Source organism: Sorangium sp. So ce367 (assembly GCF_051520455.1).
GTDB classification, from domain to species: domain Bacteria; phylum Myxococcota_A; class Polyangia; order Polyangiales; family Polyangiaceae; genus Sorangium; species Sorangium cellulosum_B.
The window spans coordinates 7,268,635-7,326,305 of the sequence record NZ_CP150334.1; the positions used below are offsets into that span (position 1 = coordinate 7,268,635).

A 57,671-nucleotide genomic window follows, 5' to 3' on the forward strand; every position below is an offset into this window, starting at 1 on the left:
GAGCGTGATATGCAGCCCAGCAGGCTCCACCCACTTGGCGGACGGAGCCCGCGGAGCGATCTCCCGCAGGAGATCTCCGATCTTGGCGAGGAGCTCGGCTCCCGGATCAACAGCGACGAAGACGCGCACAGCTCACCTACGCTCACCCACGCTCAATTACCACCCACAGACTTCACGCTTGTTCTGCTCCTTGAGCCACCTCCGGAGCGGCTCGAAGTACTCCAGCATGGCGCCCGGATCGGCCGCGGTCTCCCCCGTCACCGCCTGCATCGCCTCCTGCCACGGGCGGCTCGCGCCGAGCGAGAGCATGGCGCGCAGCTTCTCGCCCGCGGCCGCGCTGCCGTGGATCGAGCACGCGTGGAGCGGCCCCGTGTGCCCGGCCGCCTTGCACAGCGCCCGGTGGAACTGGAACTGGTAGATGTGCGCGAGGAAGTAGCGCATGTACGGCACGCCCGCCGCGACGTGGAACTTCGCCCCCGGGTCGAAATCGGCCTCGCTGCGCTGCACCGGCGGCGCGACGCCCTGGTACTTCAGCCGCAGCGCCCACCACGCCGCGTTGTAGTCGGCCGGCTTCGTCCTGCCCGAGAAGACATCCCACCGCCACTGGTCGATGAGCTTGCCGAACGGGAGGAACGCGATCTTGTCGAGCGCCTTCTTGAAGAGGAAGTTGATGACCCCCTTCTCGTCCTCGGACACCCTGTCGAGCAGCCCCAGCGACCTCAGGTAGCTCGGCGTCACGGAGAGGGCCAGCGTGTCCCCGATCCCCTCGTGGAAGCCTTCGTTGGCGCCCGACTGGAACAGGATCGGGAGCTTGTAGTACTGGTGGTAATAATAGATGTGCCCGAGCTCGTGGTGGATCGTGATGAGATCCTCCTCGCTCGGCTCGATGCACATCTTGAGGCGGAGATCGCCCCGGTCGCCCACGTCCCAGGCGTTCGCGTGGCAGACGACCTCGCGGTCGGCCGGCTTCTTGAGCAGCGATCGCTCCCAGAAGGTCGTCGGCAGCGGGTCGAACCCGAGCGAGGTGAAGAACCGCTCGCCGAGCGCGACCATCTGCTTCCCGTCGAGCTTCTTCGCCTTGATCTTCCGCGTCACGTCGAGCGAGGGCTGGCCCTTGTACGGCTCCATGAGCGCGTAGACGTCCGACCACTCCTGCGCCCACATGTTGCCGAGGAGGTGCGCCGGGATCGGGGCCTTCTCGCCGATCCTGTCCTTGCCGTGGATCGCGCGCAGCCTCGCGCGCACATAGCAGTGCAGCTCGTCGTAGAGCGGCTTCAGCTTGCCCCAGAGCCGCTCGGTCTCGGCCTCGAACGCCTCGGGGGACATGTCGTATCCGGCGCGCCAGAGCGCGCCGACGTCCGGGAGGCCGAGCTCCGCCGCCCCCTTGTTGCCGAGGGCGACGTAACGCTCGAACTTCGGCCGGAGCGGCGGGGCGATCGCGTGCCAGCCCGCCCACGCATCGAGCAGCTCGTCCCAGTCGCGGCTGGTCTTCAGGAGGTTTTCGAGCTCGTCGAGCGCGAGGCACTTCGGCTCGGCCCCGGCGCCCGCGGCGCGCGCCGCGCCCAAGCCCGCGGTCGTCGCCCGCCCTGGCCTGGCCTTCGGGCAGTGCTTGCCCTTGCCGTACAGGCTCGTCATCTCGACCGAGAGCGCGGCGAGCTCGGCGCGCTCCGCCGGGTCGCTCGGGGCCGGAAGGGCGGTCGAGATCTTGAGGAGCGAAAGCTGGCGGGCGACGTCCGCGGGCAACGCGAGCCCGTCGAAGCGCGCCGCCGCCTTCATCGTGCGGTTCAGGTACTCCATGCTCGCCTCCTCGGCAGAGGCGGCGAGCGCGTCGGTGTCGTCCGTGAGGTAGGTCTGGTTGACCCAGGACGCGCGCGCGGACTGGATCCGCAGCCTGCGCAGCTCCCGGTCGACGGCGGCCACGAAGGCCTGCGCCTCGGCCGGGCTGGGCGGCGCCGCCTGCGGGGGGGCGGCCTCCGGCCGGGCCGCCGCGGGCGTCGTGGTCGCGGGCGCTTCCTCCCCCTGGCGCGGCGGCGCTGGCGCCGTCGCCGTCGAAGCGGCGCCGCTGCACGCCGCGCCCAGCCCGAGCGCGACGAGCATCAGCGGACGCACGATGGCCGTCCGGGCGAGGGCAAAGCGGACCACGGGCCCTTCATACACGCCGGACCGTGCCGAGGGAACCAGGAGCGACGTGCGATCGTCGGGGCGCGGCCCCCGCCGCGCCGCCCCTCCGGATTCAGCCGCGCCCCCCGCGAGTCACCCGCACCGTCCGCGATTCACCCGTACCGTCCGCGATTCGCGCGGGTCGGCGCGACCTGGACGAACCGCCCCGCGGTGACGGCTGCCATGCGGCGGTGAACTGCCGTTACAATGCTCACCCACCATGAGGAATGCCCTTGCGCCCAGGCCCACGCTCTCGGCGGTCCTCGGCCTCGCCGCCGCCGCCCGCCCGGCGCCCCGCTCGCCCGCAGGACGGACGAGCGGCCGCCGCCCGACGGCCCGGAGCAGCCGCTCCCGGTCGCCTCGCAGCGCGAGGCGGCGAAGCGCTGCGACGAGCTGCGATCTCGAGGTGAGGTGCAGACGGATGCCCCACCCCGAGGCGCGAGCCACGACCCCCTGCGCACCGAGCGACGGCCATGAGTGAGCTCGAAAATTTCTCGTTCGTGATCCCCGGCGAGCTCGCCGGCATGGCCTATCCCCACGCGCCCCAGGCGGTCGAGGAGCTCGCGGAGCTCGGCTTCCGCAGCCTGGTGTCGCTCTCGCGTCGGGCGCCACCGCCTGCGGCGGTGGGCCCGCTCATCCACCTGCATTGCCCGCTCGCCGACTTCACGCGCATCCCGAGCGCGGACCTCCTCCGCGCCGTGGCGTTCCTCGGGCGGGCGCCGCGGCCGATCGCCGTTCACGGCGAGGGCGGCGTCGGGCGCACCGGCGTCGTGCTGGCGTGCCGCCTCGTGTCGCTGGGCAGATCGGCGGCCGAGGCCATCGCCGAGGTGCGGCGCGTGCGGCCAGGATCCATCGACGACCCCGAGCTCGAGGCGTCGGTCGCGGAGTTCGAGCTGTTCTACCGGAGCGCGCACGAGCAGGCGACGCCGGCCCCCTTCAACTTCGCGCCCGCGTCGCCGCTCGACCGGATCGTCCACGGCGCGGAGCGGCCCGGCTTCGGGATGGCGAACTGGTCGGCCTCCGGGATCCGCTCGTCCGTTGTCGCGCCGCCGAGCTCGGCAGCGCACCCGGATCCGAGCGACGCGCCCGTCGAGGCGTGGCTCGCCTTCATGGCGCGGCACGGGATCCGCGAGGTGCTCTGCCTGCTCGACGAGGGAGAGCTGGCGCTCCACCGGATCCCGCTCCTCGGCCGCTACCAGCGCGAGTTCCTCCGGGTGACGCACGTGCCGCTCGACGGAGGCGCGCTCCCCTCGCCCGACGCGCTGGAGCGCGCGCTCGACGCGCTCAGGCGCGCCGAGTCCAGCGGCGCGCCCGCCGTCGTGCACTGCGCGTCCGGCGCGGGCCGCGCGGGCGTCGTGCTCGCAGCGTGGCTGCGCGCCCGGCACGGCCTCGCCCCCGAGGCGGCGATCGGCGCGGTCCGGGATCACGCGCGGCACTTCGGCGCGCACCGCGACCCGCTGAAGGCAGGGCCTGCGGCGCGGGAGCTCATCGCGGGCGTGCCGGCGCTCGCGTGAGCGCGCCGCTCGCGTGAGCGCGCCGGCCGACGCCGGCGCCGGCCCGCGGCCGGGCAGCGTCGAGCGTCACCCGCCGGCGCTTCGCCCGGGCCTCGCGCGCCGCTGCTCGCGGTACATGCGCAGGGCGAACGCGCCGGCCGGCTCGGCGCGGAGCCCTTCGACGAGCGCGCGGAGCTCGGACGGCAGCTCGGAGGGCGGCGGGAGCGGCGACGGGTGGTGCTCGGGCACGAGCAGCGGCGCGGCGAGCGCGGCGAACGTGAGATCGGCGGCCGAGAAGCGGTCGCCGACGAGGAACGGGCGCCCATCGCGCAGGCGTTCGTTCACCGCGTCGAAGACCGCGCGGATCTTGCCTCGCGAGCGCTCGGCGGCGGCGGGGTCGATGCGCATGACGCGCTCCATGACCGCTCGCGCGACCGGGTAGTAAGCGCGGAAGATGCCACGCCCGAACCACCAGGGCGGCGCCGCGCCGGCGCCCTCGAGCCCGCGGAACGACCCGCCCATCAAGGCGAACGCGCCCTCCTCGTCGGGCAGGAGGTGAAAGTACGCGACGCGGCGGGTCGCGGGGCCGAGGTCGGCGTCGAAGCGCTCCTCGAGCGCCTCGACCTCGGCGCGGCCCGCGCCGGGCTCGCGGGAACCCTGGAAGAAGAGCGCGCGCTCCGGCGGCACGAGCGTGTCGGCGTAGCGCAGGATGTCCGTCGAGTCGGCGAGCACGCCCGCCGGCGAGACGAGCACCGGGACGGAGCGGCGCCCGCCGGCCCTCAGCGAAGGGAGCGCGTGGGCGAGCGGGAGGTAGGCGTCCTCCCGGTACCGCGCGCCGGCGCGATCGAGCGCCCACCGCGCCTTCTCGCAGAAGTGGCTCCAGGGAATGGTGATGAGGCGGAGGGGCGCGCTCGCGCCAGCATCAGGCATGAGCATCTCCAAGGGCCCTGGACGACCCGGGCGCGACGCGCATCAGCGCCGGATCTCGAAGAGGTGGATGCCGTACGCGGGGAGCTCGACGCCGAGGCCGCGCGACAGATCGACGAGCTCGTCGCCGTCGCGCGGGTGCTCGTTGCCGGTCATGAGGTCGGCGAGCAGGACCTTGCGGCCAGCGATGCCGGCGATGTCGAGCGGGATGCGGCACCCGCTGCGCGACGGGGCGAAGTTGATCACCGCCACGAGGGGCGCCGCGCTCCGGGGCGCGCCGCAGGCCGGGAGCGGCTCCCACCGGTAGGCGACGAACGCGTCGGCGCCCGGCCCGCGCGCGGTGAGCGTGGCGAAGCTCCCGGTGCGCAGGATCGGGCGGCGCACGGCCGCGAGCAGCCGCTCGTGGAAGGCGAGGCAGGCCTGATCGACCGGCTCCTCGGGGGCGCGGGCGAGGTGCAATGAGGCGCGCACCGTCCGCCCCTCGAGCTGGCCGTGGTGGATGAACCGCATCCCGGGCACCGTCGCCGCGATGAACTCGGCGGCCCGGCGCCGATCCGGGGGGAGCACGGCGGCGATGCGCGGCTCGTCGTGGTGCTCGATGAAGCGGACGCTCCGCCGCTGGTAGTCGGGCGTCGCCGCGAGGTGGCCGCGGACCGACGACGCGGAGGCGTGGCTCAGCCGATCGTAAAGGCTCTTGTCGAAGGTGTAGTCGAACCCGAGCATCTGCAGGCGCCACTCGAGGTCCCAGAAGGCCTCGGCGATGAAGACGAAGCTCGGGTGGTCGCGGCGGACGGCGTCGATGGCCTCGGCCCAGAACTCGCCGGTGGCCTCGGCCTTTCGCTCCGCCGGCGGGCGCTTGGACCACGTGCGCCGGAAGACGTCGTCGAGCACCAGCATCGCCATGTCGCAGCGGACACCGTCGCACCGCGACGCGACGCTGCGGAGCGCCTCGACGGACGCGGCGCGCGTCGCCGCGAGGCGGTAGTCGAGCTGGGCCGTGTCGGGCCACGGCGGGATGTAGGGGTCGCGCCCGCTGAGCGGGGCGCCGTCGTCGCCGGCGATGAAGAGCTCGGGCTTCTCCTTCACCCAGTGGTGATCGCGCGCGACGTGGTTGGGCACGAAGTCGAGGATGACCCCGATGCCGCGCGCCGCGAGGCGCCGGCGCAGATCCGCGAGGCCGGCGTCGCCGCCGAACGCGGGGTTCACCTCGTAGCGCGCGACCGCGAACGGGGAGCCAGCCACGTCGGCCTCGGTCCAGTCCGGCAGCACGCGGTCGTACTCGGCGCGCAGGTCGGGATCCGTGAGCGAGCGGCGCGGGCCCTCCTCGCCGAGCGTCCAGACGCCCATCAGGTGCACGTAGTCGACCCCGAGCGCGGCGAGCCGGTCGAGCGCCGCGTCGGGCACGCTGGCGAGCGTCACCCTGGCCTTGGCGGCGCGCGAGAGCTCGTGGAGCCAGACACGCACGAAGATCGCGTACAGCAGGGGGTGCTGGTGGGCAGGGACTAGGGAGCTCATCGATTGGATTGGGGACGGCGGGCCCGCGAGGGAGTCGCGGACAGCGGACGTCGGCCCGGGATTGTCTGCGGGCTCGGGTGGTCCCTGCAAGCGCGATCACGATGTGCTGCTGCAGGCGCGGCCGGTCGAGACCGCGCGCAACGTCCAGCACAGAGGCTGTCTCGCTCGATCCCGGGCGCTCGCGGCGCGGGCGCTGTCAGGCGCGGCGCGCGCGGCGCTCGCCGCGCCTTCGCGCGAGCGCGGCGGCCGCGCCGAGGGCGACGAGCGGCAGGGCGAGGGGCGTCGCGGCCTCGTCGGGCGAGAGCCGGCAGCCGCAGCCGCCCTGCTTGGGCTCCACCGGCGGCGGCGCCTCGGCCGGCGGCGCGTCGTCGACGGGCGCCTCCGCCTCGGCGGTGCCCTCCGCGGGCTCGCCCTCGGGCGCCTCTTCCTTGGCGGGCTCGTCGCTCTTCTCGGCCTCGGCCTTGTCCGCCTTGTCGTCCTTCTTTTTCTTCTCGCCGCTGAAGACGATCGCGCGGCGATCGATGACGGGGTTGTCGCCCTGCAGGGTGATCTTCTGCTTCTGCCCCATCTGCACGCCGTCGCTCGCGCGCTTGATCACGAGCTCGTACTCGCCGGCCTCGAAGCCACGATCGCGCCGGAGGACGAAGTCGAACTTGGTGATCGCAAAGACCTTGCCGCTGCTGTCGGAGAAGCCGACGTCCATGCTCTCGTTGATCGACTGCTGGTTCTGGAGCGGGATGCGGACGAGGACCGGGGTCTCGGGCGACTTGTCGGTGAGCGCTCGCTCGTAGTGCACCGTCGGCGTGAACGAGAACAGCATCGGGATGTGCCCGAGGTGCGGCATCCCTCCGTAGTTCATCGTCATCTTGAGCTTCCATCGGCCGCTGTCCTCCTTGGGCGAGCGGTCGACGATGGTGACGGTGCCCGCCGCGTGCGCGGCGCTCGCGGGCAGCCACGCCCCGATCAGCGCGAGCGCGGCGGCCACCACGCGCGCGGCGAGGAAGAGGCGGCGCGCCGCGCCGGGCTGGGTCGCTGCGGGGCGGGCGTGAGGACGCTCGGCGCGCGGACGCCGCGCGCCGAGCTGAGACAGGAGACCGGTTCGAGATCGGGCGGTTCGCATACGCGGCACGCTACCAGGGATTTCGTGGAAACGAGCCGCGGACGAGAGGGCTTCCGGCGCGGACGAGAGGGCTGGCGGCGTGGACGAGAAGATCACCGCCAGCGTGGACGAGGCGACGACCGCCAGCGCGCGGGGCTCAGTCCGGGAACCAGAGCAGGGCGTCGGAGGTGGGCTTGTAACAGGCCTGGCGGCCCGCCTCCTCGTTGTCGGTGCAGCTCGCGTTCTCGAGGCAGTCGATGATCTCGTAGCGGCCGGCGGCGTTGTAGATCGTGGTGAACATCGCGCGCTGGGCCGCCTCGAGCTTGCTGAACGCGCTCTTGCACGCGGGGACGGGCACCCTCTCGCAGCGGGCCATGCGCGCGCAGCGGGACTCGATGACCGGCGCCGCCGTGGGCTCGTCCGGGTTGAGCTTGACGGCCACCTCGTCGTTGCACTCCAGGATGATCTGGCTCCGGTCCGGCGAGCTCTCGGCGGCGGCCTCCATGCGGCGCGAGAAGCAGGCCGTCATCGCGCGGAGGTACGTGGGCGACGAGGTCGGGTAGGCGGCCTTGCACGCGTTGAGGTGCTCCCAGGAGGCACCGGCGCGCTGGAGCTTGGCGAGCGCGGCGCACCACTCGGCCTGGGCGGCGATGACACCGTCGCGATCGGGGAAGTTGGTGGGCCGCTCAGAGCATGCGTTCAGCGCGAGCATCGACGCGGCCACCGCGATCGGCAGGGCCAAGGATCGAAGGGCGGGCATTGGCGGACCCTAGCACGATAGGTTCGCCGACGCGGAATCTCCGGATGCTCGCCGCCCGTCATGGCCGGTTTCACAGAAGCTCGCAGCGGAGTCTCACGCCGCCGCCACCCCCGCCGTCGCGGAGCGCGGCGGCGCCGTCGGGGCCGAAGACAACGCCGAGGTCCAGCCCGCCCCGGGCCGCGGCGCGGATCTCGATCGCCTCGACGCACAGGGCGCCGCGGCCGCCGGAGAGCAGCGCGGACGCGGGGGCGTCCCCCTCGAACAGCGGCGCCCCGTTCCTCGAAGCCACCCGCAGCGTGGCGGGCAGCTCGGCGATGAACCGGTGCGACGGTCGCGCGCCGCCGCAGCCGCCGGCGCCCATCTCCGGGAGCGACGCGAGGGTCCCGAGCGGCTCGAGCGGACCGGCCTGGCCACGGGCGACGTCGATCGGCCCCGCGACCACCTCCCCGGAAGCGACGGAGTAGCCGATGAGGGCCACGCCAGGGGCGTCGAGCCGGCGGCCCAGGGTGAGGCGGGCGCCCGCGAGCTCGGGGACACGCGCGAGCCCGAAGGCCGGGAAGGTGCCGTGCCGCACGGCGACGACGAAGCTGCGCCTCCCGGCGTCGAGGGCGAGCAGCTCGCCGCCCGGCAGCTCGACCGCGGCGGCGATCGTGCCGGCGTTGTCGAACGGCAGGAGCGCCGGGGGCTCGGCGCCCGCGCGCACGCGGAGGCCACGCCGCCCGTGCGGGCCGCTCGCGTCGAACAGCAGCAGCAGATCCGCGGGCGCCCTGGCGCCGGGCGCGAGCAGCACGGGGACGATGTCGCCGGACGCCGCGCCGAGCGAGCCGTCGCGGAGCGACAGGCGGCGCGGCGCTCCGGCGCGCGCGAACGGCAGGAGCACGCTCGCGGTGAAGGTGCCGTCGCGGAGCGCGCCCAGGGGCGAGGACGGGGCGGTCGACAGCGAGACGACAGGGGGCGCGCCGCCGGTAGGACGGGCCGTCGCGGGCCCCCCTGCCGCGGGTGTGCCCAGGGGAGCGCGGCGACCCGAGGAGGGCGGCGCCGGGGCGGCCGACGGCGGCGGGAAGGACGAGAGGTCGTCGTCGAGGCGGCAGGAGACGAGCGGCGGAGGAGCGGCGCGGAGCGCTGGGTTCACCGCAGGAGCGAAGGGCGGCGGCGCGCCGCGCGGCGAGGGCGGAGGGCCGCCCCAGCCGAGGCGGACGAGGCCGTGCTCACCCATCGCGCAGCCGATCGGGGAGCAGGCGAAGGGGGCGCCCTCGTCGAAGGGAGGCTCGAGCTGGCGCGCGGGCGGGCCCTCGGCGGGGCGCCACGAGCGGCCGCCGTCGGTCGACTCGAAGAAGGCCGGCGGGTCGTCGCCGGTGGCGGCGAGCGCGAACCGCCCGCCGACGACGACGTTCTGGACGCCGGCCGGGAGGGGAAAGACGGTGACGCCGCCGCGCGCGTCGATGCGCAGGCCGGCGATGCGGCCGCCGCGGCGGCCCGAGAGCAGCCGCTCCGCTCGACGGGCGCGCGCGGGAGAGCCCGCCTCCGGCAGCGCCTCGCGGGCGGGCGAGACGCCGCCGGCCTCCTCGGGCAGGTGCAGCCAGCCGCGCACGAGGCCGTCCTCGTCCTCCCAGAAATCGGTGTCGATGACGCGCGGCGGCGATACGGCGTCGGCGGACCCCGGGAAGATGCCGCCCACGAGCGCCGGGAAGGCGCCGCCCGCGAGCGCCGGGTCGCGATCGCGCACGCGGATCACGCGGACGCCCTCGGGCGGGCCCGCAGGACGACGTTCGCGCCCGCGCGCGGGGGGGCCGGGAGGCGATCTCCGCGGCGCGCCGTCCGCCTTCTCGCCCTCGGAGGTCCCGCGCACTTCCTCGTCAGATTCCTCGTCCTCCTCGGAGGGCCGCGGCCCCTCCGGCGCCTCGAGCACGAGCGCGGTGACGTTCCCGCGCTCGCCGACGATCCAGCGGTAGAGGCGGTCGGCGTCCTCGCCCTCGATCCGGCGCTCGACCCAGCGGCCGCCGCCGACGCGCACGCATACGCGCGCAACGCCTTCCTCTACGGGCTCGCGGCTCGCGGCGTCCCCTTGCGGCTCGTCGGGCGCCAGCCGCGCGAAGCGCCGGGGCCATGGCGCCTCGTCGTCCGTCGGGCCGGCGTCTCCCGGGCTCTCCGGAAAGTCGTGGAGCCCAGGGGGGACGCTGCCGCACCGGCCGAGGAAGGCGAGGCGGCCGCGATCGTCGCCGACGAACGCGCCTTGCGAGCTCGCGATCGGGTCGGGGCCTCGGCCGCGGGGCGGGAACGTGGCCTCCAGCCGCGGCGCGGAGAGCGTCGTCTCGAGCCGGAGCACCTGGGCGGCCTCGTGCGCGCATGCGAGCAAGACGTCGTCGCCCGACCGGAACGGCTGGCAGCGCGCAAAGCGCGGATCGAGGCTCTCGATCTCCGCCTCCGCGAGGGGCTGGGCGGTCGCCGCCGCGAACACGGCGAGGCCACCGTCGCGAGCGACGAGCAACCGGCCGCCAGGGAGGAGCGCGCCGGTGGCCGCGGCAAGCGCGACCGCCGCTGGAGCGAGCGCGCGGACCGAGGTGGTGCCGAGCGGCAGGGCACGCGCAGGCGGGAGAGAGAGCGAGGCGCTCGGCCCGGCCCGCGGCGGCGCGGGCACCCCGGGTACGAGGCCGGCGGCGCTCACGTGGAGCGTGGCGCCGCCCTGCGGACCGAGGAGCGCGACCGCCCTGCCGCCGTCCTGCTCCTCGAGGAGCGACGTGGCGAGCCCGCGCGTCTCGAGCACGTCGATCCAGGTGCCGCCCCCGTCGAGGGTGACTGAGGCGCGGCCGAGCAGGTCGAGGCGCGCCGCGCGGCGCGCGTCGACGGCCACCGCGTCGACGACGCCCGCGGCGCCGAAGCGGCGAACGGCGAGCGTGGAGGGATCGATCTCGAGGAGCCCCCGATCGCTGCGCAGGAGGATCGCGTCGAGGTACGGCCGCGCGCCGCCGGGAGCGCCGACGTCGGCGATGGGCGCGAGCTCGCCCAGGAAGTCGGCGGCGCGGTAAACGCGGCCCTCGGACCACAGGAGGAACCCGCCCCCGAGGCGCGCGGGGATCGACCGGAACCCGCGGAGCGGCTCGGCCGCGGGGGCGTCGGCGAGCACGACGCCGCCCTCGAGGCGCACGCGGCGCCCTTCGAAGAGCGCGGGCGCCGGGCCGGGCGCGGGCGCGCGTTCGTCGGCCCCGACAGCGGCGTCGAGGAGGACGCCGATGTCCTCGGTGAGCACGTAGCGCGCAGGAGAGAGCGGGAGCGGGTCGGCGAGCGCGGCGACCCGCGGCTGTGCCGGCCGCGGAGGGCGCTCCGGGGCGGCGCTGCACGCGGCGGCCAGGGAGAGCGCGAGGAGCACGCCTGCGCGGGAGGGCATCGCGGCGGCGCTCACGCGGCGCATCCTAGACCATCTGGAAATCCGCCGCAGCGTGCTGCTGGACGGTCAGACGGGCAGACGGTGCGCCGCGAACGCCGCGCCATCCGCGGCGCACCGCGCGATCCGGGGCCGCGCGGCGCGGTCGAGAGGTCCGCGAGCGCGCGCTCGGCTCAGCGCACGCCCACGACCGCCTTGCACTGCACCGGTTGCCGGCTCTCCTGGCCGAACAGGACGAGCGCGAGCGTGCCGCCGCCGGCGCCCTGCGCCGGCTCGCTCCGCCGCGCCGCCGCGGGGCCAGGCCCGCCGCGCCCGCGCCGATCGACGAGCCCGCCGTGCGCGCCGAGCGGCGCCGCGGGGGATGGTCCCGCGAAGCGCGCGATGAGCTTCTTCACGACGCCGGGCGGCTCGTAGAAGCCGAGGCCGCCGTCGTAGCGCTCGTCGCGCACGACGAGCTCCACGGCGTCGAGGCACGCGCGCTCGCGCGACCACCGGATCACCGCGACGCCTGCCGTCCCGGCCGCGGTGATCCCCGGCAGCGCGCCGGGCACGAGGCCGATCTCCGTATCGAACGACAGGACCACGCGCGCCTCTCCGCCGCGCGGCGCGCAGGCGGGGTCGCCGCCCGCGCCGAGCGCGCCGAGCGGGGCGAGGGCCTCCTCGGGCCCCAGGGTGCCGAGCACGGGGTCGACCACCGAGAGCACCGCGCCGCCGTCTCCTGCCACCGCCACGAAGACGGGCGCGCCCGCGCGCGCGCCTGCGCCGAAGGCGAAGCGCGCCCGATCCGCCCCGCTCGCGCGCGCGGTGCGCTGCACGTGGAGCTCCCGGATCGCCGGAGGCGGCCCGCCGCCCGCGGGCCGCGCGAGCGGAGCCTCGCCGCGCGCGCCGCGGAGGTCGACCGAGCTCACCGCGAGGCCGTCGTTCCGCGGGCTCAGGAACACCGCGCGATCGCCGAGATCGACGCCGATCGCGGGCTGGGGGGCGCAGCCGCCGACCGGCCGCGTGACGCCCGCGGCGTCCAGCAGGCCGGCGAGGCACGCCTCCGCCGGGCCGGCCGCGACAGGGGCCACGCGACCGTCGCGATCGATGACGAGCCCGATCGGCGCCTCGTAGGGCCGGTACGCGAGCTGGAGCAGCCCGGCGCTCGCGAGCGGGACGGTGGCGCGGTGGATCTCGGCGCGCAGGTCGAGCGGCGCGATCCACGCGAGCTCCGCGTCGGCAAACGAGGCGCCCGGCAGGCCGCCGCTGCCCGACTGGCCAGCGCTGAACGACGGCAGCGTCAGCATCCCGAGGGTGCCGAGCCGCAGCGTGCCCCCCATGCGCGAGGGCGGCGCGGCGACGGCGCCGAACCCGGACGACTCCGGCACGCGCGCGGCGTCGAGCGGCCCCGCAAAGCTGCAGGCGAGCCGCGCGAGGGGCGGCGGCGCCGGAGGCCGCGCCCTGTCGCGATCGGGCGCGAGCCGCGCAGGGGGCGGCTCTGCCAGGGCCGCGCCGGGCGGCGACGCGGCGCGGCCTCCGCCGCCGCCGCCGGAGCGCGGGGCCGACGCCCACCCGAGCCGGAGGAACGTGCCGAGGCTGCAGCCCACCGCCGAGCAGGCGTTGAGGCGCGCGGCCCCGCCGCCCGGCGGCGGCGCGACGGGCGTCCACCGCTGCCCTCGATCGATCGTCTCGAAGAGCCCGCCGTCCTCGGTCTCGGCGAGCGCGAAGGGGCCCGACGCCGCGATCGAGCGCGCGCGCGCCGGCACGGCGTGGCGGCGCAGCCGGCCGGCGGGATCGATCGTGATCGGCGCGGGATCGGCCGCGTAGCCGTGCACGGGGAGCCAGCCCTCGATCGCGCCGTCCGCGCGCGCGGCGAGCGCGCGCGAGAGCAGCTCCGCCCGCTCCTCGCCGTACGGAGGCCAGACGAGCGGCGGCTCGCCCCGCGCGAGCCGCACGACGCGCAGCGCGCCGCGCACCTCGACGCGCTCGCCGTCCGGCAGGAACGTGCCGGGGCGCGCGATGAGCGCGACCGCGCCCCCGCCGCGGCGCGGGATCCAGGCGAGGGCGTCGGTCGCGTCCGCCGCGTCGAGGCGGTGCTCGACCCAGTCTCCCGGCCCGCGCCGCACGCAGAACACCGCGCTCTGTTGCGTCGCGTCGCCGCCGAGCGCCCCTTGCGAGAGCTCGCGGAGATCGATCCGCGGCCTCGGCCGCCCCTCGCATGGCCCCACGTAACCGAGCGCCTCGCCGTCGACGCCGACGAAGCGATCGGTCTCCCGCGCCGGCTCGGGCAGGAGCTCGAACGAGCGCTCGACGCGGAGCGCGCGCGCGTCGCTGGAGAGGTCGACGACGCTCGCGCGCTCCGGACCGGCGCAGACGGCGAGCAGCGCGTCGCTCGCGCGGAACGGCGCGCACTCGCCGCTGCCCTGCGGGAGCGGCGCGACGGACGAGGCGCGGCCGGTGGCGAGATCGACGCGGCCGATGAGGCCGTCCACGGCGAGCGCGGCCCCGCCGTCGGCGAGCGGCAGGCCCGAGGCGACGGCGTCCGCGAGCTGCTCGAAGGGCGCGCGGCCGAGCCACCCGGGATCGACGCCGGCCGCCGGCGGCGCGCGCCGCGCGCGGGGCTCGCCGAGGCGACCGCTCGGCTCGACGGCGCGCTCGAGGCCGAAGGCCAGCGAGGCGACGATCTCCTCGCCGCGGACGTCGAGCGCGATCGCATCGCCGAGCTCCGCCGTGACGTCGCGGTACGACGCGCCCGCGTCCAGCGTGAGGAGCGCGCGCCCGAAGACGGTCAGGACGAGCGCGCGCCGCTCGCTGGCCGCCGCGGCCGCGACGAGGGACGGCGAGCCGAGCGGCCGCAGCGCGCCGCTCGCGCCCTGGACGACGAAGCTCCCGGCTGCGGTGAGCAGCCCGATGCCGTCGAGCCACGGGAACGCGCTGGCGACGTCGCCCGGCAGGGTCGCGAGCTTGCGGAGCTCCCCGCCGAAGCTCTCGGCGGCGTAGATGTCGCCGCCGCTCCAGAACAGGTAGCGCGCGGCGCGCGTGACGCGCGTGACGCCGACAACGCGCGCGCCGGGTTGGACCCACGCGGGGAACGCCGCGCCGCCGGCGAGCACCACGCCGTCCGCGCCCAGCGGCTCGAGCCGATCGACGCCGTGCAGCTCGGCGCGCTGGCCGTTGACGATCGCCCTGTCGACCTCCCGGCCGTCGATGACCACGCGTTCGACAAGGCCGAAATAGGGCTGCGCGACGTACCGGGCCGGGCCGAGCGCGACGGTCGAGGGGGCGCGGGGAGGCGGATCGAGCGCGCCGTGCGGCGCGACCGAGGGCTCGGCCGCGCCGCACGCCGCGAGCGCGAGCGCGAGCGCGGCGAGGAGAGGAGCCACGACATCTTCGGCGGTCATGCGGGTGCGGCCTCGGCGGGCGCGAGTGTAGCCGCTCTGCGCGGCGCCGAGCGCGATGCTACCCGCGAAACGTGTCGGCCTTGAGGTTGTACCGCCTCATCCAGCGGTGCACCTGCACGCGATCCCTCCCCAGCACGCGCGCCACGGCGGCGACGTTCCCCTGGTGCCTCGCCAGGAGCTCCCGGAGCACGCTCTCCTCCGGGGCGGTCCTCGGCGGCAGCGGCCCGCCCGGCGCGGACGCTCCGTCCTCCGAGGGCTCCTCGTCGTACTGCGGGTAGACCGTGGCGCGGGAGTCCTCCGCGAGCGGGCTCGCGAGGGCGGCGCCCCGGGCCCCGTACGTCTTCATCCGATCGCGGATGCTGTCGCTGAGATCCTGGATGCCGAACTCGGCGCCGCGATCCGCGGCGGCCCAGCGCTTCAGGAGCGCCTCGAGCTCCCGCACGTTGTAGGGGAAATCGTGGTGGAGCAGGGCCGCCATGGAGACCATGCTGGGCCGGATCTCGGACCGACCGTGGCGCGCCGCGAGCGCGGTGCAGAGCAAGAACATGTCTTCCTTGCGTTCGCGGAGGGGGGGCAGGGTCACGCTGTGCTCGTTCAGACGACCGAACAGATCGGCGCGGAAGGCGCCCGTCTGCTGGAGCTTGTCGAGATCGCGGTGCGTGGCGGCGACGATCCGCACGTCGATCCGCTCGGCCTGCGTCGCGCCGAGCGGCGTGAACTCCTTCGACTGGATCACCCGGAGGAGCTTCGCCTGGGCTTCCACCGGCATGTCCCCGATCTCGTCGAGGAAGAGCGTGCCCTCGTGGGCCGCGCGGAGGATGCCCGCCCTGTCGCGGTCGGCGCCCGAGAACGCGCCGCGCCGGTGCCCGAAGAGCTCCCCCTCGACGAGGGCTGCGGGGATGGCGGCGCAGTTGACGGCCAGGAACGGGCCGCGCCGGCCGCTCCAGTCGTGGAGCTGCTGGGCGAAGATCTCCTTTCCCGTCCCGCTCTCACCGCGGATCAGCACCGAGAGCTCGCTGCGCGCGATCTCGTGCAGGCTGCGGGCGAGGCTCCGGGTCTGGTAGCCGCCCACGATCCGCCCCATCGAGAAGCTCGGCGGCCCCTCCTGCGAGCCCGGCGGCTCGACGTAGGCGCCGTCGATGCGGTAGCGGGCGTAGCTCTCGACGTCGCGCTCGACGAACTTGAAGATGGCGTCGCCGACCCGGACCTGATCGAGGTGCGCGATGGACGCCTCCGTGACGAACTCGCCGTTGCAGAGCGTGCCGTTGCGGCCGCCGAGGTCGGTCAGCCGCCAGACGCCGCCCCGCCGCTCGATCCGGGCATGATGGCGCGAAGCGCTCCGCGTCGGCACGGACACATCCGCGGTCGGATCGCGGCCGAGGACCGAGCCTTGCTCGAGCACGGGGTACGCAGGACGGAATTGCTCGTAGTTGTCGGCGTAGAGCAACACGAGCCCCGCCCCGGCGCTGGTCTGCCGAGAGAACGGAGCACGAAATTGCATTGACGCTGTACTATCGAAGTCCTTCGACCGTTCTGTCCCGTCGCCGTGCATTGGGAATGGTGATGGTACCAACCTATCCGTCCGCCTGGCGCATCATTCGTCCGAGCCGATCGTGCTCGCGGAGGGGTCTGCGGAGGGGCTGACCCACATCCACGCCGCGCCTCAGCCGTCCTCGGGCCGCGCGCCCACGGAGCACACGAGGCGCTGCGTCGTCGCCTGCGCTCGCAGCACACCTTGTCCTGCGCCGGCGCCGCTCCCCTGCCCCCGCGCGGCAATCCACCGCGCGATCAGCGCCGCGCCCTCCGCGCGCTCACCGCGCCGCCTCGAGTCGGAGGCCGCGAGGTGCAGCGCTTCGAGGCAGACGCGCTCGCGCCCCCAGCGCACCTGCGCGAGGCCCTGGTTCCCGAGCGCGATCGCGGGCAGCGCCCTCCTGTCGAGGCGCAGCGCGCGCTCCGGATCGAGCGCCACGAGCGCGCGCCACGCGCCCCGCTGGGCGCGGCAGCGCGCGTCGCTGGCGGCGGTCAGCGTCGCCCAGGGCGCGAGCGCGACCACCTCGCCCGCGGTCCCCCCCATGCGGTCCAGCACCGCCGCGCCCGCGATCTCGAGGGCCGAGCCGTCGAGCACCAGCACGCCGGCCTCCCCATCGTCGCGCCACGCGAGGGTCATCGGCCGGCCCCGGAGCTCCTCGCGGTCGAGCGCCACGAGGCGCGCAGGCCGCCGGGGCTCCGGCGTGTGCTCCTCGACGGCCACGCGGCGCCGGAGCTCGCCGAGCACGAGCGCGCGGCCAGGACCGAGCAGGAGACCCGGGGCCCGCCCCGGCGCGGTGCCCTCGTAACCTCGGCGCGGCTCGAACGCCGGGAGCGCCCGCGCGCCCTGCGGGCCGAGCAGCAGCTCGCCCGCCTCGGCGAGGACGAGCAGCCCGACCTCGCCGCTCGCAGCGAGCAGCGGCATCGACGCGCTGCGCTTCCCGCCGTGCCCGCCGCTCGGCGCGAGCCCGGTCGCGTTCAGCCGCAGCGCCTCGCCGCGCAGATCGAACGGCGGGAGGTAGAGCACGCTGTGCGTCCGGAGCGCCGCGCCCTTCGGACCTCTCTTTCCCGGCGCCGCGCCGCCCTTGCCCGACGCCGCGACGTTGGGCGGCGCCTCCTCGGGCGCGGCGTCCTCGGCGGGCGGCGCCTCCTCGGCGGGCTGGGCGGCACGCCCAAGCGGCGGCGCGTCGGCGACGACATCGAGCGTCTCGCCATACGACGTCGGCACGGTCCATCGCTCCGAGCCAGCCTCGGGCGCGGCGCGCGGGCGCAGCGCCGGCAGCTCGATCGGCGCACAGGAGAGCGACGGCAGCGCCGCCGGTTGCTCGTCGATCCGACCGACGCCGCCCGTGCAAGCCGCCGCGTCCGCCCCGGCGGCGCCCGCGCGGCTGGCCTCCGCGGCCCCGCAGCCGGGGCCCGGCGCGGCGGCGATGGTCGGCGACGGCTCGCCCGCGCCCCAGCCGAGCCGCACCACGCCGCTCAACGCACAGCCGAGCGCGGAGCACCCGCCCTGGAACGACGGCGGCGGCACCGGCGAGCGCCCGGCGGCGCGCCACGTGCGGCCGTGATCGAGCGTCTCGTAGAGCTCCGCGCCCGCCGTGACGAGCACGCCGTGGTCGCCGGTCACCACCATCCCCGCCGGATCCGGCGGCAGGGCGTGCGGCGAGACCGTCCCGTCGTCCGCGATCGTGACGCCCAGGCTCGCCTGCCCGATGGGATCGGGCCACTCGACCGACGACAGCCACCCGTCGACCCCGCCGTCCTCGCGCGCGCGGAAGCGCCTGTCGACGAGCGCCCGTGCCCCGTCGCGCGGGGGCGGCGTCCAGTACCAGCCGGCGAGGTGCCCGCGGAGCTGCACGACCCGCACGCCCCCCTCGTCGCGGCCCCGCGGCGCCCCGGCGGGCGCTGGCAGGCGCGCGTCGCGCTCGCCCCTCAGCAGCGCGATCGCGCTCCCGTCGCGGCGCGGCGCCCAGCCGACCAGCGTCTGCGACTCGCCGAGCTCGACCGCATGCTCGACCCAGTCGTCCGGGCCGCGCCGCACGCAGATCCTCGGGTGGATCACGACCTCGCCGTAGCGGCGCTCTCGCTCCTCGTCGCTGGCGACCCGCGGCGACGCCGCGCAGCCGCCGACGTAGCCGAGCGCGCCGCCGTCGTCGGCCACGAAGAACCCCTCGTCGCTGAAGGCGCGCTCCATCCGCGGCGCCTCGCCGCGCTCGGAGCGCAGGACGTAGCTGCCGTAGTTGTCGTAATCGTCCCACACGCAGAGGAAGAGCGGCCCGCCCCTCGCGGGCACCGGCGCGCAGCCCAGCCCGTCCGGGAGCCAGCCGGAGAACCGCTCGCGCACCGCGCCCGTGCTCACGTCGATCCGCGCGACGCCGCCCTCGAACACCCCGAGCGCGGTCCCGTCGGGCAAGAGCGCGCCCGCGGAGACGACCGCCGCGAGCGGCGCGAGATCGTCGAGGACGGGGGCGTCGCGCGAGGCGGCCTGGGCGCCCGCGAAGAGCAGCTGGAACGACCCGCTCGGCTGCCAGATCGCGCGGGGATCGCCGTCGGGCCGGCCGAGCGATCCGTCCGGGAGGACGGGCACGCGCCCGAGCGGCGTGTCGAGCGAGAGCGCGGCCGGAGCGACGCTCACGCGCACGGCGAGCCCGAGCCGCTGGCCGACATCGATCCACGTCCTGCCGCCGTCCGCCGTCGTCGCGGCGCGGCCGAAGACGTCGAGGCGCGCCGCGCGCGCGGCGTCCAGCGCGGCCAGATCGTGGATGGCCGGCGTGTCGAGCGCCCGGCCCCGATCCTCGCCCGGAAGGAGCTCCCGCGGCCCCTGCTCCGTGAAGACCACGACGCCTCGCAGGCCATTGCGGGCGCCCCGCACCGTGCCGCCGCCGCCGAGCGCCACCTCCGCGAGCGGCCCCGTGAAGCCGCGCGAGCGGAACGCCCTGCGCCGGGTCCAGTGCAGGAAGCCCCCGCCGAGGTGGGGCGCGATCGCGAGCGATCCGACGACGGGCTCGCCGGACGCCCACAGATCGGCCTCCCAGGCGGCCGCGGCGACGCGGCCGTCTCCGCCGAGCTCGAGCCGCGCGCCCTCCGTGACGACGCGCGCCGCGACGGCCGCGGCCGGTCCGTCGTGCGTTGCCCGGAACACGCCCTCGGAGAGCGCCTGGAAATAGCGCGCCCCCGCCGGGGCAGCGCTGGCGGAGCCGGCCGCGCCCGACGCACGCGCGGCCCGGGCAGCCCCCGCGCCGCTCGCCGGGCTCGGCTCGGGCGTACGCGCGCAGGCGGCCGCGAGGAGAGCCGAGATCAGACCGAGCGAGCGCACCAGCATCCGGGGAAAGCACGACGGTATCCGTTGCCGCGCCCCCGTCCAGCGTCGATCCACGTCCTCACCCCCGTCGGCCGCGCCCGTCGTCCCCGGCGCCCGCGCTCCTCGCCCTCGGCGCCCGCGCTCCTTCGCGCGGCGGCGTCGTAAGCTGCAGCCACGGCGCCCTGCGCCTGCCCGGAAAGCCTGTGCACTCCCCTCCCCGACCCCGACGACCCACCCGCGACGAGCTCCTCGCCGCCGCCGGCAAGACGGTGCCGGACGTCATCGCCCCCGACCTCGACGTCCTCTTCTGCGGCATCAACCCGGGCCTCTACACCGCCGCCGTCGGGCACAACTTCGCCCGCCCCGGCAACCGGTTCTGGCCGGCGCTGCACGCCGGCGGATTCACCGATCGCGTGCTCTCCCCGTCCGAGGAGCGCGAGCTGCTCGAGCTGGGGTACGGGATCACCAACGTTGTCGAGCGCGCGACCGCGTCGGCGGACGAGCTGTCCGCCGAGGAGCTCGCCGCGGGCGGGCGGCGGCTCGAGACCACGGTGCGGCGCTACCGCCCTCGCTTCCTCGCCGTGCTCGGGATCGGCGCCTATCGAGGCGCCTTCGGCAGGCCCCGCGCCGTGCCCGGCCCCCAGACAGAGACGCTCGGCGCAACGCGGCTCTGGGTGCTGCCGAACCCCAGCGGGCTCAACGCCAGCTACCAGCCGGACAGGCTCGCGGCGATGTTCCGCGCCCTCCACGAGGCGGTCACGTCGGCCCGGGCCTCGCGGTGAGCGGCGGACGCGCGCCGACGCCGATCCCCCGAGAGGAAGGTCCAGCCCACCGCCGCCCCGCGCGACATTCGTCCTGCGCCGACTCGGCTCCTCCGCTTCAGGCCAGCTCAGCAGCGGATACGGCGGACACGGTGGACAGGACGGACAGACAGGCGGCCTCCTGGCGCGCACCCGCGGCGTGACTCGCCGCCGCGCCTACTCGGGCAGCGCGCTCGCCTCCTCCTGAGGCACCTTCGCGCGCGCGCGGCGGGCCTCTTCCCGGACGGCCGCGAGGCCGGGCGGCCCCTCGGGCGATCGCCCTCCGCGGTTGGTCACCGCGGCGAGCCACGCGAGCGGCGAGTCGGGCGCGCTCTGCGCGACGAGCAAGACGGCGCGGGACGCATAACGCGAACAGCCGTCCTCGCACACGGGCAGGACGAGGCGGAGCCCTCCGCCCCCACCTCGCCCCATGAGAGGCGCCACGCGGAGCTCCGACGGAGGCGGCGACAGCACGGCCATCACCGCGCGCGCCATCAGATCGACGAACGTCGCTCCGGACATCGCAGGCGGCTCGGAGGTCGGCATCCCCGCGACGTCCGCCGCGTCGAGCCGGCTCGACGGGAGCGCGAAGAGCCCCGCTCCGTCGTCCGCCGCCGCCGGCGACGGCAGCAGCGCGCCCGCGAGCGCTCCCACGAATGAAGCCAGCTTGAGTCCGAATCGCATACGCGCTCCCTCTGCGGCACGTCCAGCAGGCCCCATGCCAGCCGCGCGCTGCCGGCCGCGGCGTCGCGGCGCCGCATCCACGACGGTCCGCTCCGTTCGGCGCGCGTGACGGATCGCCACAGCGTGGCGCGCGGAGCCCGATCCAGCGCGGCCTCGTCGCTGCGCGCTGGAGGCGCCGCGGCGAGCCGGAGATGCCCGCTTCGAGCAGGAGAATGGCCCTCGCCGCGCGAGCGCCGCTTTCGCTTGCCAGAAGGTCCGGGCGCCGTTAACCGTCTTCGTCATGCCCGACCGAAAGCCAGGGCTGAGCCCGCTTCAGGTGAAGTCCTCGGTCCAGCCGGGCGCTCCCCTCCCCTCCGCTCCGTCCGAGCCGGTGGCGAGCATCCTGCTCGTCGACGATCACCGCGCGAACCTCCTCGCCCTCGAGGCCGTGCTCGATCCGCTGCGCCAGCGGCTCGTCACCGCGCAATCCGGCGAGGAGGCGCTGGAACACCTCAACCGCGAGGAGTTCGCGCTGATCCTCATGGACGTGAAGATGCGCGGAATCGACGGCTTCGAGACGGCCGCCCGCGTGAGGGGGCTCGATCGGGCGAGGCACACGCCGATTATCTTCATCTCGGGGCTGCCGGAGGACGAGGACCGACGGTATCGCGGCTACCGCGAGGGCGCGGTCGACTACGTACTCAAGCCGTTCAATCCCGACATCCTCCGCGCCAAGGTGGCGGTCTTCGTCGAGCTGCACCGGAGGGCCGAGCAGATCAAGCGGCAGGAGGCCGCGCTCCGCCAGCTGGAGCGCCAAGCGAGCGACGAGGTGTTCCGGCGCATCATGGACACCAGCATGATGGGCCTGCTCTTCAGCGACTACGAGGGGCGCGTCATCGAGGCGAACGACTGCTTCCTCTCGATGATCGGCTACACCCGCGAGGACCTGAAGGCGGGGCTGCTCAGCTGGCAGGAGCTCTCCCCGCCGGAGTACGAGCATGTCCACCACGACGCGGTCAACGAGCTGAGCCTCCACGGCGTCACGAGGCAGTTCGAGAAGGAGTACATCCGCAAGGACGGCAAGCGCGTGGCGGTCCTCGTCGGGTCCGCCCGCATCGAGACGCAGCGGCGCAACCTCACCTACGTGCTCGACATCAGCGAGCGCAAGCGCGCCGAGGCCAACGTCAGCCTCCTCGCCGGCGCGGGCGAGATCCTCTCGTCCTCGCTCGATTTCCGCGAGACGCTCGGGCAGCTCGCCCGGCTCGTCGTCCCGCTGCTCGCCGACTGGTGCGCCGTGGACATCCAGGGCCAGGACGGCGCGATCCAGCGCGTCGCCGTCCAGCACACCGATCCCCAGAAGGTGGAGCTCGTCCGCCAGATCGAGCAGAGCTATCCTGTCGATCCTGCGGCGAGCCGCGGTGTGCCGAAGGTGCTCCGGACGGGCGAGGTCGAGTGGGCCTCCGAGATCCCGGACTCCCTGCTCGTCGAGAACGCGCGGGACGAGCAGCACCTCCGGATGGCGCGCGAGCTCGGCCTCCGGTCGTACCTCGTCGTGCCGCTGGCGGCGCGCGGCCGCGTCCTCGGCGCGATCACGCTCGCGCACGCCGAGTCGGGCCGGCACTACACGAAGGTCGACGTGCAGTTCGCCGAGGAGCTCGCCCGGCGCGCCGCCCTCAGCGTCGACAACGCCCTCCTCTTCGAGCGCGAGGTCACCGTGCGCAAGGAGGTCGAGACCCTCGCGGAGGAGCTGAAGCACAGCGAGGCGCAGTTCCGGCTGCTCGCCGAGACGATGCCGCAGCTCGTGTGGACGAACCGCCCGGACGGCCACCACGAGTACTTCAACGGGCGCTGGTACGACTACACGGGGCTCACCGCGGGGGACACCGGCGGCGAGGGCTGGAGCCGGATCATCCACGCCGACGAGCACGAGCGGGCGCTCGAGGCCTTCCGGGAGGCGCTCCGCACGGGCGAGCCGTACGAGAGCCAGTGCCGGCTCCGGCGCGCGGACGGCGTGTACCGCTGGTTCATCGGCCGGGCGGTCGCCGCGCGCGACGGGTCGGGCCGCATCGTCCGCTGGTTCGGCACGTACACGGACATCGACGATCAGAAGCGCGCCGAGGAGGAGAGGCAGCGGCTCGTCCAGGCGCTGGAGCGCAGCAACAAGGAGCTCGATCAGTTCGCGTACGTCACCAGCCACGACCTCAAGGCGCCGCTCCGGGGCATCGCCAACCTCTCGCAGTGGATCGAGGAGGACCTGAACGACAAGATGACGGCCGAGAGCCGCAAGCAGCTCGATCTGCTGCGCGGGCGCGTCCACCGGCTCGAGAACCTCATCGACGGGATCCTGAGCTACTCGCGGGCGGGCCGCGCCCGCGAGAAGCCCGAGGCGATCGACGTCGGCAAGCTCCTCCGGGAGATCATCGAGCTGCTCGCGCCCCCGCCGGAGACGCTCGTGGAGATCGCCCCCGACATGCCCGTCCTCGTCACGGAGCGCGCGCCGCTCCAGCAGACGTTCCTGAACCTGATCGGCAACGCGCTGAAGCACGCCGGGGGCACCAATCCGGAGGTCCGGATCAGCGCGCGCGACGCCGGGCCGTTCTGGGAGTTCTCGGTCTCCGACAACGGGGCGGGCATCGCGCCCGAGTACCACGACCGCATCTGGGGCATCTTTCAGACGCTGAAGGCGCGTGACAAGGTCGAGGGCACCGGCATTGGCCTGTCGGTCGTGCAGAAGATCGTCCAGAACAAGGGCGGGCGCGCCTGGGTCGAGTCCGCCGTCGGCGCCGGCGCCACCTTCCGGTTCACCTGGCCCAAGCTCGAGGCCAGAGAGCCTTCATCCCCCTGACGAGCCCGCCTCGAGCGCGGGGCGTGGCGCGCGGCGACACGCCTCGATCGCCGGACAGGCACGGAGCTTGAACAACCTCCTCGGAACACGAGGCGGCTCATCGCGGCCGACCTCGAAAGGAGGGTTCTCATGCTGTCGATGTCCAACCTGCCCAGGCTCTGCCTGGGCGCGCTTGCGCTCTCGCTGTTCACCGCGTGCGCCGCAGCACCTCCCCCGGAGCAGGCTCGGCCTGAGCCGAGGTTGCCGAACCCGGGCCCGGATGGAGTCTACAAGGTCGAATGGCCCGATCTCAGGGAAGGAGAAGATCGGTTCATCGGCCTCACCCTCGGGGCCGACATCGCCGATGTCTGCCGCCTTCCCAAGACGAGCTTCGCCTTCGACTCCTCCGAGCCGCTCCCGCAGGAGCACGCGGAGCTCCGGGCGCTCGTCGACTGCCTGCTCTCATCGAGCCTGAAGGGCGCGAGGATAGAGCTCGTCGGCCGCGCCGATCCGCGCGGCACCCAGGCGTACAACCAGGATCTCTCGCTCCGCCGCGCCGCGCGGGTGAAGGAGATCCTCGTGAAGGAGGGCATCCCCGCGGATCACATCACGACGCGCGCGACCGGCGCCGCCGGGGCGGTCGGAGCTCAACCGATGTACTCCTATGGCTATGATCGCAGGGTCGACGTCGCGCTGATCGGCGTCGCCCATGCCCCCCGGTGACGCGCGCGCTCGCCCGCCCGCCCGCTCGGCGGACGCGGCTCGGAGCCCTGCCGGAGCGGCGCTGCAGCTGGCTCTCTCCCTCTCGGCAGGGCGGCACTTCTCCTCCAATCCCACCTCTTCCGTTGGCGACGGCGCCGCGCGCCGCGGCCCTTGGTTCACCGGCGCGTGAGTCACAGCGCGTGTTGCGCCCGAGGCGCGTCACGACAGCTGTGGCGTTTCGTCACGCAAGCGCCACGGCGGCGCTCCGCGGCCCCGGGGACAGGCGCTCCGGGCGCAAGCTCTCGGTTGGTCCGGGCCCTGCAATGGTTTCCCGACACGAACCGGCGGATGTCGTGTCCGTCACGAGGAGACAAGAGCCATGACGAACCGAATGAACAACGCGGTGGGGACTGCGAAGGGTGTGGTTGAGTCGGCGGCGACCGGCGCGGGCGTCGCCGCGACGGCGGCCAGGACGACGGCGTTCGACGTCGCGAAGGCGGTCGCCGGCGTCGCCGCCACGGTCGGGGCGCTCGGCTTCGACGACGTGCTCGGCTGGGTCGGGCTGTCGCGCAAGCGGAGCCCGCTCACGGCGCTCGGCCTCTTCGGCGCCGGCCTCGCGGTGGGCGCGGGCGTGGCCCTGCTGCTCTCGCCGACGTCGGGCGAGGCGCTGCGCCGCGAGCTCCTGACCCGCCTCGACGGGCTGAAGCGCCAGGCGACGCAGGCCGAGCGCAAGGTCCAGGACAAGGTCGGCAGCGCGGTCGACGCGGTGAAGGGCGCGGTCGCGCCGTCCGACGCGAGCTCTGCGAACTCGCATTACGGCATCGAGGGAGCTGGGTTGTCCCACGGCGGCGAGAGCGGCCATCACCTGAGCTGAGGCGCTGGCTGTGTGGCTCGAAGCCATCATCACGCGGGAGGATCTCGCGCAGATCCTGGGCGAGTTCCTCCCGGTGAAGATCCACCTGGACGACGACGAGACGACCGATCGCTGGCTGTACCTGGGCAAGGCGACCGAGATTGCCCTGGCCGATGACCTGGGCTTGCGGGTCACCTGCCCGGCGGAGCTCCAGTGGTCCATCGCGGGCGTCAACCCCACCATCCGGCTCGATGAGCTCAAGGTGCTGATTTGCCCCGAGATCATCGAGAGGAACAAGGGGAGTGTCCTGGCGTTCAACGTCGAGCTCGAGGAGGCGGACATCCGCGGCATCCCCTCGATCCTCGACCACACCGTCATGAAGGCGGTCAACGCGGCGCTCGCGAACAAGCGGCCTGAGTGGAACTTCACGAAGACGCTCACGCACACCGTGGGGCTCCCCTCCAACCTCGATCCGATCGAGGGGCTGCACATCGGGGTCGCCTGGGGCAAGCGCCGCATCAGTCAGGACGCGCTCGTGCTCGTGGTCTCCTTCAAGCTCAATTTCGTTCGAGGCGATTGAGCTTCGCGGTTCCCGACAAGCGCCCCGCCCCCCTCTCCGGGTTGGCGGGGCGCTTCGCTCGAGCGTCGTTGGGTCCGGAACCACGCTACGGAAACGGCGAGAAGTTGAGACGCCAGAAGACGCCAAGAGACGCCAGAAGACGCCAAAATTTTATTGTTTTCTTGGCGTCTCTTGGCGTCTTCTGGCGTCCTCGGCTTTCTCTGGTTTCCAAGCTGTTCGGTGCCCTAGGCGTTAACCAACGCTCGTTCCGTCACGCTCAGGGCACCAACCCCGCCCCCCTCTACCCCATCATCGGTCACCAGCGCAAACGTGAACGTGAACGCGGTCGTGGTCGTGGTCGTCAACGATAAGCCGTGAACGACCACGACCACGTAAACGACCACGACCACGTAAACGTTCGGAGGTGGGAGGACGCGGCGCGAATTGGTTAACGCGGTTATGCCGAGCCGACCTGAGGAGCCAGGTGGATCCTCCCGAGCCGACCCCCGCCCCCGCGCGTGAGCGCGCCCGCGATGTCCGAGTGCTTGACGAGCCCGAGGTAGCTCTCTCCGTCGAAGACGGCGACCACCGGCGTGTTCTTCTCGATCATCTGCCGCCCCACCTCGTCGAGCGACACGTCCGCCGCCACCCGGGGCACGTCGCAGCGCATGATCCATGCGACGAACGACCCCTCCCGGCCGGCGGCCAGCGCGCGCATGACGTCCGTGCGCGTCACGACCCCGATCACGCGGTCCTCGTAGACGACCGGGAAGTCCGGCTCCTGGCTCGCGAGGATCCGCGGCGCGGCGTCGCCCACGAGCTCGCCAGGCCACAGCTGGACCGCCCTGCCCTCGCTCGGAGGCTCTTCGGGCGGCGCCGCGGGCGCCATCACCGCCTGCGCCGCGCTCCACTCCCGCCGCGCCTCCACGAAGAGGAGCGCCGACAGCGCAGCCACGACGAGCTGACCGCCGAACAGGCCCATGAAGAACAGCACCGCCGCCGCCGCTTGCCCGAGCGCAGCCGTCATCGACGTCGCGAGCCAGGCGCCGGTGAGCGGCGAGAGCGCCTCGCGCAGCGCGCGCCCCCCCTCGAGCGGCAACGCCGGCAGCAGGCCGAGCAGGGCGATCCCCAGGTTCGCGCTGGCGATCCACACGCTCGCGGCCTCGCGCGAGGGCGCTTCGGCGGCCTGAAGGACCGAGATCCACCCGAGCTCGCCCACCCCGTGCTGGGCCTCGACGGCCAGAACGAAGAGCACCGCAAAGGCCACGTTCGCCGCGAGGCCGAGCGCGCGGCCCTGCGCCCGTCCCACAGCAGGACGCGAGCGGCTGACGATCGGGCCGAGCGGCGAGAGCAGGATCTCCCGCAGCCTCAGCCCGAGCTGCCTCGCCACGATCCCACGCACGAGCGCCTGCAGCGCCACGCACCCGAGCAGCGCCGCGCCCAGCGCGCAGCCGAAGAGCGCGCCGCTCCAGCCGTGCCGCGCCCACTGGAGCGCCCCGATCGGGAGCAGCAGGCCGAACGCCGCATGCGCAAATACATCAACACCGCCGAGCCGCGTGATCCTGATGACCGACTTCATGGTGTCTTGCTCCTGGGTTCCCGCAGGCACCTGCACATGGCGCGAGGCGCAGTTCCGACGTGCCACTGCCTCCTCCCCGGGGCGTGGCGAACACCTCGTCGCGCGATCGACCGCTCGGCTGACGGGCACTTGTCCCAGATCTTTCTGATTTTACTGCAAATCATGTGCCGTTTTCCTGCGCCTCGCTTGCGAGGGGGCGGCGCGCGGAGCCATTCCTGGCGATCGGGCAGGGCGCGACTGGCCTGAAGGGCTATTCCGCGGCGCTGGTCGTCATCGCGTCGTCATCGCGTCGGAGCGCCTGCGGCAGGGCCTGGACCGGCCTCCGACACTCCCGAGGCGCGCAGCGGATGCGCCGGGCTCATCGCACGTCGCCTGAATGCCGCGGTGTGGCGTTCCGCTACATGGTGGGCGCCCACCGTCACGGCGCCACATCGGGCAGCCTGTCGCCCGCTCCAGCCCGGCGCGCGCGGCCCGAGGCCGGACCACGACCCTCTGCCGCTTCCGAGTGAGAGGCGCTCCGGGTCAAACGCTCCTGCGGCAGGTACGCGCCGCCCTCCTGCTCCTGGACCCAGCGGAGCATCTCCTCGCGAAGCCAGCACCGCAGATCGAACAGCTGCCCAGGATCGCGCGCCGAGACGAGCAAACGCACCTCGATCGTGCGCTCTGTCACCTTCGTGACCTGAACGGCCTTCGCGCGCTCGTCCCAGAGCTCGCTGCTCGGGAGGATCGACTCGAAATGCCGCCGCAGGGCGTCCACCGGGGTCCGGTAATCGACGTAGATCTCGACGGTGCCCAGCTTCTCCGCCCCGTGCTTCGTCCAGTTCTGAAACGACTGGTCAAGGAGCCTCGCCGTCGGGACGATGAGCCGCCGCTCGTCCCAGATCTTCACGACCACGTGGGTCAGCCGGATCTCCTCGATCGTCCCGAACTCGCCGTCCACCACGACCTTGTCGCCGAGGTCGATGGGGCGGGTGAACAGGATGTGGAGGCCCGACAGGATCGCGCCGACCGGCTTCTGCGCCGCGAGGCCGAGCACGACGCCCGCGATGCCGGCCGACGCCAGCAACGAGACGCCGACGTTCCTCACCGCCTCGAAGTTCAGGAGCACGAGCGCGCTCGCCACGATCACGATGAGCACCCGCGCGACCCGCTCGAGCACGCGCGCCTGGGTGCGGAGCCCGCGGGACGACTCGCTCCCCTCCTCGAGGTGACGCAGGGCGCGCGCGTCCAGCACCTCCGTGAGGATCCCCACGATGCGCAGTAGGAGCCACGCCACCCCGCCGATGAACAGCGCCGAGAGGAGCGACCGCAGATCGGTCACGAGGCCCTGGCCGAGCCGCGTGAGCTTGGCGAGGCCCGCTGTCAGGACGACCCCGAGACAAAGGGTCACGGGGCCGATTGCCGCGTCGAGTGTCTTTTCGTCCCACGGCGTCGCGGTCCGTCGCGCGACGACCAGACCGGCGCGCCGGAAGACGCTCGCGGCGATCCGAGCGAGCCCGAAGCCGACCGGAACGCTCGCCGCGACGATCACCCACGGCCACACGCCATCCCCCGGGATCCCCAGCCGGGCGCCGAGCGATTCAAAGTTCGAGTTCTGCATGCATCCACTCCTTCACCAGCGCACCAGCGCCGCGCGCGCCTCCGTGGCCTGGAGCCCAGGGACACGGGCCTCCCCGCCGCGCTCTGGAGAGCGGCGGAGAGGTCTGCCACCGGGCGAGGCGCGCCGGGCTCATCTATCGTGTGTGCGGCGTCCCCACGGCACAGGGCGTGCCGCCGAACCCTCCCCCGCGTGTCCAGCCACATCCCTGCCGCTCGCCGACGAGAGATCGCGAGGACGGATGGAGGCAGGCACGCCCCGTTGGGGCGATCCGCGCCAGCGTCGCTCGACCCCGCCGGGTGCGTGCGACCGACCCGAGCGGCGCGGCATGCGGCGTGCAGACGCAAGCGGAGGTGCAGCGGAGCCGACGGGGCGTCGAGATCGGCTGACGAGACGCGGCAAAGGATCGTTTATGTCAGAGCGCAGAAGCCAGGTCGATGATTTCACTCGGCTCACCGAGGAGGATTTCACGCGGCTCACGCAGGAGACCGAGCGGCTCGCGAAGCACGTCGAGGATCTCCGGCACCGGATCGCCGCGACGACCGCGAAGCGGCGCGCGTCCTCCGGCACGCTCCCTGCGCAGAGCGCCGCACCGTTCGCACCGCCGCACGGGTCCCCCTCGGAGCGGACGCACAGCGCGACCCCGGAGCGGCCGTGCGACGCCGCCGCGGAGCGGCCGTACGACACCGCCGTGGAGCGGCCGTATGACGGGCCACCGGAGCGGCCGCATGACGCCGCCGAAGAGCGGCCGCACGACGCGGCTTCGGAGCGGCCGCTGCGCGGAGCGACGGAGAGGCCGCCCCCCCGTCACTCTCCCTTTCCCGAGCGCACCTCGTGCCTCGCGAACGTGTCGCGATGGCTGCCGCCGCTCAGGACCGCGAGAGATGCCATGGAGTCGGGCGTCCATGAGAGGGTGGGCGAGGCAGGGCGTTACAGCATCATCACGCCGCGCAACAAGCCGAGCGATCTCCCGACGAGGCGCCGCTCGCCCAAATCCGACGTGGCCTGAGGCGCCGGCTCGGAGGGCCGCCGCGCCGGCGCAGCGGCCCCTTCCCGCGGTGTCCCGCCGCGGTTTCAGGCGCGCGCTCAGCCGACCGCGCGCCGCGGACGCGCGCGCCTTGCGCGCCGCACGCGCGCGCTGCGTGCTGCGCGTGGCGCGAAGCTTGCCCGGCTGAGCGCCTGCTAGTAAGACGAGCCCATGCTGCTGCGCGGTGGGAGCAGAAGCGCATGGCCGACGTGCCATGAAGCCTGAACCCGAGGGGACCCCGACGGCCGCCTCGCGGCCTTTCAGCGAGGGCCCCGCTCCTCGGCGGCGGGGAGCGTCGCGCGGAGCCCCAGCGCAGCCTCGACCGATGAGACCGCCATGCAGGCGAGAGGGCCTGTCCTCCTGCCGTCCTCTCGCGCGGCGCCCTGGGATCGCGCCGGGGCACGGGGTCCGACGGCCTCCAGCCCCCCTGGGCCCCTCCGCGCCCGGGGGGCGCGCTCATTTTCCTTAGTGACCGATCGGTCCTGTCCGCAGGCGGGACCAGGAGAACAGCGGCATGGAGCAGCGAAGCGACCTCGACAAGGCAGCCCGCAAGGCGAGAGCCGGCAATGGCAAGAGCAAGAAGGCCGCGTCCGGGAATGGGCTGCAGCACGGCGCCGCGCGCGCGAGGAAGGCCCGCCCGGCCGAGCCCCCCCGCGCCGCCGCGCCGCTCGAGAGCGACGAGCTCGACCGGCGGACGCTGCTGATGTCGCTGACGGGCCTGAAGAAGGGCGATTTCTCGGTGCGGCTGCCCGTCCACTGGCTCGGGCTCGACGGGAAGATCGCCGATACGTTCAACGACGTCGTCGAGCGCAACGAGAAGCTCGCGAAGGAGCTCGCCCGCCTGAGCCGCGCGGTCGGCAAGGAGGGCAAGCTCTCCCAGCGCGCCTTCATCGGCGAGGTGAGCGGCGCCTGGGCCGACGAGATCGCGTGCATCAACGCGCTGATCGGCGATCTCGTCCACCCCACCGCCGAGACGGCGCGCGTCATCGGCGCCGTGGCCAAGGGCGATCTCTCGCAGACCATGGCCCTCGAGGTGGACGGCAGGCCGCTCGACGGCGAGTTCCTCCGGACCGCCAAGACCGTCAACACGATGGTCGAGCAGCTCGGCTCCTTCGCCTCCGAGGTCATCCGCGTCGCCCGCGAGGTCGGCACCGAGGGCAAGCTCGGCGGGCAGGCCGACGTCCGCGGCGTCGCCGGCAGCTGGAAGGACCTCACCGACTCCGTCAACTCGATGGCCGGCAACCTCACCTCCCAGGTGCGCAACATCGCCGCCGTCACCACCGCCGTCGCCACGGGCGATCTCTCGAAGAAGATCACCGTCGACGTCAAGGGCGAGATCCTCGAGCTCAAGGACACCATCAACACGATGGTCGATCAGCTCCGCTCCTTCGCCTCCGAGGTCACCCGCGTCGCCCGCGAGGTCGGCACCGAGGGAAAGCTCGGCGGGCAGGCCGACGTCCGCGGCGTCGCAGGCACCTGGAAGGACCTCACCGACTCCGTCAACTCGATGGCCGGCAACCTCACCTCCCAGGTGCGCAACATCGCCGCCGTCACCACCGCCGTCGCCAACGGCGATCTCTCGAAGAAGATCACCGTCGACGTCAAGGGCGAGATCCTCGAGCTCAAGAACACCATCAACACGATGGTCGACCAGCTCAACTCCTTCGCCTCCGAGGTCACCCGCGTCGCCCGCGAGGTCGGCACCGAGGGCAAGCTCGGCGGGCAGGCCGACGTCCGCGGCGTCGCAGGCACCTGGAAGGACCTCACCGACTCCGTCAACTCGATGGCGTCGAACCTCACGGCCCAGGTGCGCAACATCGCGACCGTCACCACCGCCGTCGCCAAGGGCGATCTCTCGAAGAAGATCACCGTCGACGTCAAGGGCGAGATCCTGGAGCTCAAGAACACCATCAACACGATGGTCGATCAGCTCAACTCCTTCGCCTCCGAGGTCACCCGCGTCGCCCGCGAGGTCGGCACCGAGGGCAAGCTCGGCGGGCAGGCCGACGTCCGCGGCGTCGCAGGCACCTGGAAGGACCTCACCGACTCCGTCAACTCGATGGCCGGCAACCTCACCTCCCAGGTGCGCAACATCGCCGCCGTCACCACCGCCGTCGCCAACGGCGATCTCTCCGAGAAGATCACGGTCGACGTGAAGGGCGAGATCCTGGAGCTCAAGAACACCATCAACACGATGGTCGATCAGCTCCGCTCCTTCGCCTCCGAGGTCACCCGCGTCGCCCGCGAGGTCGGCACCGAGGGCAAGCTCGGCGGGCAGGCCGACGTCCGCGGCGTCGCCGGCACCTGGAAGGACCTCACCGACAACGTGAACTCGATGGCCGGCAACCTGACGAACCAGGTGCGCGGCATCGCCAAGGTCGTGACCGCGGTCGCCAACGGCGATCTCAAGCGCAAGCTGGTCGTCGACGCCAAGGGGGAGATCGCCGCGCTAGCGGACACGATCAACGGCATGATCGAGACGCTCGCGACGTTCGCGGATCAGGTGACGACGGTGGCGCGCGAGGTCGGCGTCGAGGGCAAGCTCGGCGGGCAGGCGAGCGTGCCCGGCGCGGCCGGCACGTGGAAGGACCTCACCGACAACGTGAACCAGCTCGCGGCGAACCTCACCACGCAGGTGCGCGCGATCGCCGAGGTCGCCACCGCCGTGACCAAGGGCGATCTCACCCGGTCCATCAAGGTCGAGGCGCAGGGCGAGGTCGCCGCGCTGAAGGACAACATCAATGAGATGATCCGGAACCTCAAGGACACGACGCTGAAGAACAGCGAGACGGACTGGCTCAAGAGCAACCTCGCCAAGTTCTCGCGCATGCTCCAGGGGCAGAAGGATCTGCTCACCGTCGGCCGGAGGATCCTGTCCGAGCTCGCCACCGTCGTCACGGCGCAGCAGGGCGTCTTTTACATCATGGATGCCTCCCGCGAGGAGCCCGTCCTGAAGCTGCTCGCGAGCTACGCGTTCAAGGAGCGCAAGCACGTCGACAACCAGTTCAAGCTGGGCGAGGGGCTCGTCGGGCAGTGCGCGCTCGAGAAGGAGAAGATCCTCCTCGTCAACGCGCCCCACGACTACATCACGATCACGAGCGGCCTCGGCGACGCGCCCCCGGTCAACATCATCGTGATGCCCGTGCTCTTCGAGGGGCAGGTGAAGGCCGTCATCGAGCTCGCGTCGCTCGAGCGCTTCAGCCCGACCCACCAGGCGTTCCTCGACCAGCTCACCGAGTCGATCGGCATCGTGCTCAACACGATCGAGGCCAACATGCGCACCGAGGACCTGCTCAAGCAGTCCCAGTCGCTGGCGCGCGAGCTCCAGAGCCAGCAGGAGGAGCTCCAGGAGACGAACGCCGCGCTCGGCGAGAAGGCGCGGCTCCTGGCGGAGCAGAACGTGGAGGTCGAGCGGAAGAACCACGAGGTCGAGCAGGCCCGCCAGGCCCTGGAGGAGAAGGCGCGCCAGCTCGCCCTCACCTCCAAGTACAAGTCGGAGTTCATGGCGAACATGTCCCATGAGCTCAGGACCCCGCTGAACAGCCTCCTCATCCTGTCGGACCAGCTCTCCAGGAACAACGACCAGAACCTCACGGCGAGGCAGGTCGAGTACGCGAAGACGATCCACGCGTCAGGCACCGATCTCCTGGGGCTCATCAACGACATCCTCGATCTCACGAAGATCGAGTCGGGCACCGTCGTCGTCGACGTCGGAGAGATCAGCTTCACGGACCTCTCGGACTACGTGCGTCGCACGTTCCGGCACGTCGCCGAGGCCAAGAAGCTCGATTTCGAGCTCTCCTTCTCGTCGACGCTGCCAACGTCGATGTTCACCGACGCGAAGCGGCTGCAGCAGGTGCTCAAGAACCTGCTCTCCAACGCCTTCAAGTTCACCGAGCGCGGCAAGGTGGTCCTGGAGGTGACAGTGGCCCGCAGCGGCTGGAGCCGTGAGAACGAAGTGCTCAGCCGGTCCGATGTGGTGATCGCGCTCTCCGTCCATGACACAGGGATCGGGATCGCGCCGGACAAGCAGCAGATCGTCTTCGAGGCGTTCCAGCAGGCGGACGGCAGCACGAGCCGCAAGTACGGCGGCACAGGGCTCGGGCTCGCGATCAGCCGGGAGATCGCGGGGATGCTCGGCGGCGATCTCACGCTGGTCAGCGCGCCGGGACGCGGCAGCACGTTCACGCTCTACTTGCCGCGCACCTTCCGGCCCGTGCGGGCGGCGCGGCGGCAGCCGACTCACGTCCTCGACGCGCCGCCGTCCATCGATGATGCCGTCCACAGCAGCCGGCCGTCGGATCGCACGTCCGCGAGCGCGGACGTCCAGATCATCGACGACAGCGAGAGCGTCCGCCCCGGCGACCGCGCGATCCTGATCGTGGAGAACGACACCGTGTTCGCCCGCTTCCTCGTGGATGTCGCGCGGGAGCACGGCTTCAAGGCGGTCGTCGCGCTCCGCAGCGCGACCGCGCTCTCGGTGGTGCGAGAGATCCAGCCCGCGGCGATCACGCTGGACATCAACATGCCCGACGTCGACGGGTGGCGCGTGCTCGACTGCTTGAAGCGCGACCTCTCGGCGCGGCACATCCCGGTCCAGGTGATCACGACAGAGACGGAGGAGGAGCGGAGCCGCGCGCGGCGGATGGGCGCGGTGGGCCTGCTCAACAAGCCGCTCAGCAGCAGGACGGCGCTCGACGAGGCGTTCGCGCGGCTCGCCGGGCTGATCGGCTCGCCGCGGCGCCGGCTGCTCGTGGTCGCGCCGGACGAGGCCTCCTTCGCCCCGGTGACCGAGCTGCTCGGGGACGAGGAGGTCACGGTCGCCAGCGCGACGACGGCCCAGGAGGCGCTCGAAGCGCTCGATCGCGAGGCGTTCGACGCGATCGTGATCGACCTGCGCCTGCCGGACATGCCCGGCCTCGAGCTCATCGAGCGCCTCGATCGCGCAGGGCGCTTCGCCGATCTCACGGCCATCGTGTACGCGCCGGCCGGCGTCGCCGGGGACGACGAGGCGCAGCTCTCCCGGCTGGCGCAGAAGCTGCCCGTGAAGCATGTCCAGTCGAGAGAGCGCCTGCTCGACGAGGTTACGCTCGCGCTGCACCGCCGGGTCTCGGATCTGCCGGAGCCGGCGCGGCTCATCGTGGAGCATCTCCACGAGTCGGCCGCCGCGCTCTCCGGCAAGTGTGCGCTGATCGTCGACGACGATTTCCGCAACATCTATGCGCTGAAGACCGTCCTCGAGAGCTACGGGATGAGCACCCTCACCGCCGACACGGGGAAGGCCGCCATCGAGCGCCTGGCGAGCACGAGCGGCATCGACGTCGTGCTCATGGACATCATGATGCCGGAGATGGACGGATACGACACGATCCGCGCAATCCGCAAACAGCCGGCATTCCAGACGCTGCCGATCATCGCCGTCACGGCGAGGGCGATGAAAGGCGACCGGGAGAAGTGCCTGGAGGCGGGCGCGACCGACTACACCTCGAAGCCGGTCGACACGGAGCAGCTGCTGGCGCAGCTCCGCATCTGGCTGCATCGCTGAGCTCGCTTCATCTCCCGTCACCGCCGCTCTCCACACAACACCCGCGATCACCCCCGAGCACGCCCGGCGGTTTCGTCTGCGCTGCAACGACGCCTCAGTGTGGCGCACCTGCGCAAGCTCTTGCGCGGCACACGGGCGATCGACTGCGCGGAGTACCGAGCATTTCCCGCATTTTCCTTTGGCATGCCGCCTGCTGTGACCTGCTGTGACGATGTGGGTTTCCAGAATACAGGCAGGGCGCGCGCGAGAGGACGTTCATCAGGAAAGGAGCTGTAGGTGAGGCCAAAGCTGGTGACCGGTCTCGTCAGGACACGGTCGGACGCCGAAAGGTCGGTTGAGCGCGTGATGAGCTGTGGATACACGCGTGACGCCATCAGCCTTGTCATGAGCGATGCGGGGCACGACCAGCGCGCCGTGGACGGAACCGCGGGCGCGACGGCGGACGTCGGCGGGGCGGCGGGGGCGGCCTCGATCGCGCTCGTGGTGCTCGGCGCGAGCGTGGCGTTCCCTGGCCTGGGGCTCGTGGCGGCGGGGCCCATCGAGGCCGCGCTCGCCGGAGCTGGCGTGGGCGGCGCGGCAGGCGGGCTCGTCGACGCGCTCGTCAGCGCCGGCATTCCCGAGCACCGGGCGAGCATCTATGACAGCGGCCTACGACAAGGCGCGATCCTCGTGGGCGTAAATGCTTCCTCCGAGCGAGACGCAGAGATTCTGGAATTGATCCTCGAGTACGCCGGCGCCGAGGACGTCCGGAGCGAGAGCTCGCAGCGGCGTCCTTACGACAGCTTCATCTGAGCGGTCGCGGGAAGGCGGAAGGCACGTGGCAACTTGCCTCGCTGAGGCGCGCTGCCGCTGACGCGCCCGTGCAGGCGTTCAGGAGCTCCCCGAGCGGATCGCCTGGCACACGCGATGCTCCAGACTCGGCGCGTGCCGTCGCGTGGCGAGCGGCGGATGGCCGGAGCAGACGGCAGGAGAGCGCATGTCGAGCAACATGACCCAGGCGTTCGAGCACACCTCAGGGGAATGCTTCGAGGTCGACACGGTGGTGGGCGAGAAGTACCAGCTCCTCCGCAAAGCGGGAGAGGGCGCGATGGGGTCTGTCTGGGTCGCCACGAACACGGCGCTCGAGGCCAATGTGGCCATCAAGGTGCTGCGGCCGGAGATGCGCTCTCCCGCGATCGCCGAGCGCCTGCTGCGTGAGGCGCGGGCCGCGGCGAAGCTCAGCCACCCCGGGATCGTGCGTGTCTTCGATCTCGGCAAGACCGCGGGCGGCACCCCGTACATCGTGATGGAGCTCCTGGAGGGCGAGGCACTCCGGGACGTGCTCTGCCGCGAGCGCCGGCTCGCTCCCGAGGTGGCGCTGGCGATCCTGCTGCCGGTCGCGAGCGCGATGCACGCGGCCCACGAGCGGGGCGTCGTTCACCGGGATCTCAAGCCGGACAACGTGATGCTCGCGAATCAGGGCGACGGGCGGATAAGGCCCAAGGTCGTCGATTTCGGGATCGCGAAGGTGACGTGGACCGAGCCCGAGTCCGGATCGACGGGCGCGGCCGTGATCGGGACTCCGCAGTACATGCCGCCGGAGCAGGCGCTCGGGCAAGGCCACATCGATCATCGCGCGGACATCTGGGCGCTCTGCACGATGCTGTACGAGGCGATCGCGGGCGAGACCCCGTATGCCGGGGAGCAGGGGTTCGGGACGCTGCGCGCGATCATCCAGGATCCGGTGCGCTCGCTCGTCGAGCGCTGCGGCTCGGATCCGGCGCTGTGGTCGATCATCGAGCGCGGGCTGCGCAAGGATCCGGCGGATCGCTGGGGGAGCATGCGCGAGCTGGGCAGCGCGCTCGCGACGTGGCTTGTCTCGAGGGGAGTCTCGGAGGACGTGTGCGGCGCGTCGCTCCGCGCGCAATGGCTGGACGAGCGGGCCAGCCAGATCCCGTCGCCGTCGCCGCGGCTGAACGCGGTGAGCTCCGCGCCGACGCTGCACTCGCGCCGCGCGGACGACTCCCTGGAGCTGCAGGTGCCCATGGCGGCCGCGCCGGGGGCGGCGGCTGCGGCGGGTCACGGCGCGCCGGGGGCGGTGGAGCGCAAGGGGATCGAGGAGAGCGGGGAGCGCGCGTGGTCCGAGGCGACCGCGATGGTGAATCTGCCGGGGGCGGCGTCTCCGTCGCCGCGGTCGTCGTGGCGGGAGCGCTTTCCGCTCCGCGCCGTCGCGGCGGCCGGGCTCGTGGCCCTGGCGGGAGCGGCGGTGTGGAGCGTCGCGCTGGGCACGGCGGGTCGCGCGGGCGAGTCGATGCCGGCGCCGCTGGTCCAGCCCGTGGCGATGGTCGCCGCGGCGCCGTCTCCGGCGCAGCCACCGCTCGTGGCGAGCTCCCTTCCGGCCGGCGTGGCGCAGGGGAGCGCGGCGCCGCCGGTCGGACCCACGACATCGCGCCCGGCGCGCGCGGTGAAGGCCGCGGTCTCCGCGCCTCAGGCGCCGGTCGCGGCCGCCGCGCGGGCTGCGATCGCGGCGCCGGCGGCGAACGCGCCTGCCGCGACCGGGAAGCCGCCGGCGCCAGCGGCGAGCCCGCCGCCCGGCTCGTCCGGGTCCAGCGCGGGCGCGGAGGCGCCGGCCTCGTCTGCGCAGCCGGTCTCCGCCGGCTCGGCGCAGGCGCCAGGAAGCGCCGCCTGTCCGGCTGGCGGAGGCCAGGAAGGCGGGGAAGCGGCCTGCCCGCCGGCCGCCGAGGCGCCCACGAGCGCCGTGGAGGTCTACGATGACGCCGGGGCGGCCGAGAAGGAGCAGGGCGTCCATCGTCCGGCGACCGCCGACGAGGCGCCGCCGGCCGCGGATGCCGGCGCAGCGGAGGGCTCCTCGAGCGCTCCAGCGGCGCCGTAGCGGCCCGGACGCCGGCCCGGCGCGCGGGCTAGAGCGACACGGGTTGAAACCACGAGAAAAAGCAGGAATTCACAGGGAGACGGGGAGGCGGGGAGCGAGAGACGGCAAAAGAAAGAAATTCATTCTTTCTTCCTCCCCGCCTCCTCGCCTCCCTGTGAAAATTCTCGGGGTTTCAACGCGATCGGTGTTCTAGACGCCGAGCGCCTGCAGGAACCCGCCCTCACGCTCGGCCTCGGGGAGCGCGGCCGCATGGCGAGGCTCCACCAGGTCGAGGCCGAAGCTCCACAGCGCGTTGCGCGCCTGCGCGAAGAGGCCGTGCCTGGGCAGGTTGTCGAGGCGTACAGCCTCGCTCCGCCCGAGGTCCTGCTCGAACAGGCGGGCCGCGTCCCTCACGAAGGCGGGTTGCTTGACGATGAGGTTCGCCTCGCTCACCCACCTCAGGCTCGTCGAGTTCGCGTTGAAGGTCCCCACCGTCGCCCAGTCGTCGTCGATCACCGCGAACTTCGCGTGAAGCATCGACGGGAGGAACTCGTGGATCTGGAGCCCGTTCTCCAGCCATGACGGGTACCGCGCGAGGCTCGCGTGGCGGATGGCCGGAAGGTCGGAGTCGCGCGGCACGATGATCTTCACGTCAATCCCGCGGCGCGCGGCGTCGATGAGCTCGCGCTCGAGCCCGCGCGGAGGGCAGAAGTACGCGTTCTCGATCCACACCCGCCGCCTCGCCGCGCGCACCCGCGCGATGTGGCGCTCGTAGATGACCGCGGGCGGCGTGGGCGCGTCGGTGATGAACTCCACGTCGTCGTAGACGCCGCCCGTCCAGTAATCGAAGGAGCGCCCCGCGGCCTCGTTGGCGAGCATCCAGCGGCACTCGAACGCCCGCGCCATGTCGGTCACGCAGGGCCCCATCACCCGGCTACAGACCTCGTGCCAGCCGTCGCCGCCCTCGTCGCGCGGCAGCCACTCGTCGGCCCACGCAGCGCCGCCGACGTACCCGGCGCCGTCGATCACCACGATGCGCGAGTGCTCCCGCGGGAACAGGGCGCCCCCGCGGAGCACGGCGCCCAGCGGCCTGTAGGCGCGGGCGCGGATGCCGCGAGCCCGCATGTCCTCGAAGAACGCCGCCGGCGTCGTGTGGCTGCCGAGCGCGTCGTACAGGAGCCGGACATCCACGCCGCGCCGCGCGGCGCTCGCGAAGGCGTCGGCGAAGCGACGACCCATGAGATCGTTGCGGTAGATGTACGTGGAGATCCATATCCGCTCCCGGGCGAGCGCGATGTCATCGAGGAGCGACTCGAGCACCCATTTCATCCCGGGGAGGAGGCGCGTCGTGTGGAGAGCGCCCCCTGCCGCAGCGCGAGCGGTGCTGGAGTCCGCCCTGGAGCCTGGAAACGTCGGCGCCGAGCAGGTCATGTCGAGTCCCGAACGCCGGGCGGCTGCAGCTCGATTGCCACAGCGGCCCGCGCGCTCACCGCCGTGGCTCAAGCAGCCCGTGTGCCACATCGCCAAAGCGCGATCGCGCAGGGATGTCGGCTGGAGGAGGCTCACCACGTGGCAAAGCGCCACGCTCACGGCGCCGTCCGCGGTGCCTGCGGGGCAAGCGGCCTCTCCGGCGCAGCGGCCGCCCTCGCGAGCGGGCCGCGCGTGCGCGAGCGGGCCGCGCGTGCGCGAGCGGGCCGCGGCACCAGTCTTGAACGGCGTGGGCGCGATGATCCCCGCCACCCGCGAGCTCTCCGCTCCTCGGCCCGCCCGGACGCGCACCAGGTCGCGCCGGGCGCCGTCCGAACCCGAGCCCACACCGCCGTCCGCGCCGCCCCTGCGGCGCCGGCTCGCCCTGGATCCCCTGCACGCGATCGGCGCGCTCGCGCTCGCCTGCGTGGCCGCGAGCGCCTTGTTCATGCACGCGCTGCAGACGCGCGAGGCGACGGCGCAGGGGCTCACCCTCCGCGTCGCCTACCCCGAGCGGATGCGCTTCCGCGACATGGAGCGGGTCACGCTCGACGTGGAGAACACGGCGGGCGAGCCCTGCCGGGGGGCCGCGCTCACGATCGACGAGGCTTACCTGGACAGCTTCGAGGAGCACCACACCACGCCTGCAGAGGCGGCGTTCGGGCGCTTCGCGCTGGGCGACCTCGCGCCCGGCGAGCGCCGCCGGATCGACATCGAGCTCCGCGGCGAGCGCAGCTGGCTCGCGTCGGGCAACGCGACCCTGTCGTGCGGTGGGGAGCGCGGCGTCCACGTGCCGCTCCGCACGTTCATCTTCCCCTGAGATCACCATGGAGACCGTCGCCCGCGTCGCCGTTGTTTATGTGTTCCTCGCCGCCGCGTTCCGCGTGCTCGGCAAGCGCGAGCTCAGCTCGATGTCGCCGTTCGAGCTCGTCACCCTCATGCTGATCCCCGAGATCGTCTCGCAGGCCCTCGTCCGCGAGGCGTCGCTCGCGAACGCGCTCGCGGGCGTGTCCACCGTCCTCGTGCTCGTGTTCCTGACGTCCCTCCTGACGCACCTCTTCCCGAAGGCGTCCGAGGTCATCGACGGCTCGCCCACGGTGCTGGTCGCGAAGGGCCGTATCCTGGAGGAGGCGTGCAATCGCGAGCGGATCCAGCCGGAGGAGATCCTGTCCGAGATGCACAAGAGCGGGCTGGAGCGCCTCTCCCAGGTGCGATGGGCCATCCTGGAGGCGGACGGCGCTCTCACCATCGTCCCGGAGCAGGGCCACGGCCTGCCCGTCGCCCGGGCCAGGACGCGGGACGAAGGCGTCTGAGCGCCGGTCAGGCCGGGCGGGAGGCGAAGCGGCGCGCGCCGCGACGGGCGAGCGCCGCCGCGACGGCGAGGGCGCCGAGCGTCATGCCCACGAGCGTGCCCTGCCCGCGGGTCCGCGAGGGGCGGTCGCCGTCGAGGACCGGGATCGCCGCGCCGCAGAGCACGTCGGCGTGGACGCTGACGCGGGCGCGCAGCCAGTTGTCGACCCGCTCCTGCGGCGCGGGGCTCAGGACGAGGTCCGTGTCGAGCGCGGCGCGCGGCAGGTTCGCCTCGAGGCGGGTCAGCCAGACGTCCTTCGGGTGCAGGCCGACCATCGCGATCGCGAGGTCGTCGAGCGCCCCGCACGCGAGCTCGCGCGCGTCGATCTGGTCGGCGGCGACCTCCCCGCAGCTCGGATCGGACAGCGGGACGCCGGCCGGGCACGGGTTCGCCACGGCGCGGCTTTCGGTCGCGATCTCGGCGAAGCGCACGGCGCACGCGGAGTCCTGGACCTCGCCGGTCTCGCCGTTGGCGAGCCCCTGCTGGGCGAACGCGGCGGCGATCGTGTCGACCGGGGTGGTCGAGCCGCTCGTCGTGTAGCGCACGCCGAACGGCGCCGCGGGGCTCGACACGGGCGAGAACAGCGAGCCCTGCTGCGCGTAGGGGGTGAGGAACGCGCGGCCGCCGTCGGCCGCCGCGATCGCCTTCTCGCGGAGCACGCCGTAGTTCGACTCCTGCGAGGCGAAGTCCCACGCGAGGAGGTCGATGGGGACGGCGGCGGCCGCGAACCCCTCGGGGGCGAGCCGCGCCTCGCTGATGGTGAAGAGGGTGATCGCGACGTTCGCGCCCGTCCCGGCGGCGACCATCCGGAGCGGGAGCGCGGGGTTCGCCCCCGGCGTGACGACCCGCACCGGCGTCATCTCCTTCACGTCCTTGCCCGGCTGGAGCCTGATGGCGATGAAGTCGAAGCCCTCGTCGACATAGGCGTCGATGATCGGCTGCGTCGACTCGTCGACGTTGAAGCCGTTCTTGTCGAACCACGCGTTCAGCACGCCGGGCGTGTCGGTCGCGAGCGTCACGGTGTCGTACGGACCGACGGTGCCGCGGTGAAGCACCACGACGTCATCGCCGCCGAACGCCCTCCCCGCCGCGTCCGCGGAGCCGAGGGTCGAGCCACAGCCCCCGCCGCTCCGGGCGCAGGTGGAGCTCGGCGCGGTGATGCGCACCGACGTGGCCGCGTCGAGCGTCTCGAACCAGGCATTCGACCCTTCCTCGAGGATCGCTCCGCGCTTCACCGGGAGCACCCACCCGAACGCGCTCGGATCGCCCGAGTACTGGATCTGATCCCAGAGCACCGACTGGACGGGCGACACGGAGAGCACCATCCGGTGCGCGTTGACGACCGTCGTCTCGGTGGGCGGGGCAAAGCACCCGCCGCAGGCGAGCGCCTCGCGCGGCGACAGGAGCGTCGCGGAAGGAACGGCGAGCGCAAGGAGCGCAAACAAGCGAAGTTTCATCGGCTACCTCCATGGGGGCGGCCGCGCGGGCGGGCTCTCGGGAGCGCGCGGGCGGCGCGCGGCGCACCACCGCCAGGCTATCCAAGCCTGCGCGCGGCGGGCAGCCTGCGCACGATTGGCGCGCCGCCCGCCGCGCGGGCGCGGGCGCGGGCGCGGCGAGCCGCCGTCAGCCCGCGGCCCACCACGCGTCGAGGTCGCGGAGGGCGCGCTCGGCCATCACCTCGTAGCGGGCGCGCTTGCGCAGCTTGCCGTGCGCTGGCTCGAGCGGCGCGATGTGCGCCCAGGTGATGTTGGACGGCTGATACGTGGGCTGCTTCCGGCCGAGGTGCGTGAGAATGCCGCCGAGCGCCGTCGTGGGCGGCGGCGGCCGGAGCGGCTCGTTCCGCAGCTGCTGCGCGAGGAGGATCGCGCACACGAACCCCGCAGCGGCGCTCTCCACGTAGCCCTCGACGCCCGCGATCTGGCCGGCCAGGTGCACGCCCGGCAGCGCGCGGAGCTCCATCGCGGGGCCGAGGAGCGCCGGAGCGTCGACGAAGGTGTTGCGGTGCACGGAGCCCGTGCGGAGGAACTCGGCCTCCTCGAGGCCGGGCACCATCCGGAACACCCGCAGCTGCTCGGCGTACTTCATGCGCGTCTGGAAGCCGACCAGGTTGTACGCCGTCGCCGCCTCGTCCTCCGGGCGCAGCTGGAGCACCGCGTAGGGGCGCCGGCCGGTGCGCGGATCGGTGAGCCCCACCGGCTTCATCGGCCCGAACGCGAGCGTCTGCTCGCCGCGCGCCGCCATCACCTCGCAGGGCAGGCACCCCTCGAAGTAACGCACCTCCTCGAAGGCGCGGGCCTCCACCTTTTCCGACGCGACGAGGGCCTGGACGAACGCCTTGTATTGCGCCTCGTCGAAGGGGCAGTTCACGTACGCCTCGTCGCCGGCCTCGGCGTCGTCGCGGCGCTCGGCCGCGTCCTCCGGCGGCGCGGCCGGCTCCGGCTGCGCGGTTTGCTCCCGCTGCGCGGCCCGGTCGCCGCGGACCGCGCCCCCCTTGCCGTAGCGCGACTGCTTCCACACGCGCGACCAGTCGATCGAGTCGGCGCTGACGATCGGCGCGATCGCGTCGTAGTAGGCGAGGTGCTCGGCGCCGACGGCCGCGGCGAGGCTCGCCGCGAGGGCGTCGGAGGTGAGCGGCCCCGTGGCGAGGATCACGGGCCGCTCGGCGGGGATCTCGGTCACCTCCCGGTGCTCGACGGTGATCCGGGGGTGGGCCTCGATCGCCCGCGTCATCGCCTCGGCGAACCGCTCGCGGTCGACCGCCAGCGCGCCACCGGCCGGCACCGAGGTCTCGTCGGCGCACCGCAAGGCGAGCGAGCCCACGCGCCGGAGCTCCTCCTTGAGGAGCCCCACCGCGTTGCTCAGCGCGGCGCCGCGCAGCGAGTTCGAGCACACGAGCTCGGCCATCCGATCGCTCGTCTGCGCGGGCGTGCGCTTGTGAGGCTTCATCTCGACGAGGCGCACGCGCAGCCCGCGCTGCGCGAGCTGGTACGCCGCCTCGCAACCGGCCAGGCCGCCTCCGACGACGACGACGTCGTGCGGGCTCTCCGCTCCGTTCATACAGCTCACCAGGGTGGGGGGTCTCGCGGGCTTCTTAGCTCGCCGTGCGGCGGGCGCGCACGGCCCGCGCGGGCTTTTCGGCGGCCCCCTGGGCCGCGCCAGCGCCGTGCGGCGCGGCCTCGGGCCGGCCGGCTGGCGTGGGCTCCGCCGGCGCGGGCCGGGCGGCCGGCGCCGGGGCGGCGCTCGCGACGGCCGCCGCGGCGTCCGGGGTGGCGGCGCCGTCGGCGGCGCCGTCCTCCCCTTCCCCCTCGACGATCTCCTGCTTGAAGCCGCAGTCCTTCGTCGCGCAGACGAGCATCGCCTTCTTGCCGCCGGTGCGGGTGACGAACTTCGCGCCGCACTGCGGGCACGGGACCGGCACCGGCTTCTGCCAGAGCTTGAACTCGCACTTCTGCTCGGCGTTCCAGTTGGAGCAGCCGTAGAAGGTGCGCCCGCCCTTCTTGCGCGGCCGGATCTCGATGAGATCGCCGCCGCAGCTCGGGCACGCGACGCCGAGCGGAACCGGGCGCGTGTTCTTGCAGGCCGGGTACCCCGTGCACGACAGGAAGTCGCCGAAGCGGCCCGTCTTGATGATCATCGGCTTCCCGCACTTGTCGCACGAGATGTCGGTCTCGCGGACGGCGGCGGTCCCCCGCGCGTCGGACAGGTCGCGCGTCGCCTTGCACTTCGGGTAGCGCTCGCAGCTCAAGAACCAGCCGTTCTTGCCCCACTTCTTGAGCATCATCGACCCGCACTCGTCGCAGACGATGTCGGTCTTCTCTGCCTCGGGCTTCCACGGCGCGAGCTTCTTCGACTTGTCGAGCTGCTCCCTGAACTTCTTGTAGAAGGTCTTGAGCAGCTGCTCGCGCTTCAGGTTGCCGGCGCCGACGGCGTCGAGCTCCTCCTCCATCTGCGCCGTGAAGTTCGGGTCCATGATGTCGAGGTTCGACCGGACGAGGCCGTCGACCACGAACTTCCCGAGGAGCGTCGGCTGGAACGCGCCGCCGTCCCGCTTCTCGACGTACGCGCGCTGCTGCACCTTGCTGATGATCTCGGCGTACGTCGACGGGCGGCCGATGCCGCGCTTCTCCAGCTCGCGCACGAGCGAGCCCTCGTTGTAGCGGGGCGGCGGCTGCGTGAACTTCTGGTCGGTGATGACGCCCGGGGGCGACACGGAGAGCGCCTCGCCCTCCTTCATGTCGGGCAGGAGCGCCTCCGAGTCCTCCTCGGCCGACGGCCCCGGCGCCGCGCGCTCCGCCTCGGCGGCGGTCGCCTCGGGCGCCGGCGCGGCGGCGCCGCCCTCCGCGGCTGCGCCTGCGCTCTCCTCCTCGCCGGCGAACTCCTGCTGGCCCTCGGTCACCTGCAGCCAGCCGGCGAACTTGAGGATCCGCCCGGTCGCCCGGGCGAGGTAGCTCCGGTACGCGGGCGCCGCGACCGTCGGCGCGACGTCGATCTCGACTGTCGTGCGGTCGTACACCGCCGGCGTCATCTGCGAGGCGACGAAGCGGTTCCAGATGAGCTTGTACAGCTTGTACTGCTCGTCCTTGAGGTGCTTCTTGATCGAGTCCGGGTGGATCTCGACGCTCGTCGGTCGGATCGCCTCGTGCGCGTCCTGCGCGTTCTTCTTCGACTTGTAGACGTTCGGGCGCTCGGGGACGAACTCCTTGCCGTACCGCTTCGCGACCACGCCGCGCACCTCGGCGATCGCGTCGTCGCTGACGCGCGTCGAGTCGGTACGCATGTACGTGATGAGGCCGACCGGGCCGCCGTCGCGCTTGAGGTCGATGCCCTCGTAGAGCGCCTGGGCGATCTGCATCGTCCGCTTGGCGCCGAAGTGCAGGTAGTTCGTCGCGTCCTGCTGGAGCTTCGAGGTGGTGTACGGCGCGGGCGGGTTGCGCTTCTGCTCGCGCCGCACGACCTTCGCCACCTTGTAGCGGGCGGTCTCGAGATCGGCGCGCACCTTCCCGGCGACCTCGCCGTTCGTCACCTCGAGCTTCTTGCCGTCGGCGGAGGCGAGCTTCGCGACGAACGGGGCGCGCTGCGGCGGGCTCGCCGCGCCGAGGCCGACCGCGATGTTCCAGTACTCCTCCGGGACGAACGCCTCGACCTCGCGCTCGCGGTCCACGATGAGCCGCAGCGCGACCGACTGCACCCGCCCCGCCGAGAGGCCGAACGCGAGCTTCGACCACACGAGCGCCGAGACGTCGTAGCCGACGATGCGGTCGAGCACGCGCCGCGCCCGCTGCGCGTCGTACAGGTTCTCGTCGAGCTTGCGGGGGTTGTGGACGCCGTGGTCGACCCCCTTCTTCGTGATCTCGTGGAACTCGACCCGCGCCACCTTCAGCTTCGGGTTCTTGATCTCCTCCGAGATGTGGAACGCGATCGCCTCCCCTTCGCGATCGGGGTCGGTCGCCAGGAGCACCTCGTCCGCCTTCTTCGCGGCGGACTTCAGCTCCTCCAGGACCTTCTCCTTGCCCTCGATGACCTCGTAGGTCTCGGCAAAATCGTTCTGCACGTCGACGGCGTTCTGCTTCTTGGGCAGGTCTTTGACGTGCCCCTTCGAGGCGAACACCTCGTACCCGTTGCCGAGATATTTCTTGATGGTCTTCGCCTTCGCCGGCGACTCCACGATGACGAGCGTCTTGGCCATCACCACCTTCTGAGCAACGAGATCGGGCTTGTGAGGATTGAAGGGCGCCCTTCGGTGCGAGGGAGGCCCCCCCGCGAGGAGGCGGCCACCCGAAACCGCACTGGGCAGGGTGAGCCGGCGCGCCCCTTCAACGAAGAGCCCGCCGAAACAACCCGGCGGGCCCCTCTACTACTACGGCGTGGAGCGTCAACGTCAAGAGTGCCTCCACGGCGCGTCTGGGCGGAAGCCCCGTCCTCTCGCAGACCTCATCCACGTGCGCCGGCCGGGCGTCCAGGGCGTTGAGGACCGCGCGTTCGGCCGCGCTCATCGACGGAGGTGGCCCATTTTCCTCGGGCAAAACGCCCGTCCGCGCCCCGAAGGCGGCCTCCGGAAGCGGGAGCGTGCCCCCGCCGGCCGGCCTGTTGCGCGCCGAGCGCCGCGCCCGCCGGCGGGGCGGCGGCGCCTGCCCCCCGAGGACGTCGATGACGTCGGCCGCGCGCGTGATGGGGCGCGCGCCGGAGACGAGCTCCAGCGCGCAGCCCACGCCGCGCGGGCTCCACGGGGCGTGGGGGACGACGCAGAGGTGGCGGCCGAGGCGGCGGGCCGCCGCGGCGGCGGAGCGGGCGCCGCTCTCGACCCCCGCCTCGACCACGACGGTCGCGAGCGTGAGCGCGGCGAGGACCGCGTTGCGCTGGAGGAACAGCGCCGGCAGCGGCGGCGTGTCGTCGGGGACGCGCGCGAGCAGCGCGCCGCCCGCGGCGAGGACGCGCGCGAACAGCGCCGCGTGCTCGCGCGGGTACGGGTGCGCGTGGCCTCCGCCGCCGACGACGACCGTCGGCGCGCGCGCGTCGAGCGCGCCCTCGTGCGCGGCCGCGTCGACGCCGCGCGCGCCGCCCGACCAGATCGAGAAGCCCGCCTCGCCGAGCGCCGCGGCGAGCGCGCGGGTAAACCGGAGCGCCTCGTCGCTCGCGGCGCGCGTCCCGACGATCGCGACGCCCGGGCACGCCGGGAGCGCGCCGCGAAGGTAGAGCGTCGGCGGCGCGGCCTCGGTCTCCGTCACGAGGGCCCAGAGCTGCGCGGGGTAGGAGGGATCTGCGGGCTGGATCTCGATCGACGCCATACGCGGCGTGTCGACCGACGCCCGGGACGAGTTGCGCGAAATGAGGACCGCGACACGAGGAGCGCGCGGCCGCCCGCGCCCGGCGCGGTCGCCGCGCTACCGGGGCGGCACGCGGCGCGGAGCGCCAGGCGGCGCGGCGCTCGGCGGCGCCGTGTCAGGCGGGGTCGCGCCGGGCGGCGCGGCGCCGGGCGGCGGGGCCGGGCGCGCGCCCCGGAAGCCCTGGACGAGCACGACGCCCGCGCCGCGCCGCACCTGCGCGTGGAGCTCCACGGCGAGCGGCGCGGCGCCGGGCGCCGGGAGGCACGCTCCCCGGCCGCCGATCACCGCGACCGGCCCGCGGTCCGCGTCCTGGGCGACGATCTCGAGCGCGGGCGGCGCGCCCTTCGTGACGAAGAGATCGACCTCGATCACGCCGAGCCCGCCCTGCGCGATGAACACCGCGCACTCGTCAACACCGCGCGGGACGCGCACGGGGATCGCGGCGCTCTCCCCCTCCGCGATCGCGAGCGACACGACGTCGCCGAGGGGCGCCATGCCCCTCGCCTCCCCGCGCGCGGTGTTGGCGAGCGCGAGCGCCGTCACGCGCGGCACCGGCGCGCTCGCAGCGGGCCGCTGCTCTGCCGCGCGGCTCAGGAACAGGCGCGACGCCTCCGGGTCCAGCTCGGGCGCGTCGCGCGGAGGCGGCGGGTTCCGCGGCACGTCGGGCGGGGGGGAGGAGGCCGGCGGAGGCGGCGGGCTGGGGCGCAGGACCTCGGCGCGGCCTCCGCCGCACGCCGACACGGCGAGCGCGAGCGACGTAGCGAGCAGGCGGCGCGCCGGCCCGAACGGATGCAGTTCGACGAGAGCGAGAGCGCGCCGCACCGCGCGGAGCCTACCAGAACCGCCGCGCCGCGCTCGGCCTGCGAGCGGCCGGCCGTGGGTCGTGCTACCCACTCGCCCGATGAAACCCAGGGACATCGTCGTCGCGACGCATGGTCACTGCTTCGACGGCATGGCGAGCGCGGCGCTGTTCACCCGCCTGATTCAGGCGCTCCGCCCCGGCGAGCCGCTCGCGCTGCGGTACCGCTCCTGCGGGTACGGCCCGGGCATGACGATGATCCCGCCTTCGTGGCTCGACGGCGACGAGAACGCGATCCTCGACTTCCGCTACACGCCGACGAAGAAGCTGACGTGGTACTTCGACCACCACGTCACGGGGTTCGGCTCGGACGAGGAGCGCGACGCGGCGCTCGCCGGCGCGTCGCGCGCGAAGGTCGCGGGCGACGCGCCTCAGGTCTTCTACGACGCCGCCTACGGCTCGTGCACGAAGCTCATCGCGGACGTCGCGCGCGATCACTTCGGCGTCGAGATGTCCGGCGCCGATGAGCTCATCCGGTGGGCCGACCTCATCGACACCGCGCGCTTCCCCTCGGCCGAGGCCGCCGTGAGCCGGGAGGAGCCGATCATGCAGCTCGCCTCCGTGGTGGAGCACCACGGGGACGGGCCGTTCCTCGCCTCCGTGGTGCCCCGGCTCGTCGAGCGGCCCGTGAGCGAGGTGGCGCGCGAGGCGGACATCCAGGATCTCTGGCGTCCCCTCTCCGTCTCGCGGCAGACGTTCGTCACGCGCATCGAGCGCGGCGCGCGGAAGCTCGGCCGCGTGGTGCTCGTCGACCTCTCCGACGCGCCGCTCGAGGCGGTCGGCAAGTTCATGACGTACGCGATGTACCCGGACTGCGTGTACTCGGTCACGCTCTCCCGGCAGAAGCAGCACTACAAGCTCTCGGTCGGCTACAACCCGTGGTGCGGCGTCCCCCGCGATCGCGACATCGCCCCCATCTGCCGGCGCTACGAGGGGGGCGGGCACCCGGCGGTCGGCGCGGCGTCCTTCCCGCTCTCCGCGCTCGAGCGCGCGCGCGAGGCGGCCCGCGCCGTCGCCGAGGAGCTCGACGGGGAGCCCGCGCGGTGACCTGGGCCGAGCAGCGCTTCCGCAGGAGCGCGCGCGAGGGGGGGCGGGCAGCGTCATCACGCGCGCGGGCCACGCGCGCGCCGCTCCTCTTCGGGCACCGGGGCGTGCGCGGCGAGGGCGCCCCCGCGGAGAACACCCTCGCCGCCTTCGAGGAAGCCGCGGCGCAAGGGGCCGACGGGATCGAGCTCGACGTGCGGGTGTGCGGCTCGGGCGAGCTCGTGGCGCTGCACGACCCGGACCTCGCGCGGGTGACCGAGGGCGCGGACCCGCGCGCCGCCGCGGCGCTCCCCTGGGACGAGCTCCGGCGGGTCGACCTCCGCGGCGACCGGGTGCCGCTCCTGTCCGAGGTGCTCGCGTTCGCGCGCGGCCGGCGGCTCGCCGTCAACATCGAGATGAAGCGGGACGTGCCCGATCGCACCGCCGTCGTGCTCGCGACCGCGCGGCTCGTGCGCGCCTGGGATCCGCGCCACGCCTTGCTCGTCTCGTCGTTCGATCCGGTCATGATCGCCTCCCTCGGCGCCCTGGTGCCGGCCGTCCCGCGCGCGCTCCTCGTGCACCGGAGCCGCTACCACGACGCGGCCGTGCGCCTCGCGCCGGCGCTCGGTGCGCTCGCCGCGCACATCGAGCGGACGATCGCGTCCCCCGAGCGCATCGCGCTCCTGAAGCGGCAGGGCCGCGTGATCAACGTGTGGACCGTGAACGACCCGCGGGAAGCGCAGGACCTCGCGGCGCTCGGCGTCGACGGGCTCATCACGGACGCGCCGCGCCGCATCCGCGACGCGCTCGCGTAGCCGGCTTCGTCGGACCGGCGCGACCGCGCGCTACCTTCGCTGCCAGGGATCGATGATCTCGCGCGACCGGCGCGGGCTCCGGCGCGGGGCCGACGGAGCCCGCGGGGCCTTTCGCTCGGCGGACGCCGTCGGCTCCGCCGTGGCCGCCCGCCGCGCGGCGTCCGCGGCGGGCACGTCCTCGGCCAGGGGCAAGCGTGCCACCACAGGGGTCGATGCGCGGACCACCCGCAGCGTCGGCGCAGCCGAGCTCACGCTCTCGGGCTCGATCGGCGCGGCCACGTGGTAGGGCGCGGCGCCCTCCACGCCGACGGGCCGCAGCGCCGTGACCGCGACCGTCGCGCTGATCGCGGACAGCGCGCCGCACGCCACGAGCCAGCGGAGCGTCGCGCTCGCGTGAGGCCTTCGGTCCACGTGCACCTCGCCGGCCGCTGCCGCGGTCAGCGTGCCGGGCTGGGACGGATCGGCCAGCGAGGCGAGCGTGTCCTGCCGCGGGCGCGGGCCCTGGTCCCCGGGTCGGGAGAGCGGGGCGAGCTCCCCCGAGCGCTCCAAGTCGCCGGTGCCGCCCGGAGACAGCCCGAGCAGCGTCCCCGTGCGCGACGTCACAGGCGCCGGCCGCAACGTCACGGGCGCCGGCGCCGGCGCCGAGGGCACGGGCAGCGGGATGCCCGGATCGCCCATCGCGACGACGAAGGCGTGCACCATCTCCTGCGCCGACTGGAACCGCTGGGCTCTGTCGCGCGAGAGGGCGCGCAGGAAGAAGACGTCGAGATCGCCCGGCACGTCGGGCGCGAGGTGCGTCGCGAGCGGGATCGGCTCGCAGAGGATGCGCGACAGGACCGCGCCGAGCACGTCGCCCTCGAACGGGAGCTTGCCCGTGACCGCGCGGAAGAGGATCACCCCGAGCGACCACAGGTCGCTCCGCGCGTCGAGGTTCCTGTCGCCGCGCGCCTGCTCCGGGCTCATGTAGAACGGCGAGCCCAGGAGCTCGCCGGTCCTCGTGGTCTCGTCGGTGAGGAGCTTGCCGGTGAGCTGCTTGGCGATGCCGAAGTCGAGGATCTTGACGATCTCCTCGTCCTCGTCGACGCGCGAGAGGAACAGGTTGCCAGGCTTGAGATCGCGGTGGACGAGCCCGGACTCGTGCGCGCGACGCAGCGCCTTGCCGGTCTGGATCGCGATGCGCGCCGCCTCGGCGAGGGAGAGGCGGCGGACGCGCCTCAGGCGACGGCTGAGATCCTCGCCCCGGAGCAGCTCCATGACGAGGTACGGGACAGCCCCCCAGATCCCGTAGTCCTGCACGCTCACGACGTGCGGGCTACCGAGGTTCGCCGCGGTCCGCGCCTCGCGGTAGAAGCGCGCGCGGAACTCCGGCGAGGCCGCGTGCTCCGGATCCATGAACTTGATCGCCGCCGGCGCCCCCAGCTGGAGGTGCCGGGCCAGCCACACCGAGCCCATCCCGCCCCGCGAGAGCGGCCCCTCCAGGCGGTATTTGTCGCCGACGATCGTTCCCGGCTCAGCGTCCATCGCCGACTCCTCCCGCCACGGCGAGGTGGATTGCGTCTGTCTAGACGTTCGAGCGAGCGGCGTCCACGCCATCAGGCGAGCGCTGCCGTACGCCGGCGGGCGCCAGCCGTGATGGCCTTTGTCCTTTCAGGAGCCGCCTGAGCGCGCCTGCTCAGAGCACCTTAGTCCTGGCAGTCGACATGACGGCGGACGACGCCGCCCGGGACCGGCTGCGTGAACGCCCCCGAGATGAGGGGCGGATTCCACTTCGCCTCCTTGTACTGAAAGATCACGTCGTCCTCGGTGTTGGGCACCCGCATGCGGATCGAGCGGGGGATCTCGGCCAGGCAGGCGCCGCCGCTCGGCGGGATCGGATCGTCGATCCCCTCCGGATCGACGCGCGGCGGCGCGGTGCGGATGGCCTCGTGATGGCTCAGCTCCACGTGATAGAGGTCTGTCCCGCGCTGGGCGACACGGACCTCGCGGACGCGCAGGCGCTGCTGGCTCCACGGCGCGAGAAAGTCGCGGGGGTGCGGCTCGAGGTGGATCTCCTCCACAGCGTCGCGGGAGCCCTGGATCAGCACACGGTAGAACCCGTCGCCGTCCCAGGCGATCGAGGCGCCGCGCGGCTCGTGAGCGAGCACCGGCGCCTCGCCGCGGAGCAGCGAGACGAGGGCGTGCCCGGGGATGGGCACCCGGGTGAGCCGCGCCAGGTTGCACGCGCTCGCGGGCCCGTGCAGGAGCTGCTTCTCCCCGACATCGAGCATCTGGAACTGGGTGCCATTCGACGTGAGCGTGAAGAGCGTCGCGCCGAACGGGCTCACCACGTCGAAGCGCACCCGATCCGGATTGACCGCGAGGATGTACATGTCCCCGCGGAGCCGCCCCTGGCGCGAGAAATGGTCGACCTTGGCGGTGCCCTGGACGCCGTTCACGCAGGCATAGGAGGCCTTCATCCGGTCGAGCGCCGCGTCGGCGGTCGGGAACCGGGACGCGGGCGGATCCACGGAGGCACAGCCGGTCACGAGCACGGCGAGGGACGCGGCCCAGGCGATCGCGCGATGGCGCATGGGCGCGGACGCTGGCAAGGATCGCCGAGCCCGTCAACCGCGGAAGCGGCGCCGAGCCCATCCTCCGCCGGAGCGGCGCGAGGGGCATGACCGTGGAGGAGCGTTGTCGAGGGAGGGCCGAGGGCCCAGGAGACGGCGGCGGGAGAGCCGCGCGTCCGGCCCGGGGCGAGCCCCCGGCCGGACGCGCGCGAGCGGGATCAGGACGCCCGGAGCGCCTCGAGCAGATCGACGTCGGGGATCGCGACCGGAAGGCGGGCGCGGAGGACGGCGACGTCGTTGTCCTCGCAGAGGCGAGCCACCGCGAGCCCATCGAAGAGGGAGATGGGCGCGGTCCCCACGATCGCGGCCTCTTCGCGCGCGCCGGAGAGCATCTGACCAGCGGTCAGGATCCAGCCGGCGGTCGCGGGGCCGTAGTGGTGGAGCGAGCCGCGCAGCTCGGTGACCCGCTCGCGGCCGACCTCGCGGCCGTCCCGCCGGATGACCAGCGCGATCTTGATCTCGTCACCCGCCGTGCGGAGCGCGCCGGAGAAGTGGCTCTCGCCGCCCGGCGCCCCGGCGCGGCGCACCGCGCGCAGCTGGCCGATGCCGATGCGCTCGAGGGCGAGGACGCAGATCTCGACGAAGGCATGGCCCGGGAGCTCGGAGAGCTTGCGCACGAAGGCGCGCCGCGCGGCGTCGCGGTAGCGCTCCACCGCGGCGAGCGCCTCCTGCTCCAGCCGCGCCAGGTCGCCCGGCAGCAGCCAGTCCGTCAGCGCGATCCTGCCGCCGGCGAAGCGGAAGCGGGGCCGCTGCCCCGCGGCGGTGCGGCGCGCGTTGTCGGCGCGCACGGCGGCCGCGACCTGGGACTGCACGAGCTGCACGTCGCCGGCGAGGCGGCCGCGGCGCTGCGCCGTCTCGGCGATCTGCCGGAGCGAGACCGCGCCCGCGTTCCGATCGAAGGTCGAGAGGATACCGGCGACCGCATCGGCGAGATCACGGCCGGCGAGGTCGTCGAGCGCGTGCCCTTCGCCGCCCGTGAGCTCGATGACCTGCGGACCGCGGTAGACGGGCTCGGCGCCGAAGCTGTCGGGGCGGTCCGCTCGATCGATGCGCTCGGCCCGGTCGGTGCGCTCGACCCGGTCGGTGCGCTCGACCCGGTCGGTGCGCTCGCCCCGGTCGGTGCCCCGGTCGGGACGATCGAAGCGCTCGGTCCGGTCGGAGCGCGGCGGCTCGCGGCCGTTCTCGCGCCGCGCCTCGAACACCGGCGTCGCGACGTAGGAAGGCAGCCCACCGGTGCTCGGGTTGGCCTCCGCGGTCCCGCGGCCGCGGCGGCGACGGCGGCGGCGGCGACGGCCCTCGCCCTGCTCGCCCGACGAGCCGGGCGTCGCGCGGTCGTCGCCGCCGAGGATCGGCTGATCGTCGTCGTCCTCTTCGTCGAAGAGCTCCGCGGCGCCGGCGACGGCCTCGGCCCGCATCGCCTCGTCCGGGCCCGGCGGCTCCGCGTCGTCGAGCTCGCCCTCTTCCTCGTCAATGTACGTGCTCGCGGCGCGCGGGGACGACGGCGTCGGCGGCGGCACGGGCTCGCGCGCTGCCGCGATCTCCACGCCGTTCAGCCCGGCCGCGCTCGTCGCGCCGGCCGCGACCTTCTCGTCGTCCTCGTCCTCATCGTCGATCGCAGGCGCGGCCTGCGCCGCCGCGGCTGCGGCTCCGCCCTCGACCTCGACCGCGCCGCTCTCCGCCTCGAGCTCCGCGGGAGCGCCAAGATCGCTCTCCTCCACCGCGTCGTCGTCGGCGCCCGCGTCGAACAGGGTCGGCTGCTCCTCGTCCTTGCGCGCCTTGGCCGCCTCGGGCTTTCCGCCGCGCTTCGCCTTCTTGCCGTCGAGCCCGGACTTGATGGTCTTCTCGTCCCACTCGCGCAGCGCGAACACGCCCGGCTTCACGCGCACCAGGGGGTTGTCCGCCGTGTCCTTCTTCAACGTCGCCGCCAGGCGGGCGCCCATCGTCACCTCTGGGCTCTTTCCAACGTGGCTAAGGAGGTTCTTCTCGATCGCGATATCGGTAATCTCTTTATAGTGAAGCGGTCTACCGATGAGGCGAAGCACCTCGGCGGCTGCATCCGTGAACGTCATCTTTGTTCGCCCTTCGGGCGCGCCGCCCGGCGGGCGCCCTCGTCGTCCCCATCGCGGCCGCCCCGTCCAAAGTGGCTGACGAAGCGCGCGGGATACCCCACCGCAGCCGGGAAACGCACATTCGCTCCCACTCGACCACGACGCGCGGAACGGCCTGCTCGTAGCACGCTCGGAAACGGCGGTCAACGGGACGCGCGATCCGGCTCAGGAGAAGCCGCTGACCGACCTCTAGGGCACGGAACCTGGGGGCGGGCGGCGCGATGCCCGGATCGACCGGGCGCCGCGCCGAGGCGAGCGCGCGGCGGCCGGAAGCGGCAGGCTGGATGAACGATGAACGCTCGGCGCGCAGTCGACGGCGCGCGGGCCCCTGGACGAGCATCGATGTGGCTCGTGAGCGGATGTCGGCCAGTCCGGAGCACGGGAGAAGACCGAGGGAGAAGCGGAGTTGATGCGTCGATCTGTTGAGGTATCGAGTGCGTCGAGATGTCCGGGAGTCCAGGAGTCGAAGGCTCTCCCTCGACTCAACCCATCGCCGCACGACCGCACCACCACCGCGCGGCCGAGGAGCGCTATACGATGAGGGACGAAGCGATTGACCGGAGCGCGCCGGACGGACCGGGCCTCACCGTACATGACCACGCGCAATCGTGCGTAACCGTGCGTAACCGTGCGTAATCATGCGTAACCGCGCGTAATCATGCACAACGACAGGTAATTGCGTGTACCCGGGCGCGGACGGGCGCTCCCGGACGGCGCGCCGCGATCGTCACGCGGTCGTCACGGCCGCGGCTCGCCCGGCCAGCGGTGGCGCGGCGCGGCGCGGGCAACAGCGCTTTTGCGCTTTGCCATCTGCCGGACAGGAGGGTTACGCTAGGTGGGTGGAGCTTTCGCGGTTGCTCGACGAGCTCACCCTGGCGGCGGACAAGGTCGGCATCGCCGTCAGGATGGAAGCGTTCGATCCGCACCTGTCGGACGCGCGCAATCCGCGGGGCGGGCTCTGCACGGTGCTCGGCCGGCGGATCATCCTGGTCGACGCCAACGCGTCGCTGCCGGATCGCATCGCCACGGTCGCGGCCGCGCTCGCGCGCGTCGATCTGGAGTCCGTGTTCCTGCCGCCGATCGTTCGCGCGACCATCGGCGCTCACGCCCGCGGCGCGCGGCCCCGGGTGGCCGCGCCGGGCGAGCCAGCGCGGCTGCCGGCGCGCCCCGCGCGGGGCGGGAAAGCCCCGAAGCTGCTCCCGCTCGCCCGCACCAAGTGGCGTGACGCCTGAACGACTGCCCCGGCAGGGCGCAGGCAGCGCGCGCTACGACGCGAGCGCCCGCTCGACCTCGGCGTAGAGCGCCGCGATCGCCGCGTCGAGCTGCGCCACGTCGGTCCCGCCGGCCTGCGCCATGTCCGGGCGGCCGCCGCCGGAGCCGCCCACGATGCGGGCGATCGGCTTGATGAGCTCGCCGGCCTTGAGCCGCTCGGTGGCCGACTTCGAGAGCATCACGGCGAGCTGCGCCTTGTCGCCCACGGCCGCGCCGAGCAGCACCGCCGAACGATCGCCGAGCTTGTCGCGCAGCTTCTCCGCGAGATCGCGCAGCGCGCCCGGGTTGGTGCCGTCCGGCACCCGGCGCGCGAGCACCTTGATCCCGCCGATGTCCCGGGCGCCGTCCAGCATCGCGTCGATGCCGCCACCGCCGCCGCCGCCCTGCGCGGGGCCCGCCCCCTCCAGGATCCGGCGCTCGAGCTCGGCGACCTTCTTCTCGAGCTCCCGCTCGTGCGCCACGATCTTCCCGATCTTCTCGGCGAGATCGCCGCCCTGCGCCTTCGCGACCTGGCGCGCCCGGGCGAGCTCGGCCTCGACGCCCCGCGCGTACGCGAGCGCGTTCAGGCCGGTCGAAGCGAGGATCCGCCGCACACCCGCGGCCACGCCGCCCTCGCTCGTGATCTTGAACAGCCCGATGTCCCCCAGCGCGCACGCGTGTGTGCCGCCGCAGAGCTCCACCACCTCGGGCGTCATCGTGAGCATCCGCACCGTGTCGCCGTACTTCTCCTCGAAGATCGCCATCGCGCCCCGCCGCCGCGCCTCGTCCATCTGCAGGATCTCGGTCGTCACCTTCGCGT

Annotated in this window: 38 protein-coding genes (2 of these 38 only partly in view); 15 read left to right on the forward strand and 23 right to left on the reverse strand. The window is 73.5% G+C overall.

Going from position 1 to position 57,671, the window contains the following annotated elements:
- Both thpR and WME97_RS27615 read right to left on the reverse strand, forming a co-directional pair.
- A protein-coding gene (gene thpR, locus WME97_RS27610) for an RNA 2',3'-cyclic phosphodiesterase (RefSeq protein WP_437541606.1) crosses the window boundary here: on the reverse strand, positions 1-129 show its 5' portion. It extends 459 nt beyond the left edge of the window; the window shows 129 of its 588 coding nt (coding positions 1-129); it begins with the start codon at positions 127-129; its stop codon lies off the left edge, out of view.
- 27 nt (positions 130-156) lie between these two features.
- Positions 157-2,097 carry a M2 family metallopeptidase gene (locus tag WME97_RS27615; RefSeq protein ID WP_437555515.1) on the reverse strand — a complete coding sequence of 647 codons (1,941 nt, stop codon included), beginning with the start codon at positions 2,095-2,097 and terminating at the stop codon, positions 157-159.
- Positions 2,098-2,633: 536 nt separating this feature from the next.
- Between WME97_RS27615 and WME97_RS27620 the strand changes: the two genes are divergently transcribed.
- Positions 2,634-3,674: a phosphatase domain-containing protein gene (locus WME97_RS27620; protein WP_437541608.1), complete on the forward strand. Its 1,041-nt coding sequence runs from the start codon at positions 2,634-2,636 to the stop codon at positions 3,672-3,674.
- A 66-nt stretch (positions 3,675-3,740) separates the two neighbouring features.
- Here the strand turns inward: WME97_RS27620 and WME97_RS27625 are convergent, their stop codons facing one another.
- The 8 genes from WME97_RS27625 to WME97_RS27660 form a co-directional block, all read right to left on the reverse strand.
- Positions 3,741-4,583 (reverse strand): glutathione S-transferase family protein, encoded by an 843-nt coding sequence (locus tag WME97_RS27625; protein WP_437541609.1) that lies wholly within the window; start codon positions 4,581-4,583, stop codon positions 3,741-3,743.
- Positions 4,584-4,625: 42 nt separating this feature from the next.
- Complete coding sequence (locus tag WME97_RS27630; protein WP_437541611.1) at positions 4,626-6,095, reverse strand: alpha-amylase family glycosyl hydrolase; 1,470 nt, start codon at positions 6,093-6,095, stop codon at positions 4,626-4,628.
- Positions 6,096-6,291: 196 nt separating this feature from the next.
- On the reverse strand, positions 6,292-7,215 hold the full coding sequence (locus tag WME97_RS27635) for an MYXO-CTERM sorting domain-containing protein (protein WP_437541613.1): 924 nt from the start codon (positions 7,213-7,215) through the stop codon (positions 6,292-6,294).
- Between the two features lie 136 nt (positions 7,216-7,351).
- Positions 7,352-7,954 carry a hypothetical protein gene (locus tag WME97_RS27640; RefSeq protein ID WP_437541615.1) on the reverse strand — a complete coding sequence of 201 codons (603 nt, stop codon included), beginning with the start codon at positions 7,952-7,954 and terminating at the stop codon, positions 7,352-7,354.
- A gap of 70 nt (positions 7,955-8,024) precedes the next feature.
- Positions 8,025-11,354, reverse strand: coding sequence for a hypothetical protein (locus WME97_RS27645; protein WP_437541616.1), 3,330 nt, complete (start codon positions 11,352-11,354; stop codon positions 8,025-8,027).
- A 155-nt stretch (positions 11,355-11,509) separates the two neighbouring features.
- On the reverse strand, positions 11,510-14,716 hold the full coding sequence (locus tag WME97_RS27650) for a hypothetical protein (RefSeq protein ID WP_437541618.1): 3,207 nt from the start codon (positions 14,714-14,716) through the stop codon (positions 11,510-11,512).
- 58 nt (positions 14,717-14,774) lie between these two features.
- Entirely contained in the window at positions 14,775-16,217 is a 1,443-nt protein-coding gene (locus WME97_RS27655) for a sigma 54-interacting transcriptional regulator (RefSeq protein ID WP_437541621.1), read from the reverse strand.
- Positions 16,218-16,379: 162 nt separating this feature from the next.
- A complete protein-coding gene (locus tag WME97_RS27660; protein ID WP_437541622.1) occupies positions 16,380-19,619 on the reverse strand; it encodes a hypothetical protein in 3,240 nt (1,079 codons plus the stop codon).
- Between the two features lie 194 nt (positions 19,620-19,813).
- On the opposite strand from WME97_RS27660, the gene mug reads away from it, so the two are divergent.
- Positions 19,814-20,326 carry a G/U mismatch-specific DNA glycosylase gene (gene mug / locus WME97_RS27665; protein ID WP_437555517.1) on the forward strand — a complete coding sequence of 171 codons (513 nt, stop codon included), beginning with the start codon at positions 19,814-19,816 and terminating at the stop codon, positions 20,324-20,326.
- A 195-nt stretch (positions 20,327-20,521) separates the two neighbouring features.
- On the opposite strand, the gene WME97_RS27670 is transcribed toward mug, so the two are convergent.
- On the reverse strand, positions 20,522-21,028 hold the full coding sequence (locus WME97_RS27670; RefSeq protein ID WP_437541624.1) for a hypothetical protein: 507 nt from the start codon (positions 21,026-21,028) through the stop codon (positions 20,522-20,524).
- Positions 21,029-21,308: 280 nt separating this feature from the next.
- Here WME97_RS27670 and WME97_RS27675 point away from each other — a divergent pair, with 280 nt between their 5' ends.
- The 4 genes from WME97_RS27675 (at position 21,309) to WME97_RS27690 (ending at position 25,966) form a co-directional block, all read left to right on the forward strand.
- Positions 21,309-23,852, forward strand: a complete 2,544-nt coding sequence (locus WME97_RS27675; RefSeq protein WP_437541626.1) for a PAS domain S-box protein — start codon at positions 21,309-21,311, stop codon at positions 23,850-23,852.
- Between the two features lie 129 nt (positions 23,853-23,981).
- Positions 23,982-24,554: an OmpA family protein gene (locus WME97_RS27680; RefSeq protein WP_437541628.1), complete on the forward strand. Its 573-nt coding sequence runs from the start codon at positions 23,982-23,984 to the stop codon at positions 24,552-24,554.
- 358 nt (positions 24,555-24,912) lie between these two features.
- The gene (locus WME97_RS27685) at positions 24,913-25,407 is read left to right on the forward strand and encodes a YtxH domain-containing protein (protein WP_437541630.1); all 495 of its coding nucleotides are present in this window, start codon (positions 24,913-24,915) and stop codon (positions 25,405-25,407) included.
- 10 nt (positions 25,408-25,417) lie between these two features.
- On the forward strand, positions 25,418-25,966 hold the full coding sequence (locus WME97_RS27690) for a hypothetical protein (RefSeq protein ID WP_012237734.1): 549 nt from the start codon (positions 25,418-25,420) through the stop codon (positions 25,964-25,966).
- Between the two features lie 436 nt (positions 25,967-26,402).
- Here WME97_RS27690 and WME97_RS27695 read toward each other — a convergent pair whose 3' ends face one another.
- Both WME97_RS27695 and WME97_RS27700 read right to left on the reverse strand, forming a co-directional pair.
- Positions 26,403-27,524 carry a CBS domain-containing protein gene (locus WME97_RS27695; protein WP_437541632.1) on the reverse strand — a complete coding sequence of 374 codons (1,122 nt, stop codon included), beginning with the start codon at positions 27,522-27,524 and terminating at the stop codon, positions 26,403-26,405.
- A gap of 418 nt (positions 27,525-27,942) precedes the next feature.
- Complete coding sequence (locus WME97_RS27700) at positions 27,943-29,124, reverse strand: mechanosensitive ion channel family protein (RefSeq protein WP_437541635.1); 1,182 nt, start codon at positions 29,122-29,124, stop codon at positions 27,943-27,945.
- A 409-nt stretch (positions 29,125-29,533) separates the two neighbouring features.
- Here WME97_RS27700 and WME97_RS27705 point away from each other — a divergent pair, with 409 nt between their 5' ends.
- The 4 genes from WME97_RS27705 (at position 29,534) to WME97_RS27720 (ending at position 38,565) form a co-directional block, all read left to right on the forward strand.
- Positions 29,534-30,130: a hypothetical protein gene (locus WME97_RS27705; protein ID WP_437541637.1), complete on the forward strand. Its 597-nt coding sequence runs from the start codon at positions 29,534-29,536 to the stop codon at positions 30,128-30,130.
- A gap of 532 nt (positions 30,131-30,662) precedes the next feature.
- On the forward strand, positions 30,663-35,693 hold the full coding sequence (locus tag WME97_RS27710; RefSeq protein WP_437541639.1) for a HAMP domain-containing protein: 5,031 nt from the start codon (positions 30,663-30,665) through the stop codon (positions 35,691-35,693).
- A gap of 384 nt (positions 35,694-36,077) precedes the next feature.
- Positions 36,078-36,485, forward strand: a complete 408-nt coding sequence (locus WME97_RS27715; RefSeq protein WP_437541641.1) for a hypothetical protein — start codon at positions 36,078-36,080, stop codon at positions 36,483-36,485.
- A gap of 184 nt (positions 36,486-36,669) precedes the next feature.
- Positions 36,670-38,565 (forward strand): serine/threonine-protein kinase, encoded by a 1,896-nt coding sequence (locus WME97_RS27720; RefSeq protein WP_437541643.1) that lies wholly within the window; start codon positions 36,670-36,672, stop codon positions 38,563-38,565.
- Between the two features lie 189 nt (positions 38,566-38,754).
- Here the strand turns inward: WME97_RS27720 and WME97_RS27725 are convergent, their stop codons facing one another.
- Entirely contained in the window at positions 38,755-39,873 is a 1,119-nt protein-coding gene (locus WME97_RS27725; protein WP_437541645.1) for a phospholipase D-like domain-containing protein, read from the reverse strand.
- Positions 39,874-40,270: 397 nt separating this feature from the next.
- Between WME97_RS27725 and WME97_RS27730 the strand changes: the two genes are divergently transcribed.
- Positions 40,271-40,831 carry a hypothetical protein gene (locus WME97_RS27730; RefSeq protein WP_437541647.1) on the forward strand — a complete coding sequence of 187 codons (561 nt, stop codon included), beginning with the start codon at positions 40,271-40,273 and terminating at the stop codon, positions 40,829-40,831.
- Positions 40,832-40,838: 7 nt separating this feature from the next.
- Complete coding sequence (locus tag WME97_RS27735) at positions 40,839-41,324, forward strand: DUF421 domain-containing protein (protein ID WP_437541649.1); 486 nt, start codon at positions 40,839-40,841, stop codon at positions 41,322-41,324.
- Positions 41,325-41,331: 7 nt separating this feature from the next.
- Here WME97_RS27735 and WME97_RS27740 read toward each other — a convergent pair whose 3' ends face one another.
- From WME97_RS27740 to WME97_RS27760, 5 genes are all read right to left on the reverse strand, one after another.
- Complete coding sequence (locus WME97_RS27740; protein WP_437541650.1) at positions 41,332-42,819, reverse strand: DUF2330 domain-containing protein; 1,488 nt, start codon at positions 42,817-42,819, stop codon at positions 41,332-41,334.
- Between the two features lie 166 nt (positions 42,820-42,985).
- Positions 42,986-44,419, reverse strand: coding sequence for a methylenetetrahydrofolate--tRNA-(uracil(54)-C(5))-methyltransferase (FADH(2)-oxidizing) TrmFO (gene trmFO / locus WME97_RS27745; protein ID WP_437541652.1), 1,434 nt, complete (start codon positions 44,417-44,419; stop codon positions 42,986-42,988).
- Positions 44,420-44,453: 34 nt separating this feature from the next.
- Positions 44,454-47,048, reverse strand: a complete 2,595-nt coding sequence (gene topA / locus WME97_RS27750) for a type I DNA topoisomerase (RefSeq protein ID WP_437541653.1) — start codon at positions 47,046-47,048, stop codon at positions 44,454-44,456.
- Between the two features lie 127 nt (positions 47,049-47,175).
- Positions 47,176-48,147 (reverse strand): DNA-processing protein DprA, encoded by a 972-nt coding sequence (locus tag WME97_RS27755; RefSeq protein ID WP_437541655.1) that lies wholly within the window; start codon positions 48,145-48,147, stop codon positions 47,176-47,178.
- A 96-nt stretch (positions 48,148-48,243) separates the two neighbouring features.
- The gene (locus tag WME97_RS27760) at positions 48,244-49,008 is read right to left on the reverse strand and encodes a hypothetical protein (RefSeq protein ID WP_437541657.1); all 765 of its coding nucleotides are present in this window, start codon (positions 49,006-49,008) and stop codon (positions 48,244-48,246) included.
- 79 nt (positions 49,009-49,087) lie between these two features.
- On the opposite strand from WME97_RS27760, the gene WME97_RS27765 reads away from it, so the two are divergent.
- Positions 49,088-50,092, forward strand: coding sequence for a hypothetical protein (locus tag WME97_RS27765; RefSeq protein WP_437541660.1), 1,005 nt, complete (start codon positions 49,088-49,090; stop codon positions 50,090-50,092).
- Positions 50,089-50,883 carry a glycerophosphodiester phosphodiesterase gene (locus tag WME97_RS27770; protein ID WP_437541663.1) on the forward strand — a complete coding sequence of 265 codons (795 nt, stop codon included), beginning with the start codon at positions 50,089-50,091 and terminating at the stop codon, positions 50,881-50,883. Before WME97_RS27765 ends, WME97_RS27770 begins: the two co-directional genes overlap by 4 nt.
- Before the next feature lie 30 nt (positions 50,884-50,913).
- On the opposite strand, the gene WME97_RS27775 is transcribed toward WME97_RS27770, so the two are convergent.
- The 3 genes from WME97_RS27775 to WME97_RS27785 form a co-directional block, all read right to left on the reverse strand.
- A complete protein-coding gene (locus WME97_RS27775) occupies positions 50,914-52,404 on the reverse strand; it encodes a serine/threonine-protein kinase (RefSeq protein WP_437541666.1) in 1,491 nt (496 codons plus the stop codon).
- Positions 52,405-52,565: 161 nt separating this feature from the next.
- Positions 52,566-53,453: a LolA family protein gene (locus WME97_RS27780; RefSeq protein ID WP_437541669.1), complete on the reverse strand. Its 888-nt coding sequence runs from the start codon at positions 53,451-53,453 to the stop codon at positions 52,566-52,568.
- A gap of 197 nt (positions 53,454-53,650) precedes the next feature.
- A complete protein-coding gene (locus WME97_RS27785; protein WP_437541671.1) occupies positions 53,651-55,561 on the reverse strand; it encodes an HTH domain-containing protein in 1,911 nt (636 codons plus the stop codon).
- Positions 55,562-56,439: 878 nt separating this feature from the next.
- Between WME97_RS27785 and WME97_RS27790 the strand changes: the two genes are divergently transcribed.
- Complete coding sequence (locus WME97_RS27790) at positions 56,440-56,832, forward strand: hypothetical protein (RefSeq protein WP_437541673.1); 393 nt, start codon at positions 56,440-56,442, stop codon at positions 56,830-56,832.
- 33 nt (positions 56,833-56,865) lie between these two features.
- On the opposite strand, the gene alaS is transcribed toward WME97_RS27790, so the two are convergent.
- Positions 56,866-57,671, reverse strand: the 3' end of a protein-coding gene (gene alaS, locus WME97_RS27795) for an alanine--tRNA ligase (protein ID WP_437541676.1). The gene runs 1,951 nt beyond the window's last position; only the last 806 of its 2,757 coding nucleotides appear in the window; its start codon lies off the right edge, out of view; the stop codon is at positions 56,866-56,868.

Excerpts from the sequence above, each read along its gene's own strand:
- WME97_RS27735 (WP_437541649.1), top strand. The coding sequence starts at position 40,839 with ATGGAGACCGTCGCCCGCGTCGCCGTTGTTTATGTGTTCCTCGCCGCC.
- WME97_RS27695 (WP_437541632.1), bottom strand. The coding sequence starts at position 27,524 with ATGAAGTCGGTCATCAGGATCACGCGGCTCGGCGGTGTTGATGTATTT.
- WME97_RS27730 (WP_437541647.1), top strand. The coding sequence starts at position 40,271 with ATGATCCCCGCCACCCGCGAGCTCTCCGCTCCTCGGCCCGCCCGGACG.
- WME97_RS27700 (WP_437541635.1), bottom strand. The coding sequence starts at position 29,124 with ATGCAGAACTCGAACTTTGAATCGCTCGGCGCCCGGCTGGGGATCCCG.
- WME97_RS27620 (WP_437541608.1), top strand. The coding sequence starts at position 2,634 with ATGAGTGAGCTCGAAAATTTCTCGTTCGTGATCCCCGGCGAGCTCGCC.
- WME97_RS27685 (WP_437541630.1), top strand. The coding sequence starts at position 24,913 with ATGACGAACCGAATGAACAACGCGGTGGGGACTGCGAAGGGTGTGGTT.
- trmFO (WP_437541652.1), bottom strand. The coding sequence starts at position 44,419 with ATGAACGGAGCGGAGAGCCCGCACGACGTCGTCGTCGTCGGAGGCGGC.
- WME97_RS27765 (WP_437541660.1), top strand. The coding sequence starts at position 49,088 with ATGAAACCCAGGGACATCGTCGTCGCGACGCATGGTCACTGCTTCGAC.
- WME97_RS27635 (WP_437541613.1), bottom strand. The coding sequence starts at position 7,215 with ATGCGAACCGCCCGATCTCGAACCGGTCTCCTGTCTCAGCTCGGCGCG.
- WME97_RS27780 (WP_437541669.1), bottom strand. The coding sequence starts at position 53,453 with ATGCGCCATCGCGCGATCGCCTGGGCCGCGTCCCTCGCCGTGCTCGTG.
- WME97_RS27640 (WP_437541615.1), bottom strand. The coding sequence starts at position 7,954 with ATGCCCGCCCTTCGATCCTTGGCCCTGCCGATCGCGGTGGCCGCGTCG.
- WME97_RS27725 (WP_437541645.1), bottom strand. The coding sequence starts at position 39,873 with ATGAAATGGGTGCTCGAGTCGCTCCTCGATGACATCGCGCTCGCCCGG.
- WME97_RS27650 (WP_437541618.1), bottom strand. The coding sequence starts at position 14,716 with ATGACCGCCGAAGATGTCGTGGCTCCTCTCCTCGCCGCGCTCGCGCTC.
- WME97_RS27630 (WP_437541611.1), bottom strand. The coding sequence starts at position 6,095 with ATGAGCTCCCTAGTCCCTGCCCACCAGCACCCCCTGCTGTACGCGATC.
- WME97_RS27755 (WP_437541655.1), bottom strand. The coding sequence starts at position 48,147 with ATGGCGTCGATCGAGATCCAGCCCGCAGATCCCTCCTACCCCGCGCAG.
- WME97_RS27705 (WP_437541637.1), top strand. The coding sequence starts at position 29,534 with ATGTCAGAGCGCAGAAGCCAGGTCGATGATTTCACTCGGCTCACCGAG.
- WME97_RS27655 (WP_437541621.1), bottom strand. The coding sequence starts at position 16,217 with ATGCAATTTCGTGCTCCGTTCTCTCGGCAGACCAGCGCCGGGGCGGGG.
- WME97_RS27785 (WP_437541671.1), bottom strand. The coding sequence starts at position 55,561 with ATGACGTTCACGGATGCAGCCGCCGAGGTGCTTCGCCTCATCGGTAGA.
- WME97_RS27740 (WP_437541650.1), bottom strand. The coding sequence starts at position 42,819 with ATGAAACTTCGCTTGTTTGCGCTCCTTGCGCTCGCCGTTCCTTCCGCG.
- WME97_RS27715 (WP_437541641.1), top strand. The coding sequence starts at position 36,078 with ATGAGCGATGCGGGGCACGACCAGCGCGCCGTGGACGGAACCGCGGGC.
- WME97_RS27615 (WP_437555515.1), bottom strand. The coding sequence starts at position 2,097 with ATGCTCGTCGCGCTCGGGCTGGGCGCGGCGTGCAGCGGCGCCGCTTCG.
- WME97_RS27710 (WP_437541639.1), top strand. The coding sequence starts at position 30,663 with ATGGAGCAGCGAAGCGACCTCGACAAGGCAGCCCGCAAGGCGAGAGCC.
- WME97_RS27720 (WP_437541643.1), top strand. The coding sequence starts at position 36,670 with ATGTCGAGCAACATGACCCAGGCGTTCGAGCACACCTCAGGGGAATGC.
- topA (WP_437541653.1), bottom strand. The coding sequence starts at position 47,048 with ATGGCCAAGACGCTCGTCATCGTGGAGTCGCCGGCGAAGGCGAAGACC.
- WME97_RS27625 (WP_437541609.1), bottom strand. The coding sequence starts at position 4,583 with ATGCCTGATGCTGGCGCGAGCGCGCCCCTCCGCCTCATCACCATTCCC.
- WME97_RS27680 (WP_437541628.1), top strand. The coding sequence starts at position 23,982 with ATGCTGTCGATGTCCAACCTGCCCAGGCTCTGCCTGGGCGCGCTTGCG.
- WME97_RS27670 (WP_437541624.1), bottom strand. The coding sequence starts at position 21,028 with ATGCGATTCGGACTCAAGCTGGCTTCATTCGTGGGAGCGCTCGCGGGC.
- WME97_RS27675 (WP_437541626.1), top strand. The coding sequence starts at position 21,309 with ATGCCCGACCGAAAGCCAGGGCTGAGCCCGCTTCAGGTGAAGTCCTCG.
- WME97_RS27775 (WP_437541666.1), bottom strand. The coding sequence starts at position 52,404 with ATGGACGCTGAGCCGGGAACGATCGTCGGCGACAAATACCGCCTGGAG.